Genomic DNA, 53,953 nt, shown 5'->3' on the forward strand with positions numbered 1-53,953 from the left:
ACGCATCGGTGCCATGGCGACCCTCGCCGTCGTCCTCCTCAGCGGGGTTCTGCTCACCCTGGGGACCGCGACCGGCGCCACCGAACTGTACGAGGCGACCGTGGAAGGAGACGGCGCACAACTCCTCGATACGCCTGCACTCCGAACAGCCATGGCGATACGGTCACCACCCGTCGACGACGCCATCACCGCGTACACGATGATCGGCGGACCCATCGGCATGACCGTTCTCTCCGGCGCGATCATGACCGTGCTGGCCATCCGGCGTCGTTCGTGGACGCCCGTGGCGCTCGTCGTCCTCGCAGCCGCCGGATCCGTTCTCATCACGGTCGTCAGCAAGCAGTTCATCGGCCGCGCCCGACCACCCCTGAGCGACGCCATCCCACCCTACGAATACTCCGACTCCTTCCCCAGCGGGCACGCACTGAACTCGCTGGTGCTGGCCGGTGTGATCACGTACCTGGTGATGCTTCGCCGTCGAACTCGACGAACCCTGAGGTGGACAGCCATCGTCGCCGCCCTCTTCACGATCACCATGGGCATCAGCCGTGTCTACCTCGGTCACCACTGGCTCACCGACGTCCTCATGGCCTGGCTGCTGGGAACGCTCTGGCTCACCGTCGTGATCACCACACACCGCCTCTATCTGTCGACACGACCTCCAGCCATCAGTCGTCGGGTCGCTGGGAACCGGAAGGACGACACATGGGTGACGGGCTCTCAGTGCAGGAGCGAAGAACATGGCTGGTCCTCCATGCGGTGATGTCAGGCGTCCCATTACGACCGAGCGTGCAGCTGTTCCACGCTGCACGGATCACCCGCAGCACCACGGCACCGCACCTTCCGTCCGCCCCGGGCTCGGGCGGCATGAGGAGGCACCCCGAACAGGGCACTGGGCGCCTGGGGGGAAGCGTGCGGAGCCTGGGAACGGTCATCAGGACGAGGAACGACGTTCGGAAGCAGTGTCCTGGCTCTCCGGGGACCGGTGATGCTAATGGCCTTACCCGGCGGTTCGGCGACGAAACGACGTCCAGTAGTGCGCAGCCATCGCCATGCACAGGCATACCGCACTGAGGTGAAGGAAGAAGAAGGGCCCGGCGATTCCGTCACTGACGATCGCAGTCCACAACCACAACCCTGCCGCAACGAACCACACCAAGGCCGCCAGCAGACGACGCCCGGCCCTCCTACTAGCCGTCCGTCCCTCGTTCTCCTTCTCACTCATGCCTTCAGGCTCCACGACACCGTATGACCTGGCAAAACGGAACCGGAATCCACCCCCGATTGCCACGCCCATGGTGCCTCCACTGCGAAAAGGACTCAGGCTGTACGGGGCCAGGTAGCGCAGGACGAGGATCAGTCGGGTCGGAATCTCTTACGCATCGTCGCGGTGACAGTCTCGTATCCGAGGGATTCGTAGAGTCCCCGCGCTGCCTGGTTGGACCCGAACACGCTCAGACCGAGATCTCTCGCGCCCTCGGATCGCGCGTGTTCCTCGGCCAGCTCGAGGGCTGCTCGGCCGAATCCTTTGCCTCGGTGCTCTGGGTGGATGAGTATGTCCCATATCCACCACGAATCGTCCTTCCCCTCCTGATCCCGGCCCACCCAGATGTAGCCGACCCTCGTGCGGTTCTCGTCGGTGATGTCGAAGACGGCGTGGCCGTCGACGGGCGCCCGGGCCGGAAAGACGCGGTCGAGCGTCTCCTCCGCATGGTGCCTGGCCTTGTCTGCCGGCTCTCCGGCGGCCATGAGATCCGTCTCGTATTCTCGTCGGCTCTGTTCGAGCCATGCGGGGAAACGGTCGGCCGCCAACGGGACCAGGTGGACACGCGCCCTCGAGGGGGTGCGGTCTCCACGAAGGACGGACATGACGATGGTGTCGAAGCGCTGATCGTCGAAGGTGAAGGTCTGGCGCAGGCGCCCTTCGACCTTGAAGCCGGCACTCTCGTAGACGTGCAGCGCCCTGGGATTGAAGGCGAACACTTCCAGTTCCACACGGTTCAGCGCCGTGGTGGCGAATGCGTGGTCGAGCACCAGGCGGGTCGCTTCGGTCCCGATACCCCTGCCACGGCCTGCGGCGCCGATCAGTATCCGGAAGTTGCAGCATGCATCTGCTTCGTTCAGCTCATTGAGGACGACCTCGCCGACGCACGATCCCGTGGTGCGTTCGATGATCGCGAGATCGAGACGGTCGCCGCGTGCCGCAAGGGAGGCGTACCACTGGCGCACTTCGGGTGACAGTTGGGCCGGAGCGTTCGAGGCCTCCTCCGTCGTCCGGACCGATCCCGTCAGGTGCCGTACCTCCGGGTCTGCAAGGACGACGGCCATGTCCTCGACGTCGTTCTCGGTGAAGGGACGCAGGACCACGAGGTCGCCCTGAAGGATCGGTTTGCGGGTGAAGAACGATGTGCTCATGGTGCGTGTTTCCTGGGCCGGAGGGCTGACGGGGCGGGAGTAGACTCGAAGCAAGGAGAAACAGGTAATAACAATATGGATCAAGCAACAACGTGTAAAGGGTGGGAGCGGTCGCTCCAGGAGGGGAGGTCGACATGCTGATGCCCGCTGAGCGGCGTGAGCTACTCGTGGAGAGGCTCCGGAGCCAGGGCAAACTGGTGTCCCGGGATATGGCGATGGAACTCGGCGTATCGGATGACATCATCCGACGCGACCTCCGGGACATGGCTGCGGCAGGGCTGTGCCAGAGGGTTTACGGCGGAGCGCTGCCCGCCTCGCCGGCAGTGGTCACCTACGAGGAACGTAGGCAGGTCCGACCGGATGCCAAGCACCATGTCGCCAGGATCGCCGTCGAGCTCCTCCCCTCCAGGGCGACCCTTCTGCTCGATGGGGGGACGACGGCGCTCGAAGTGGCCCGCGCCTTGCCCCTGGCCTTCGACGGAACGATCATCACCCACAGCGTCACCGTCGCCGCAGCCCTCCTCGACCACACCGACACAGAGGTCATCATTCTCGGAGGGCGCCTGTTCAAGCACTCGGCCGTAGCCTGCGGCCCGACCACTGCAGCAGCGCTCGAGGGGATCAGCGCCGACTTCTGCTTCCTCGGAGTCACCGGCGTGCATCCCCAGGCCGGACTCACCACGGACGACTACGAGGAAGCAGCGATCAAGCGTCTCTTCGCGCAACACTCCGCGGAGACCTACATCCTGGCCAGCTCCGAGAAGATCGGCGCTGCATCCCGCTTCACCGTCATGCCCCTGCGGGACGTCAGCGGAATCATCACGAACCCGTCCACCGATCCAGCCGATGCCGGCCTACTGCGCGACCTTCAGGAACAGGGAATCAGCATCCTCAGCTAGCGCATCCGTGAAAACACTTGTTTATCAGTGTTTATGCACGTTATGCTGCTGCCATGACCAAACCACTGATGATCCTGATTGCCGGCCCGTACCGCAGCGGGACGAACGATGACCCCGCTCTCCTCTCCGCCAACCTCCGCGCCCTCGAGGCATATGCATGGCCTGTCTTCGAGAAAGGCCACATCCCGATGATCGGGGAGTGGGTGGCCCTGCCCGTCCTCGAAAGCGCGGGTGCGGGGCTTGCCGACCCGCTGGCGGAGAAGGTCATGTATCCCACGGCGCAACGCCTGCTGCACCACTGCGATGCCGTCCTGCGTCTGCCCGGCAATTCCCGGGGTGCCGACAATGACGTTCTGATCGCCAGGGAACTGGGACTCCCCGTCTACACGGACGTCATGGACATCCCCGTGCGGGAGGCTCACCATGCACCCGCTCGGGCCGTCGGATCATGAAGCGCATCGGGCTTCTGGGCGGCATGAGTTGGGAATCCACCGTCGAGTACTACCGGTTGGCGAACGAACTGGTGCGCAACCGGCTCGGCGGCGTCCACTCGGCCAGTATCCTGCTCGACTCCATGAACTTCGCCGTCATGGAGAAGCTGCAGTCGGCCGGAAAATGGCAGGAAGCCGGCACCATGCTCGCCGGCAAGGCCTCGGCGTTGGAAGCCGCCGGCGCGGACATGATCGTCCTCTGCACCAACACCATGCACATCGTCGCCGACTCCATCGAACGAGCGGTGAAGATCCCCGTGCTGCACATCGTCGACGCGACCTCGGCCAGAATCACGCAGGCCGGCCTGAAGCGTGTCGGGCTGCTAGGGACCGCGTTCACCATGGAACACAGCTTCTACCGCGACCGACTCTCCGCCGCCGGCGTGGAAGCCATAGTGCCCGAACGCTCCGACCAGGCCACGGTCCATCGGATCATCTACGAGGAGCTCGTCCGCGGCATCGTCAGCGACGAGTCCCGCGCAGAGTACGCAGCGATCATGGAACGCCTCGTTGAGGCCGGCGCCCAAGGAATCATCCTCGGTTGCACCGAGATCGAGATGCTGGTGACCCCGGCAGACAGCACCGTCCCGTTGTTCCCTACCACTCAGATCCACATCGAAACCGCCGTCGAACACGCATTCCACTGAGTCATTCGACGGACGAGGTGGCCACCAACCGCGCCCGCCGGGTCATCGCGGTGAGCCGCTTCCGGGCTGGATACCACCTTCGATCCATGGGTAACCCGTGGCCAGGGGGGCGCCGTCGTCGTGGCGTGATAGCCATTCGACCGCAGCACCGTGGTAGCGGTGGAATCCCTTGTAGTCGGCGAGTTCGGGGTCCAGGGACGCGAGCGCCCGATGTACTCGTTTCGCCCAGCCCGGAGCGTGTTCCACCAGCTCGGCAAGGCTGACGAGGTAGGTACGGACCGGGAAGACGATGGCGTTCGATCGCGGCAGACGATGCAGGGGCTGCAGTTCGATGCGCAGGTACACCATGTCTCCCGCGTTCTCAGCGGTGACCCGCGCGCGATCCGGGGCCCAGTCGGGAAGCGTCTCCACCGAGGTCTCGAGACGCGGATGGACGGTCAGCGACCAATTGACCCGCCGGACGGGGTGACCGGGCTTCATACGGAGCAGGAACTTGAGCGCCCGGTCGAGGATCCCCATCTTGTCCAACTTGGGCACGGGGCCGTGGAACTCCGAGAAGTTCATGCCGAGATTGAACTGCAGGGAGTAGTCGGCGCGCTGGGTCGTCATGCCGGCGCCGATGACGAGGGTGTTGTCCCTCTCCTCGAGTACGACGAACTCTCCCTGGGCCTGGCGCGTGGCGTACTCCATCGGATCCATCGGCAGGGTTTCAGGATCGCCGAAGGTGAAGGAGTCGTCGATGCCGAGGAGCCGGTTCTGCCACCGCCACTCGTTCCCGTTCCTGGTGAGGGTGAAGTGCTCGGGGAAGTCCCTGTTATACGACTCGAAGATGAGTTCCAGGAGGTCCCACTGCGCCTCCATCATGTGCGGCAGCGCGAGGTAGTGGACACCTGGCATCTCTCGCAGCATCTGGTCGCGATGGGCACACTCGGACACATAGTGCTCATCGACGTCGAAGGCAGCCCTCAGGGCGCCGGTGCCGGCCGAAACGTGCGGTTCGAGATTCATTGAGTACATGTACTCGTCGTCCGGGAACGGGAACGGGAGACGGCGAACCGCCTCGCGTGAATTCCGGAACCGGTACTCCCCGCCCGGCGTATAGGTCTCGTCCGGTGTGAATCCGGCTGGGTTGGATACCGCTGTCATCGGTGTTCTCCTTAAGCGTTCAGAACGAGTTTTGTACAGGTGGCCCGCGAGACGCAGGGCATGATGAGCTTGTTCGTGCAGCGGTCCGATTCGGACAGCCAGTCGTCCCGGTGGTCGATGGTGCCTTCGAGCTCCAGGACCTCGGTCTCGCATTCACCGCATGCACCTCCCCGGCAGAGGTAGGGCAGCTTGTGGCCCGCCTCCTCGACAGCCTCCAGCAGCGACTGCTCGGGGGACACCTCGACGACCGCTCCGGACCGCGCCAGGGTGACGGAGAAGGGATCGCCGGTGGACCCGAGGTCCTCGAACCGCTCGAAGTGGATGTGCGAGTCCGTCCAGCCGTGGGTGTGTGCCGCCCGGATGACGTCGTCGACCATGCGCGAGGGTCCGCAGACGTAGGCGTGGGTGCCGAGCGGCAGCCCACCGAGGATCTCGTACGAGTTCAGCCGGGTCCCGTCGCCATCGCCGTACAGCACGACCCTCTCCCCGTAGCGTTCCCGGAGTTCATGCCCGAGAGCGGCATGCTCCGGGCCGCGGACCGCGAGGTGGAGTTCGAACGAGCTTCCCTTGAGACTCAGTTCGTCGAGTTGGGCATAGATGGGCGTGACCCCGACGCCTCCGGCGATGAAGACGTGATGCCGCGCGTGCTTGGAGACAGGGAAGAGATTCGCCGGGATGGTGGCGGACAGGACGTCGCCCTCGCGGACATCCCTGTGCATGGCGATGGAGCCGCGCTTCCCTTCGTCGACCCGGCGGACGGCGATCTGGTATTCGCTGGTGTCGTAGGGCGAACTCATGAGCGAGTAGGCGTTGCGTCTGGTCTCCCCCTCGAACGGGATCAGGACCCTGATATGGCTGCCGCCGGAGAAGGGCGGGAGCCAGGACCCGTCCGCCGCGGAGAACGTGTACCGGTTGATCTCCGGAGTGACGGCCTCTATGCGCTTCACCCTGAGCTGCAGGGATCCGTGGTGCGCCTCGCTCATGTGTCCAACTCCTCGTTCTCCGGAAGCTCGCCCGGTACTTCGCCGTCCGCTTTGACTCCCTGGAACGCAGCGAGCCTCCCCGAGTAGTGATCACGGACGATCAGGTTGCGTTCGCACCCCGGGCATCGGAAGATCCGCCGGGACACGTTCTCGGAATAGTGGCTGCAGTGCGCGCACCATACGCGGCGCACGAAGGAACCTGCATGCTCGCGCAGTACCTCGTCGCGGTTCATGCCGTAGGAGGTGGCGACTTGCATCGACGTGCCGATGAACCCTTCGGAACCGGAGAGGTACAGCCGGGTGCCCATCTTCGCGGTCGCGAGGAACGCGTCGAGTCCCCTCACGGCGTCGGCATTGTTCGGGAACACGACGAGTTCGCGGACTGCGAAGTTCCGGAGGTCGGCCAGGTAGTTCTTCCCGGTGAACGACTCGATCGAGTAGAGCACGGTGGTCGCCGCCAGCTGTCCCGGAATCATCGCTCCGAGCAGCCGCACCAGCGGCTCTCCGCCACTGCCCTGTGCGGCAGCGACATGGCTCGTGCCGGTCGCCATCGGCGCCAGCTCGTCGTAGATGGGGCGGCTCTTGATGCCAGTGATCAGCATGGCTCTGCTACCTCTGATCCTTCGATGGAGCCGACAGGACGGCGTCCTGTCGGTTGCCGGCCGGGGCGGTAGGAACTGCATCGGCTGCCGGAGCATCACCCTTGAGGTACGGCTTCTTCCAGGCCATGTAGACGAGTCCCACCACCACGACGGAGACTGCGGAGATCAGGACGACGTAGTTGGCGAACCAGCCATCCTCCGGTGTCCGGGGCCACGCCATGTTCACCATGCCGAGTACGCCCCAGACGAGGGCTGCGATATTGACCGGGATGCCCCAGGCACCCAGTTGGAAGGCGCCGTTCGGCTTCCAGCCGAGGAGGCGGGCCCGCAGCGAGGCGAGGACGACCATCTGGAACCCCATGTACATCCCCATGGCCGCGAACGAGATGATCACTGTCAGGGCGTCACTGGAGACCTTCGATCCGACGACGATGGCGGCGGGCACCAGCCCTGCCAGGAGCAGGGCGTACGGAGGTACGTGACGGGACTCGCTGAAGGTGCTCAGGAGCCTGCTGCCCGGGAGGATGCCGTCGCGGGCCATCGAGTAGGCGAGGCGCGAGGTGGCTGCCTGCAGGCTCAGGACGCATGAGAGGAACGAGACCAGGACGATGGCAAGCACCACCTTGAAGCCGATGGGGCCGAAGGCCGACAGGAGGATGTTGCCGACGGGATCGGTGTCGGTGCCTGAGATCACGGCCGCGAAATCCGGGACGGCGAGGATCAGGGACAGGCAGACGAACATTGCTGCGAAACCACCGATGTAGATGGTCATCCGCATGGCCTTGGGGATCGTGCGGCCCGGGTTCGGGACTTCCTCAGCCACGTCACCGCAGGCTTCGAAGCCGTAGTACTGGAAGATGCCGATCAACCCGGCGGCCGCGAAAGCCACGAAGTAGCTGCTGCCCTCTCCTGCACCGAAGGCCTGGAACAGGACACCGAGGTCGTGGTGCCTGGCCGTCAGCAGCAGCCAGCTCCCCACTGCCAGGGCACCGCCGAGCTCGGCCAGGAGGCCTATCATCGCCACGGTGTTCAGGACCTTGGTTCCTCCCAGGTTCAGGACCGTGGCAAGCGCTATCACCACGAGACCCGAGACGATCACGGAGTCGACGGTGTTCTCCATACCGACGAGCGTGCTCAGGAACGGTCCTGCCCCGTACGCGACGCTGGCGATGGTGGTCAGGAGCGCGACCAGGTAGACCCAACCATTCATCCAGCCCCATTTGCGGCCCCATAGCCTGCGTGACCAGGGATAGACCCCCCCGGCCACGGGGTACGCCGCGACGACCTCCCCGAAGACGGTGGCGACGAGGAGTTGACCGACGCCGACGATGACGAGGGACCAGAACATCGGCGGGCCCGCGACGCCTAGTGATGCCGCGAACAGCGAGTACACGGCCACAACCGGCGACAGGTAGGTGAACCCCAGCGAGACATTCCCCCAGAACGTCATCTCCCGCTTGAACTGCCGCTCGTAGGAGTAGCCGAGGCTGGCGAGGTGCTGGGCGTCCTGGTCGGCGACAGACTCCTTGGGCGGTTCTGCACTATCTACACGCATGGGGTTCCTTCTCTTGGATCCTCAGGGGCTCATGTGAGCTGGACCACGTCGCAAAAACTATAGTTTCAAATGTTTAACTCCGCAACACCAGCCCAAGCACCCCCTGATCGGCAGGTGGAGCGTGACCCAAGGTGGTGCAAGAGGTCCATAACCTATGTTTCCGATGGATTTTCTGAACTAGTCGATACACTTGTGACACTCCTGTAGGAGAGCGGCTGCAGGCGAATACGCCGGCAGCCGTTCGAGGGGTTCGTCGGAGGCAGCCGCGGTCCGTCCTGCTACCGTCCGGTGCGGGGAACGGCGCCGACTAAACTTGCTGCTGTCCTCACACCGCATGGAGTCTCTACTTGGCACCCACCACCGCCTTCCAGGCCCACGTCTACCGATCGCTGCCGGAGACGGAGCGCTCAGACGCCATTGTGAACAGGATCTCCAAGGCGATCTCCCTGGGTCTGCTGAAGGTCGGGGAGCGGCTCCCCTCGGAGACAGCGCTTTCGGAGATGTTCGGCGTCGCGCCGTCCACACTCAGGGAAGCGCTGTCGGACCTGCGGCAGCAGGGAATCGTTGCCACACGGCGAGGACGCAGCGGCGGGACGTTCATCGTCAAGCAACCCTTCATGTCGCCCGATGCGACGAGGAGATGGCTGCAGGAGACGTCCATCGCGGAGCTACGGGACCTGGGCGACGAGCATGCCGCCATCGCTGCTGCCACGGTTCGACTGGCCTGCGAACGAGCCGAATCCCACGAGGTCGGCAGGCTGCTCGACCTCGCTCGGGCACTGGTCATGTCGGACAAGTCCGAAGCGCGCGCCCACGCTGACAGCCGGTTCCACATCGAACTGGCGGTCCTTGCGCAATCGCCGCGGCTCACCAACGCGGAGATAAGGCTGCAGGCCGAAACGGTCCAGGCTCTGTGGGCACCCTTGTCATCGACCCGCGATCCGGAACGGGTGGCCGCGGAACACCTCGCCGTGGCTCGCGCCATCGCCGACGACGCACCCGAGGAGGCCCAGCGGCTGGTACTGCAGCATATCCGCCACGACATCCACCACCTCGTCGATGCCAAATTGTCCCTCGGGTACCCCACGAATCAGGAGGAGCGACCATGACGGCCAGTGCCCCCGCCCTGAAGGCCGCCCGCGAGATAGCAGCCTGGACGAACGCCCTGAGCCTCGACGTGCATGAGTTCGCGGCACGCTCGGCCGAGCTCTGGTCGGGTCGTCCACGCCCCCTCTCGATCACCCGCGGGGACATCGCACGGCTGGAGGAATTGGTAGGGGCGTTCCTCGAGACCCACGATTTCGTCGTCGGAGCGGGCGCGATCTTCTCCACCGAAGCCATCAGGAGCAAGGACGGCGGTCTCGAGTGGTGGATCAGGCGTGAGCGCAGCATCGAGAAGCTGGAGTTCGACCTGACACCGGGCGGAGAACGGTTCTACGACTACCAGAACATGCCATTCTTCGCCTCGGCGAGTCGAACCGGCGAACAGACCGTGTGGGGACCGTACGTCGACTACCTCGGGATGGACGAATACATCCTCACCTACTCGGCACCGATTCAGCTGGAAGGAGAGTTCGCGGGAGTCGCGGGCTGTGACATCAGGATCAAAAAGCTGGAGGAGATACTCATGCCCACACTCCGTTCGATTCCCGGGGACGCCGCGCTGCTCAATGCCGGTGGCCGCGTCGTCGTCGGCAATTCCGGGGCGCATCTGGTGGGTGAGAGAGTCCGCTCGACGTCGGGCGGACGAAGCCTGATCCCGATCGAGGTACCGCATCTGGGGTTCTCGCTGCTGGTCTCCCCCTAGCATGATCGATCAGCCGCCTGCCGTGATCAGCCGCCGAACAGGGCCACCATCCCGGCTCCCGTCGATCCGGAGGAGCGCGGAGGTCGGAGGCGACGGTCATGAGGACGTCTGCTGCCTGCGGACGATCTCGTTGATCCAGATCGGCGCGAACGGGGAGGTGCAGTTCGGCGGCGTCGGGTAGTCCTTCAGGACCTCCAGTCGCTCGCCGATGCCGATAGCCCGTTGCCGGTGCTCCGCGTGATTGATCCCGATCTGGGCCAGGGTATGGTTCATCGCCCACTGCAGGCGGTCGGGAGCGTCCTTCATGGTGCCCTCGATGGTGTCCAGCAAGCCGGGGAGGTCGAGCCCCCCGGGCTTCTTCAGCACGCGTTCGCTCGTGAGCGCCCATCCGGCACTGGCCACCACGGGATCCGGATCCCCCACCCACGCGAGGCGCAGCTCCTCGGCGTGCGGGCTCTTCTTCACCACGTAGTTGACGAGCCAGTCGTGGACCTTCGGCGGGCGCCCCTGCCGCAGCATGGTGTCCAGCTCGGCCTGGTCGAAGGCCCTCGGGCGGCAGAGGAGGAGCGCGAGCAGGCGTGCGGCGGTGTCCTCCGTGGCCCACAGCTCGCGTGCGAGATCCTGCTGGGTCTTCAGCCGCTTGGCGACGCCCCGCAGCGCGGACAGGTTCACGCCGTGGTCGTCCCCGTGCTGTTCGTTCACGGCCCGCAGGCGGGGATCCTCGAGTGCTGACAGCTCGGCCAGCACGTCATCGACGGCCGGGACATCGACGCCTGTGGACATTTCCTACCTCCGGGTGGTCACTCGTCTCCCCACATCCTCCCGCCATGAGGGGGAGCCCGCCAGAGCCACCCCCTGGACGCTCCGTCCTGCTATGCCCCCCGGACCGCCCCGCTCCGCGAAGCGCCCGTGACCATCCAGCGGTCGTTCCGCACGCGCCAGCCGAGCGTTCCGGCCCGCGCCAGCATGTAGCCGACACCGAACGCGAGCCAGAGCCAGACGATCCCCTCACCCCCGGTCAGGTCCGCCCGGCCCACGAGGACCAGCAGCGGCAGGTAGGCCGCGAGGTTCACGACGCCGGCGAGCGCCAGGTAGCGGGCGTCCCCGGCACCGATCAGGACGCCGTCGAGCACGAACACGAAACCGCAGACCGGCTGGGAGGCTGCGAGTACCCATAACCCGGCCGCGAACGCCGCCTGAACCTGGGGATCGGGGGTGAAGATCCCCCCGATGAGCGGCGCGACGGCGGCGAGCAGGCACCCGGTGATGACGCCGAACCCCACACCCCAGACAGTCATCCGCCGCGTGAGCGCCCGCGCCAGGGGGCGGTCGCCGGCACCGAGCTCCTTGCCGATGAGGGCCTGGGCGGCGATGGCGAGGGCATCGAGTGCGAAGGCGAGGAAGGTGAAGACGGTCATGACGAGCTGGTGGGACGCGAGGCTCAGGGGACCCTGCGCCGTCGCCACGAACACGGTGGCGAGGATCGCCACCCGCAGGGACAGGGTCCGCAGCATGAGCCACGAGCCCACGCCCGCGGTGCCACGGATGCCGCGCAACGACGGCGTCAGGGGTACCCGCTCGCGTCGCGAGGCGCGCACGAGCATCACGAGGTAGACCGCGGCCATGCCCCACTGCGCGAGGCTCGTCCCGAGCGCGGAGCCGGCCACCGACATCCCGGCACCGTAGACGAGCAGGTAGTTGAGGACGATGTTGACCCCGAATCCGGCCCCTGCGACGACCAGCGGCGTCCGGGTGTCCTGCAGTCCGCGCAGCACGCCCGTCGCGGCGAGCACCACGAGCATGGCGGTGAGCCCGGGCATCGACCAGCGGAGGTAGTCGACGGCGAAGGCATGGACGGCGCCCTCGGCGCCGAGGAGCGAGGCGAGCCGGGGTGCTGCGAGCCAGCCCGCGGTGGACAGGACCACCCCTAGGACGACGGCGAGGCCCACGCCGTCGCGCCCGGCCGCGAGCGCCTCGGGCAGACGCCCGGCACCGAGGAGACGGGCGACGGCGGGCGTGGTCGAGTAGGCGAGGAAGACCATGAGCCCGACGGCGGTCTGCAGCACGGTGGATGCGAGGCCCACGCCGGCGAGCTGATCCACGCCGAGGTGTCCCACGATCGCGGAGTCCGCGAGCAGGAAGAGCGGCTCGGCGATCAACGCGCCCAGGGCCGGAACGGCCAGCCGGAGGATACTGCGGCTGAGGGCGCGGTTGCTGGGCGGTCTCTGGTGCACCCGTCCAGCGTAGGCGCGCAGGCTGCAGGGCCTAAGCTGGATGCGAACCCGCAGCCCGCGATCGCACCCAGGGGAGTCATGAGAGTCGGCATCAAGCAGTACCTGGCCGGTCTGGTCCTGCTGTTCATCAGCACCTTGTTCATACCGCAGGCCGTGTCCGACTTCGCCCGCGCCCAGTCCTCGGGCAGCCCCGTACCGGCCGGAGCGCCGGTCCTGCTGGCGATCGGGCTCCTCATCGTCCTCGCGGCGGCGGCCTGCATCGGCTGGGGCTACTGGCTCACGCATCGCACGGGTGCCTCCCGGCGGGTCAATCCCGAGGACGACCCGGATGAGCCGCTGCTGCGTCCGGGCTACGCGCCGGAGCCCTCGGAGCGGGAAGGATGGCGTGAGCATCCGCTGCGCAGGCCGGACCAGCGAGGTGACGGGCGCCCGTAGGCGCCACCCCGCGCGATGCCGGCACTCCGGCTGTCCGGCGGGAGGTCGACCGCTCTCCTGCTTGTCGTCGGATCGCCGCCTTCCTACAGTTCTACGTAGTGTCGGCGCGCAGCCGCGGTAGGTCGTCGCGCCGCCCGGGCACCTGTCCAACCGAGGAGGATCAGCATGACCCGCACCAGCATCCCGCCCGTCGCCGTGGGCGTCGCACTCCTGCTCCTGGTGACCGGCTGCACGGAGTCCGGGAACGAGCCCGGACCGAGCGCCCCGGCCCAGGTAGAGGACGGCAGCACCTCCTCGGCGGCGCCGTCCGGGTCGTCCACGGCGTCCTCGTCCGGATCCTCGTCCGGGCGGCAGGAGGACATGAGCATCCCCGACATCGTCGAGGCGGTGCAGCCGTCGGTGGTCACCATCTTCACCGAGAGAGGGCTCGGCAGTGGCGTCATCTACACCGAGGACGGCCTCATCCTCACCAACGAGCACGTGATCCGCGGCAACGAGGACGTCGAGGTGGCCTTCGCCGACGGACTGCGGGTGTCCGGGACGGTGGAAGCGACGGATGCCGTCTCCGACCTCGCGCTCGTCCGCGCGGACCGCACGGACCTGCCCGCGGCCACGTTCCAGTCCGGCCTTCCCCGTATCGGCGAGCTCGCCGTGGTGATCGGCTCGCCCCTCGGCTTCGAGAACACGGCGACGTCGGGCATCATCTCGGGCCTGCACCGGGAGATCCCGGGGTCGGCGTCCACCAGCCAGTCGCTCGTGGACCTGATCCAGACCGATGCCGCCATCAGCCCCGGCAACTCCGGAGGTGCCGTCGTGAACGGGCGCGGCGAGATCATCGGCATCAGCGAGGCGTACATCCCGCCCGCGCAGGGAGCCGTGGCGCTGGGCTTCGCGATCCCCGCGCCCACCGCCACCGAGGTGGCGGAGGAGCTCCGCGAGGACGGCACCGCGGAGCACGCCTTCATGGGTCTGGCCCCGGGCGCGATCACGCCGCAGATCGCCGAGCAGCTGGACCTGCAGGACAGCACGGGCGTAGTGGTCCTGTCCGTGTCGGAGGGCGGACCGGCCGACGACGCCGGGATCCGGCCAGGTGACATCATCACCCGGATCGGGGACGACGAGCTGTCCGCACCCGAGGACCTCCTGGCGGCGCTGCGGCAGCGCGACCCGGGCGAGAGGGTCGCCGTCGAGACCCGCCGGGGATCGGATACGCGGACGGTGGACGTGCAGCTCACGGATCGGCCCGCCGCCCGGGGCTGACCCCCGCCCTCCCCGCGTCCGGTCGTCGACCGGGCGGACGCGGCGCGGCCCTCCGCCCGCGGCGAGCGCCTACTCGAAGTGCATCGTCACGGGCCCCTGCCCGAGGGACTCCAGGACGGAGGCCGCGACGTCCCGCAGCTTGATGTTCCTCGCACTGGAGGCGGCCTTGAGGATCGACATCGCCGTGGCCTGGGAGCACCGGTTCTGGCCCATGATCACGCCGGCGGCGAGATCGATCGTGGTGCGGCTCTCCATGGCGGTCCGCATGTCGGCCCTCGCCTGGGTCAGGGTGGCGATGCGGACCGCGAGACGCAGCGACGCCCCGACCTCCTCGGCGAAGCGCTGTGCGGCCTCGATGGACTCCTCGCTGAACGCCTCCGCCAGGGGCGAGTAGAAGTTGAGCGCCGCCGTCGCCTCTCCCTCCAGGGGAATGGGTACCCCGAGGGCTGACTTGATGCCGTGGCCCGCGATCGCCGCGCTGTACTCGGGGAAACGGTCCTCGGTGCCGAAGTCGCAGACGTAGTGGACGGTGCCCCGGCGGGCGGCCCGCAGGCAGGGGCCGTCGTCGTACCGGTACTGGACCTCGTCCATCTTCTGGGCTTCGGGGCTGTTGCTGGCCACGGTGGTCTTGGTCCGCTCCCGGAGGAGGGTGACGCCGCACAGGACCTCGTCGTCCGCGGACAGGCTGTGGCCGGCGATGGTGACCAGCTTCGTCAGGAACTGCTCGACGTCGTCGCTGTCGAGGACCATGTCCTGGAGCAGCGCCGGAACCGTGGGACCGTTGTCCCTCTCGTGATGTGCCAACAGATGTGCCTTTGCATCCGCTCCCTGCCCGCACGCGCGATGCTGCAGGGAGAAGGTGGGGCCGCCTGCTGCTAAACGACCTAGAGAATATTACCCAACGGACGGGTTCGGAACGCGCCCACCCAGGGGCGACTGACCGGCAACCGGTCGGATCACACCCCGCCGCAGGGCGCCGCCGCCGTCACGATGGGGTGATCTTGATGCGCCGTTGAGGAGTGCGGCGCACACTGGGAGTACGCAGCGAATGGCCCGGACCTGTCCGCGGACTGATGTTGACTACATCGAAGTGCTCGCACGGACATGGGGCGGCGGTCGGGAGTCAAGCAGACGGCTCCCGATCACCTGCTTGCGTCCGCCCCGACGCGCTCACGTCCCGTTCACGGCGCTGCGTCGACCATCCCGAGCCGGGCATGCTGCCCCCGGTAGACGGCCGTCCGCAGTTCGATGGCATAGGCCTCGAGGGCCGGCATCCCCACCGCGGTCGCCACGGCGATCTCCGCCTCGACATCATAGGGGACCCGCACGAACTGGATGCCGAAGGGTGCGGCGCGGTCGCCGCCGGGCTCCCCCTCGAGGATCACGTAGGACGCATGCGGTTCGTCCAGTGGGTTACCGACGCTGCCCACGTTGACGAGGGTCCTGCTCCGGTAGGTGGAGGCGAAGGCGTCGTGGATGTCGCCGTAACAGACCACGTCCGGCAGGGGGCCGTCCCCGGTGAGGTCCGTCGCGGCGAACATGCCGTCGAACTCCTCGTCCGTGTGGCGGGCGTGCACGCGGTGGTACACGCTCTTGGCCGACGCATGGAACATGCGGATGCGCCGCCCGCTCAGCGTCAGGTCGTGGGACAGCGGGAGCGACTGCAACCACCGGCGGTCCTCCGGTGTGAGTTCGTTGTGCCACCACCAGCCGGCGTCGTCGCGCCACTCGGGCGTCTCGCTGGGCAGGAAGTCGTCCCAGTTCCCGCGTACCGTGACGGCACAGTGCAGGCGGCTCAGGCGCACGCACTCCGAGCCGCGGGGACCCTTGCCCGCGACGTCGCCCAGGTTGTACACGGTGGAGACGCCCCGGTGCCGAAGATCCTCCAGCACCGCGCTGAAGGCGGTGACGTTCCCGTGGAGGTCCGAGATCACGGCGGCGCGTTCCATCCCGTCAGGCTATCCCGGCTCGGGAACGCCCCGGGCAGGCCTCACCCGCAGACGGTGGATTGCGCGGTGCACCTACTCTGTGAGAAGAGTCCACCGCGCCGAAGTCGGCCGGTCGCCAGCCAACCCTCGACCGAAGGATCACCGTGCCCCAGACGATCGCCCTTGCAGGAGCCACCGGAGACCTCGGTGAACGGATCGCCCGTGCCCTGCTGGACCAGGGGGCCGAGGTCCGGGTCCTCACGAGGGCCTCCAGCAACCCTGAGGCGCGCGGGCTACGCTCGCTCGGCGCGGACGTCCTGCCCGTGGACTACAGCGACGCCGACGGCCTGAAGAGGGCGGTCGGGGGTGCGGACGCCGTCGTGTCCGCGCTCAGCGGGCTCGCGCCCGTCATCCTGGACACCCAGACCCGGTTGCTGATGGCCGCCGTTGCCGCAGGTGTCCCGCGGTTCGTGCCCTCGGACTTCTCCCTCGACCACACCACCATCAGGGACGGGTCCAACCGCAACCTCCAGCTCCGACGCGACTTCCGCGCCATCCTCGATGCCGCGCCCCTCCGCGCCACCTCGGTGCTCAACGGGGCGTTCGCCGACATGCTCACGGGAGTGGCGCCCCTGATCCTGTTCGGCCGGAGGAGGGTCCTCTACTGGGGGGACGCGGACCAGCCCATGGCCTTCACGACCAAGGACGACGTCGCGGCCTACACCGCGCATGCGGCCCTCGACCGGGACGCACCGCGTTTCCTGCGCATCGCCGGCGACACGGTGTCCTCCCGGGACCTCGCCGGCATCATGACAAGCCTCGACGGCGAGCCCTACCGCCTGCTCTACGCCGGCGGCATCGGTCCATTGCGCCTGATGGCACGCACGGGACAGGCCCTTTCCAGGGACTCGGAGGACCTGTACCCCGCATGGCAGGGCATGCAGTACTTCGGCAACATGTTCAGCGGGGACGGCGCCTTCCACGCGCTGGACAACGACAGGTACGGAGTCTGCGCATGGACGTCCGCCCGGGAGATCCTCGAAGGCCACCGGCGGGCGGAGCCCCGGACCGCGGCGGCCTGATCACCGCCGATCCCGTGTAGCCGCTGTCCTCCCGATGCCTGGCCGCGTTCGACGAAGGGCCGTTCCATGCCGCACCGCCCGCAGGACGCCGCTGCCGGCGTCGGTGCCGGCTCCGACGCCGCGGAGCCCGAGGCGCGGGAGCACGAGCCGCTGGTCGGTCTCGACGGCGGGTGGGACGGGCTGGAGCTGCAGCGGCGGGTGGCGCGGGAGGCCCGCGGATGGCCGGTGCCCGGCGGGTACGTGCTGTCCGAGGTGGGCGAGGACCAGGAGCAGGACTGCATCCGCCTGCTCCTGGACGCCGGCTTCCGGTCCTGGTCGGAGGGTTGCGAGGACCTGGGCGTGACAGTGGTGATCGGCAGGGCTCCGGCGGGATAGCGGGCCGGTCAGGGTACCGGGCGCACGCCCATCCGCCCCGCCAGGAGCGACAGGCCGGGTCCGCGCAGCTCCTCCAGACCGGAGGGGCGCCCCGAGGCGGCGAGCAGCAGGGAGAGGGCGGGCCCTTGCACGACCTCCCCCGACCCCACCGTGTACCCGGCGTCGGTGGCCGTGAGAGCCAGGCCGGCGAGGCGACTCCTGCCCCCGGAGAGTCCGTCCCGCGCCAGGTACGCGAGGGCGTCCTCCACGCCGGGCGGGAGCGGCGGACGGGGAAGACCGAGGGGCCGCCGGATGTCCTCGCCATGGACCACGATCTCGAGGAGGCGCGTGATGAAGGGACCGGGCGGCGTCGTCGTGCTGGCGACCGTCGCCCGGAAGCGCTCGAGGGTGTCCGCGGGCGTGGTCCCCCGGTTGGCGGCCACCTCCCGCGCGTTCGCGCGGTCGAAGTCGAAGCGGGACCGGATGAGGGAGGTCCAGAAACTCCGTCGCGTGGTGGCGGCCGAACCGGCCAGGTGCGCGACGACGTCGTGCACGTCCCATCCCCCGCACAGCGACGGCGTGTCCCACTGCCGCTCCGTCAGCAGCGCCAGGTCCTCTGCCAGGGCCCGCCGTTCCTCGTGGACCGGTTCCCAGTTCCCGCGCATCGTCCGCCCTCCCATAATTCGTCCTGCTACTCGGACGGTGCGGGGGCCGCAGGATCATCGGCGGCCCGAGGTGCCGTTCCCGCCCGTGCCCGACGCCGTGCGCCTGCGCTAGTGTACGAGCACCCGTCGTGGAACCACCGTCAGGAGATGCCGCGGATGAAGCTCGATCTCAGGAAGCAGGTGGGCACCTACACCGCCCCGCGGGGCCGGTTCGAGGTGGTGACGGTCCCGGTGCTGCAGTTCCTCATGATCGACGGCCGGGGTGACCCGAACACGTCGGAGGCCTACCGGGACGCCATCACCACCCTCTACCCCGTCGCCTATGCGCTGAAGTTCCTCAGCAAGGGCGACCTCGGCCGGGACTACACCGTGATGCCCCTGGAGGCCCTCTGGTGGTCGGAGGACATGGACTCCTTCACCGTCGCCCGGGACAAGTCGCGCTGGGCGTGGACGGTGATGATCATGGTGCCGGAGTGGACGACGCCGGAGCAGTTGGCGACCGCGCGCGGGACGGTCGCACGCAAGGGCGGCGCGCCCGCACTCGAGGCGCTCCGCCTCGAACCGCTCGAGGAGGGGCTGTCGGTGCAGACCCTCCACCTCGGCCCGTACGACGACGAAGGGCCGGTGCTCGAGGCGCTGCACGGCGACTTCATCCCCTCCCACGCGCTGCAGGAGACTGGGAAGCACCACGAGATCTACCTCAGCGATGCGCGGCGCACCGCCCCCGGGAAGCTGCGGACCATCCTCCGGCAGCCCGTCACACCCCGGGCACCTCGCTAGGCTCGGGTAGAGCTCCCGCGGACCGCGGGATCCGGGACCGACAGGAACAGGGTGGACATGGATCTGGCACACGGCGTCGAACGCTTCACGGTGGCGCAGAAGATCACCATGATGGTGAACCGCTACGAGGTACGCGCCGTCGGCGCCGACGGACAGCCCGGGGACCTGCTGGCCTTCGCACAGCAGAAGCGGGCGGCATTCAAGGAGCAGGTCACGTTCTACCGTGACGAGTCGCGGACCACGCCCCTGTTCTCCTTCAAGGCCCGGCAACGGCTGGACGTCGGTGCCACCTACGACGTGCTGGACGCCGCCGGGCAGCCGATCGGGAGTTTCCGCAAGGACTTCGGCGCTTCGCTGCTGCGCTCCACCTGGCACCTGGAGGCGGCGGGCGTGCAGGCCAGAGGCAGCGAGCGGAGTGTCGGCGTGGCGATCGGCCGACGGATCTGGGAGATGGCGCCTGTCCTCGAGGCCATCCCGTCCCCGTTCCGCTTCCACTTCGACTTCGTCGACCAGGCCGGGCAGACCGTCCTGACGTCAGAACGCGGACAGTCCCTCCGGGACCGCTACCTCGTTACGGTCCCCGGTGCGCGGCTGGACGGACGGGTGGCAGCGGCCATGGCCGTCGCGCTCGACGCCCTGCAGTCACGCTAGGTCCGCGCCGTCAGGACAGCTCGTCGTCGAGGGCCTGGGCCTCGCGGTAGTACTCCAGCAGGGTGAGCCGGGCCGCCGCCTCGGGATCGAGCACGACGACGGCCTTCGGGTGCAGCTGCAGGACCGAGCCCGGGCAGAAGGCACTGACGGGCCCTTCCACCATGGCGCGGACGGCCGATGCCTTCGTGGTGCCGAGCGCCACGAGGACCGCCTGCCGGGATTCGCCGATGGTGCCGAGGCCCTGCGTGAGGCAGAGCTTCGGCACCTCCTCGCCGTCGTCCTCGAAGAAGCGGGCGTTCGCCTGGCGGGTGGCGCTGGAAAGCGTCTTGACGCGCGTGCGGGACCGCAGGGACGACGTCGGCTCGTTGAACCCGATGTGCCCGTTGGCGCCGAGCCCGAGGAGCTGGACGTCCACACCCCCGGCGTCGACGATCGCGGCGTCGTAGCGGACGGCCTCGGCCACGAGGTCCCCGGCGTCACCCCTCGGCGTATGCAGCCGCGCGAGTGGCAGGTCCACGGAGTCCACGAACTCCCGGCGGATCGTCGAGGAGTAGGACTGCGGATGGTCGGCGGGAAGTCCCGCGTACTCGTCGAGCGTGAAGGCGGTGGCGTCGCGGAAGCTCAGGCCCTCCTCCCGGTGCCGGCGGATGAGCTCGGCGTAGGTGGAGGCGGGCGAGCTCCCGGTGGCCAGGCCGAGGACGGCCGGCCCCTGCCTCATCCTCGCCTCGACGAGGTCGGCGGCCCTCCGCCCCACCTCCTCGGCGGAGTCGCAGAGGATGATCTGCACCGGGGTTCCCCTTTCGATGATGCCGTCCGATCAGCCGTGGGATCGCAGCGCGGACAGCACGACGACGACGTCCTGCCCGTACTCGGCGTCCATCCTCTCCTGGAAGGAGCCGTCGTCGTGGATGACGGTGACCACGACGAAACCGCGTTCGATCCCGGCGGTCACGGTATAGCCTGCGTGACGGAAGTAGATGTCCTGCAGGATGCGGTCGAGCTCGGCCTGCCCCGTCGTCCCCTGCCTGCCGGCCATCGGGTCCGTGATGGGCGCCCTGTCGTAGAGCGCCAGGGAGATCGGAACGCCCGTCCTCGTGAAGGTGGTACCGTCCCACGTTCCGGTCACAGCGTAGGCACCCCAGGTGACCCCCGATGCGGTCTCGGATCCGCCGGCAAGGTCCCAGTCCCAGTTCACGATCGGCGGCCCGCTGCACTGGGGCGGGTAGGACTCCATGACCCCGCCGAGGCAGAGTTGGGGGAGCCCGTCGTCGATCTGCAGCACGGTGCCCTCGGCGATCACCTCGCCGTCAGCCGGTGGAGCGCCGGGCACGGAGGTCCCCGCAGGATCGATCGGGCCGTCCGCCGTGCCGGATGCCGTTCCGCTCCCGGGACCACCCGGCGATGCGCATGCCGCGAGGAGGATCGCCGCGAGTGCTGTGGCACCGAGCCGGGCACGCCATGTCATGCCTCCATGATCGACCTCTCCGGGGGTGATGGCCAGGGGCAGGAGCCGGCACCGCGACGCCGTCCACGGCGTCGGGGCGGACCGCACGCGCCGTGTCGATGATGTGCTGGAGGCAGGCGCGGACAGGCTCCCGCAAGGCGGCGAGCGCGACATCGACCGAGCCCGTGCCGTTCTCCTCGGTGGTCCTAGGTCCTGCGGGCAGCCCGCAGCAGGGTCGCGGCCAGGGCGCCGGCGACGGGTGTCCAGATGGCCCGCTCCACGCGCGACCGGGAGGCGAGGTTCATGACCGTCCCTGCACCCATCAGGCCCGCGGCCCCGGTGAGGACCCGGCGTCGGGCCTGCCCTCCGCTTCGCGCATCGAGGGTCACGAGGGCGAGGGCCGCGTACGCGAGGGACGCCGCGGCGCTGGTGACCCGGTACTTCCGCGGCAGCGTGCCCCGGTGGGCACCGCCGTAGGCGGCCGAGCCCCAGGGCGCCCCGAGTGCGAGCGCGGCCTGGAAGGCGGAGACGATCAGCAGGAGGGCGGCGGGTACCGCTGTCGCGTCCCGGCCGCGCATGGTCCGGGTGATGCTGCGTCGTGTCATGCCTGGATGGTAACGGGCGACCCACACTGCGGTAAGGGGGCGCGTCAGCCCGTATGCCGTGACGGCGCCTGCACGGGGGCCGACGCGGACGTGCTCCGGCGCGCGAGCTGGAGTTCGCGCAGCAGGAGGAAGAGCGGCAATGCGAAGGCGAGGGCGACGGCGAACGTGAGCGCGACGAAGAGCACCCACCGCCGGCGCCACCCGAGCCGGCGTCCTTCGACGGCGTAGAAGATGCACGCCACCGTCGCGGCGACGATCACGTCCACGGCCGCCGATGCGCCGGCGGCGTTCGCGAACCACGCTTCGAGGTAGGAGCCGTCGCTGCCCCGGTACGAGAGGTTGAAGTACCAGGTGCCGAGCAGGCCCACGGCGGCCAGCATCCCGTACACGACGACGACCGCCCTGGTGCGGGCGGGCAGCGGCCCCCCGGGACGCGCGCTCATGCCGATCCGCCGGCGGCCGCCCGAGTGGCGGGAGGAGATGGCGCCGGTCTGCTTGGGCCGCTCCTGCGGCCGTGGGCGAGGATGACCGCGATCGACACGCCGGCCAGGAGCACGAGGGCCACCGATGCCAGGGCGATGTCCGCACTCGGGCGGACCACGGACTGCCCCATGATGGCCTGCAGGGTGAGGACCGCGAGGACCGCGGCGTACAGCACCGCCACCACCCGGACGATGCGCCGCCGGACCAGGCTCGATTCCAGCACTGCGACCCGGAGCGCCGCCGCTTCGAGCAGGATGGCCCCGATCGGCAACAGCTGCAGGGCGTGCATGCCGACGAAGTGGGGCACGCGGAGATCACCGGCCACGGTGCTCCATCCGAGGAGGAACAGGCCCGGCCCGCCATCGGCCGCCCCGACCGTGTGGGCGCCGGAGATGCCCTGCCAGTCGTCGAGCTGCGCCGCCGTCGGAGCCGTCATCAGGAACCCGAGGGCCATGCCGGTGAGGCCGAGGACCACCCCGGCCCGGATGGCGGTGGATCGCGCGGGATCGGCGTCCTTCACCCGGAACAGGAGGATGCCGACGATCAGCGACGCCAGCCAGAGCACGATGATCGAGACCGCCATGATGCTCCAGAGTGCCGAGCTCAGCGAGGTGGTCACATTGAAGTGGCTCGTGGTGTCCGCCAGGACGGCGCCGACGATGATGATCATCTCGACGACGACGGCGACGGCCGCCGTGGTCCCCAGCCACCACGCCAGGCGCCGCGCGGAAGTCACCTGACCGATCAGCCAGGACAGCGTCAGGGCATAGAGGACGAACGAGATCGAGAATTTCAAGGGCTTGGCCCACGCGGGTGACCCGACGAGCTCACGGGGGTCGACGACGAGACCGATCAGGCTGACAAGACCGGTGACGGCCATGAGGGCGGCCAGGAACAACAACGGGCTGTGCCAGGCAACGCCGGACGACAGCCGGCGACCTGCGGCGAGGGCCTGTGACATCAGTTCTCCCCCGGGTTTCGGGGCGAAGGCTGCTTGCGGACGCCTGCGGCATACCGGGTGTAGGAGACGTGCTCCTGGGCCGCCCGGCGGAGCCCGGCGAACAGTGCGTCCCCGAGCACCGTGCCGACGACGACCGTCTCGGCTTTCGCGCTCCGAGCCTCCTGGGCATCCACCAGGTCGAGATCGGCCTCGGCGACGGCGAGGGCCGCAGCGGCATAGCGCCGGTACCAGTCGTCGGTGACCTTCAGGCCGGACTCCTGGAGGGCGGTGACCGCGGCCGCGGCATCGAAGCGGCCGCAGCCTCCCGGTATCACGTGCCAATCCGCGATGAGCGCGTCGACGCGGTCGAGATCGGCAGGGCGGATCCTCTCCCGGTCCACCGCCCGGGTGGCAGCGCGCTGCGCGATGCCGAGCGTCTGGATGAGTGGCAGGTCCGAGTCGATGGCATCGAGGACCTCACCTGCTGCGGCCAGGCTCAGCCGCCCGAGCCTGACGAGGGCCTGGATCAGTTTCAGCCGACGGACATGCGGCGGGCCGTATTGCGCCTGATTGGGTCCCGTCCTCTTTCCCGGGGGGAGGAGCCCTTCCCGGAGGTAGAGCTTGATCGTCGCGACGGGGATCGAACTGGTCTCACTGAGTTGGGCCATCCGCATACGGATACCATAACTATCGGATAGTTAATATGTCCATATTCCTGATAGCACCCATCTACCGTATAGACCACCATTCCCCGTTCCGCACTCATCCCGGAGTCAGTACTGAGAGCTCCCGCGTCATGTTCACACGGGCACGCGGCGCCCACAGCGTCTGGGCTTCCGCTGTCCCGAACAGCGGCTCCAGCGCCAGGAGCCGCTGCAGCACCGCGCGGCGTCCTTCGACGAATGCTGCATCAGGAATATGGGCGTACTCCTCCCGGACGGCAAGGAGGTAGCGCTGGTAGTCGGCCTCCGGCCCGCCGAGCACGGAGAGGTCGGCGTCGCACAGCAGCCGGCCCGCGCGATCCTCGGACGCGGGGTCATGCGTCGCGGTGAGGAGCACGAGACGCTCCACCTCCTGCGCCGCCGGTCGGCCCAGGGCGGCGAGTCGGTGGACGGCGAGGGCCGCGGAGGCGCGTTCGTCCTCACCGGCCACTCCCTCGTAGACCGCGTCGTGGAACCACGCGGCGAGGAGCACGGTCCGCCGCAGCGGGAGGTCGCCCGGCTGCAGCAGCACATCGAGTGCCTCGAGTACCGCGAGGAGGTGGGTCTGCGTGTGGTACCTCCGGTGCGGTTCGGCCCAGCGATCGAGCAGGTCCTCGCCCAGGGCAGCATCCTCCGGCAGGAGCGATGCCCAGCGGGTGACCAGCGCGGCCCTCAGCTTCGGGCCCCGCCGTCGTGCAGGAACCCGGAGGCCGCTCCCGATGAGCGCCCGCACCAGGGATGCCCCGCTCACCTCCTGCGCGCCGCGCTCGACGAGTTCGCGGTAGCGACGGGCGGGGACGTCGTAGTGGTCCTCGTCGAAGGCGCGCCGCGGGATGCCCGCCGCCTCGGCGAAGGCGTGGAGTTCCTCCAGTGACGACGTCGAGACGAGGTGGGAGAAGACGGTCCCGTGCGCGGGCCACGACGGTGGATCGATGAGGACGGCCATGCCCAGCAGTCTAGGCGCGCAGCCCATCCCGTCAGGGAGTCGCGGATCCCGGTCGGGTGGCCTTGCCGTCGAGCCACAACTCCGTCGAGGCGTCCCCGTGGGTGCCGTCGGACCCTACGTGCTTCCCGCTGATGGTCGCGCCGTTCTTGATGACGTGTACGAGCGCCATGGCATGGCCCCGGCCAAGGTCGTGGTCCTCCTTGAGCCAGGTGACGATCTCTCCCGCCTTCGTGCCGGGAGCATCGAGGCCGCGCTCCCTGGCCTGATCGACGAGCTGGCGTGGGGTGAGTCCTGTCTTGCCCTCGATGGCGTCGAGATATGCCTGGAATGACATGGTTTTGTTCCTTCCTAGTCGCGGCGGCCGTAGGTGGCCAGGACATTGCCCTTGCTGGTGCTGGGGACGTCCTGCAGCTCCAGTTTCATCACGGGATCCGTCGGTTCGAAGAGGTGCCGCCCGGTGCCCGCGACCACGGGGTGGATCATCAGGGTCAGCGAGTCGAGCAGGCCCGCGAAGAGCAGCTGGCGGACGAGAGAGATGCCGGCACAGATGCCGATGTCGCCACCCTCGGTCTGCTTCAGGGACCACACGAACTCCTCCAGGGGCGCGTCCATGAGGGAGGAGTTCGTCCAGCCCAGCGGGCCCTCGAGGGTTCGGGAGGCGACGTACTTGCGCACCGGGTTGATGAAACGCCCGAAGGGGTCCCCGGCGTCGGCGACCGGCCAGAACTCCGCCCACTCCTGGTACCCGTGCCGCCCGAGGAGGACGGTGTCCACCCGATCGATCATCGCTCCCATCCCGGCGCCCAGTTCGGCGTCGAAGCTGTCGAACTGCCAGAGGTGGGGTGATTCGACCACTCCGTCGACGGAGGAGAAGAGGCCTGCTGTGAGTCTGCGCATAAGAGCTCCCGATGGTGGCGGTTTCCCCAGTAGACGCCATGGGGAGCACCGAATCATCGATGACGCGGAACTTTTCCCGCCCGCCACCTCCCGCACGGGTGCCACCGTCGCTACGCTCGGATGCATGCAGCCCGCCACCACGTCCCGGGGAACAGTGCCGGAGACCGCCGAGGACACGCCTTTCGACCGACAGCTCGAGGCCTCGCGCCGCGAACTCACCGGGTACTGCTACAGGATGCTCGGCGCCGCGTCCGAGGCGGAGGACGCCGTGCAGGAGACGATGATCAAGGCGTGGTCGAAGCGGGAGTCGTTCGCCGGTCAGTCCTCCCTGCGCACGTGGCTGTTCCGGATAGCGCACAACGTGTGCGTGGACATGCTCCGCAGCCCCCAGCGCCGGGCCAGGCCCATGGATCTCGGCCCGTCCACCCCTACGGCCGAGGCCGTGCTCGGCGCCCCGCTCACCGAGCGCGTGTTCGTGCAGCCCATCCCCGACGAGCGGGTGGTCGACCCCTCCGGCGACCCCGCCGTCGTCGCCGAGGCGCGCGACACCATCCGGCTGGCCTTCGTGGCCGCCCTGCAGCACCTCCCTCCGCTCCAGCGCAGCGCGCTGGTCCTGTGCGAGGTACTCCGGTGGTCCGCGGCCGAGGTGGCCGCGCTCCTCGAGGTGACCACGGCCTCGGTCAACAGTGCGCTGCAGCGCGCCCGCAAGACGATGGCCGGCTACGAGCCGTCCACGCACATGCCCCTGGAGGATCCCGCGCACAAGGTCCTGCTCGCCAAGTACCTCCGGGCGTTCGAGTCCTACGACATGGACGTCCTGGTGTCGCTGCTGCGCGACGACGTCGTCCTCTCCATGCCGCCCTTCGACCTGTGGCTCGCCGGGCCCGACGACGTCATCGCCTGGTTCGTGGGGAAGGGCAGCGTGTGCGAGGGTGGGCGCCTGATCCCCCTGGACGTCAACGGCGCCGGAGGGTTCGCGAACTACCACCTCGTGGAACCGGGGCTCTGGGAGCCGTGGGCCATCCAGGTCATCGAGACCGACGGCGAGCGCATCATCGGCCACCACAACTTCCTGTACCCGGAGATGTTCGAGCAGTTCGGGCTTCCGCCGGTCATCGACGAGCGGAAGGCCGCCGGCAGGGTGTAGCTGCTACCGGTCGGTGGATGACGGTCGCCCGCACCGCGCGGCTCAGCGGACAGTGCTCGGGCGCAGGACGTGCACGGGGCCGGTGGAGGACGCGACCAGGCCGAGACGGCCGGCCGCCGCGATAGCCTCCCTCCGCGTGCCGACGCCGAGCTTCCGGTAGATCCCCCGGATGTGGGTCTTCACGGTGTTGGTAGAGATCTGCAGGTCGTGTGCGAGTTCCTCCACCGTCGCGAAGGTCGGGAGGAGGGCCAGGAGTTCCTCCTCCCGCGGGGTCAGCGGGGGCCCGATGAGCGCCACGGGCTGGGGGACATGCTGTCCGATCATGTCGATCTCGCGCGCGTACCGGGCGTAGTGGTGCCGGTCGCGCTCCACTGACTGCCGCACCGCGTCCCCGGCGAGGGCGAAGCCGCGCACCGTCCGATGCCGGGCCGCGATGGCCAGTGCCCGCTCGAGCGACTCCCGCGCCTTGAAGGTGCGCTCCTCCAGGAGGTCCAGCCGCGCCAGCAGGGCCCATGCGGTCACGAGCCCCACACGGCTCCGGCTCGTCACGAACTCCGAGGTGACGCTCGTCAGGAGCTGACGTGCGCGGGCGTGCTGCCCGGACGCCAGGAACTCCCAGGCGGAGATCGTGTGGAGCTCCCCGCTGGCGCTCTGGCTCCTGCGCAGATCCAGCTTGAGCTGCGTGAGGTCGTCGGAGCGCCGCAGGAACAGCATCATCTCGGCGACCTGCAGCGCGCAGAGCGCGGCGTCCGGAGGGTACGCCCCGTGCCCGAGGTCGAAGCGGACCCTGTCGAGCAACTCGTCGGCGATCTCCGTACGCCGGTCGGAGCCGGGAAAGGCGAGGATCAGGGCCAGCTTCGCCGAGGAGTGGGAGACGACGGGCGCCGCCGTCGACGTCTTGAACACGAAGGCGTTGTGCAGGGCCGCGCCGCGGTCGTCGAGGACGTGGAACGCAGCCCATGCCGCGATCAGGTGGGCCGGCCGGAGCTTCGGACTGTACCGCAGGCCATGCTCCTCGCCGCGGCGGATCGCGGTCGCGGCCTGGACTGCCGCTTCCGCGAAGTCCTCGCTGATCGTGGCCAGCGAGGCGCTCGCCGTGCCGGCGTCGATCACAGCACCCGGATTCACACGCCTGGCTGCGGCCTCGAGAGTCCTCCGGGCCAGCGCCGTGGCCTCGGGGACCCTGGCTTCCGCGATCAGGGCCGCCACCTGGACGTTCAGGACGAAGAGCTGCACGTCGGGAGGTGCGGCCTCGAGATCCAACCGCTCCAGGAGCACCACCGCCTCGGCGGAACGCCCCTCCGGCAGCAGCAACTGCGCCTCCAACCCGAGGTTCAGCACGTCGAACGGAGAAGCAAGCTCGCATGATTCCTCGGCGGGCAGGCCCTCGTCCGGCGGGCGCCCCCGCCAGACCGCGGTCCGCGCGGCCCTTCCGGAGTCGCCCTCCGCGAGCGCGAGGAGGCACTCGAGCACGGCGAGCTCCGGAGACGCCGCGGAACCGATCTCCTTCAGGACGGACGCCAGTGTCCGCAGATCGTTCCTCCACAGCAGGTGCAACCCGGAGACGGTCACTACCCGCCGCAGGAGTGCGGCGTCGTGTGCCTTCGCGGCATGGCGGAGCGCCGCGGCATGGTGGCCTTGCCGGAGACGATGCCCTGCCATCCGGGCATGGAGCGGCCCGGCATCCGGCCAGTCGGGCGTCGGGACGGCCTCGGCGATCCAGCGGGCGAGCAGGCGGTGGAGCCGGAACCGCTCCGGAGCTCCGCCGTCCCGCTCAGCCACGACCATGCCGGTCTCGAGAGTGGTACGGGCCACGAGGTGCGCGCCGTCCGAGCGATCCAGCGCGACCTCGAGGTCCGCGATGGTGAAGGGCTCGATCAGCGCCATCACCGCGAGAACCTCCCGGATGGCCGGCCGGTAGGACCGGAACAGCGGCCCGCACAGCTTCTCGAGGAGTGATGCGCTGTGAGGTCCGCTCCGATACAGCGCGTCCGGCACCACCGCGCGGTGCGCCTGCGCGACGGCGGCCGTCCATCCCTCGGTGGCCTGGAGCAGCGCGTCCACGTCGGACCGGGCCGGGGCGAAGAGCCTCCGCAGCTCGCGTCGGCGCATGACGAGGTCCTGCTGCGTGAGGCACTGGACTCCCCCGGCCAGGTCCAGTTTGTACAGGCAGCGGAGGTCGGGCGTCCTGCGCCCGCACAGCAGCACCACCACGTCGTCGGGGGTCCGCTCGATGAAGTAGTCGAGGTCGACGAGCAGCGCGCGGTTGGTGAGGTGTTCACAGTTGTCCAGGACCACGACCACCCGGGTGTCGTTCCGTGTGCAGCCCTCGATCAGGGCGTCGATCCTCGCCGTCCGCGCGGCGGCGGCGGCGGGCCCCTGCGGCTCCGGGTCCTGCTTCCCCGTCAGCGCCGTGCCCAGCAGGGACCAGAACCGTCCAGGCCTGTTGTCGGAGGGATCGAGGGACACCCATGCGAGGAGGTCTCCAGCCGCAAGGCGGAGTCGCGCCCATTCAGCGACCACGGCCGTCTTGCCGAATCCGGCGGCGGCCGTGACCAGCAGGATCCGTGCGCCCCGTCCGAGCAGGGTGTCGAGACAGTCGGTCAGGCGTGGACGCGGGATCTCGCGCTCGTCCTGCTCGGGGACCCGGGTCTTACGCCGCACGACGCCCGTCACGGCCATGCACACCTCCCCAGCGTCAGCACACCGGGCCCGCGCCGACCCGGGTGCACCAAGTGTGCTCCCGGGGCGGACGGTTGGCCAAGGGAACGGACCGGGTATGACGAAGTGACGCACCAGGTGCGGATACCCCGCACGTCGCGAATACCGAATTCGCAGCCGCCACGGGATGCCTCCGGGTGGCGATGGCGTTTATCCCGGCGAGAGGGAATTCGTCATCCACCGGTGCCGAATGATGTCGAACAAACGGGGACCTCGGTATAAGGTCGGATTCTGGGGGTCATGAATTCATCCGGACAATGCAGGAGAATGCGATGGCACAGCGAGTACAGGTTCAACTGGTCGATGACCTCAGCGGTGAAGAAGCCCAGGAAACCGTCCGATTCGGCCTCGACGGCACGAATTACGAGATAGACCTCACGAAACAGAACGCCGAATCCCTGCGGGCCGCCCTTTCCGGGTACGTGGACAAGGGGCGCAAGGCAGGCACCGGTAAGCAGGCGTCCGCGAGCCCGAAGGCATCGTCCCGTTCGAAGCGCGAGGACACCCAGCAGATCCGCCAGTGGGCACAGGACAACGGTTATAACCCGAGTTCCCGCGGCCGCATCACGCAATCGATCATCGACGCCTACAACGAGAGCCGCTGACGTCCCACGGCGGACTGCTTCCACGAATTCGGGGGTCGGCACCGTCCGCGGGGAACGGGGGTAATTCCCCGCCCTCCGGAAGCAATCCCCTGCGTCCGTCCCCGGTCCGGAACATCCCGACCGCGTGCCGTGGACATCGGAATTCGGCGCGTCACCCGCCGTGCCCGACCCGAGCATGGCCGATGACCGGGAAAGGCGCCTGATTCGCGTTGCCGGAGGAGCGTCAGTTCCCCGGTGAGGTGGCGAGCGCCCAGGTGCGGGCGGCCTCGGGATGGTCGAAGTATCGGCTCTCGCACAGCGCGGGTTCGAGGAAGGCCGCGAGGACAAGGTCCACCGGCCCGGTCCCCACGAAGCCGATGCGGGACGTGAGTGACCCCTCCACGAGCAGGGCCCGTGCATCGACGTCGATCCCCGACAGACCCTGCAGGTGCACGACGAGCGGGAGCAGATGGCCCTCGGACAGATCCCGGATCGCGTCGAGGGCCGCGAGGACGTCGGCGAGGGTCAGGAGGGCCCCGGTCTCCCACCGGAGGACGAGCAGCCCCGCCTGCGCCTCGAGGCAGTGCTTCCCGTCGCAATGCCGGCGGGCCGCGGGCAGATGCCACGTGCCGGGGCACCCCTGGGACAGGGCGTTGCCGGGGACGGTCCGACTCACGCACTGCCTCCAGGATGCACAGGTCTCCACTCCCGACGACCGAATACCCAACTCTGGCACGGCCGCATCCGCCGCCGGACGATTACGGACAGAAGCGGGTAGTCGAACCTGTACAAATCGAGTGGTCGGTGACATCATCCCGGGAGATCCATACCAGACACCCGGCGGATCGCCGGGACTTGCCAACGGGGGCAGCCATGTCAGCAGCCGGAACGACCCTTCTCGCGATCGGCACGAAGAAAGGTCTGTGGCTCGCCTCGAGCCCCGACCGCGAGACGTGGACGCTCTCCGAACCGAAGTTCCTGATGGAGGAGATCCCGAGCGTCGGGATCGACACGCGGGGCGGGCGCACGCGCCTGTTCGCCGGACGCATGTCGTGGCATTTCGGGCCGTGCATCGCGCATTCGGACGACCTCGGTGAGACCTGGACCGAACCCCGGGAGGGCAGCATCCGGTTCGGGAGCGACGACGGCGCCGCCCTCGAGCGCATCTGGCAGATCCAGCCGGACGCGGAGCACCGCCCCGGCGTGGTCTGGGCCGGGTGCCAGCCCATCTCGGTCTGGAAGTCCACGGACCACGGGGAGACGTTCGAACTGAACCGCGGCCTGTGGGACCACCCCCACCGCGGCGAGTGGGGCGCCGGGTTCGGCGGGGCGGCCGCCCACACGGTCCTGCCGAGTCCCGTCGACGAGACGGTCCACGTGGCCATGAGCACCGGCGGCGTCTACCGCTCCGACGACGGCGGAACCTCCTGGCAGCCCCGCAACAGGGGCATCAGTGCCCCCTTCATGCCCGACCCGGATCCGGAATTCGGCCAGTGCGTGCACAAGGTGGCCCGCGACGCCGTCGACCCCGACCGCCTGTTCGCGCAGAATCACCACGGGGTGTACGCGAGCACGGACCGCGGGGATTCGTGGCAGTCCATCGCCGAGGGCCTGCCGGCGGACTTCGGCTTCGTCATGCTCTCCCACCCCCGCCGCAGCGGCACGGCCTGGGTCATCCCGCTCAAGGCCGACGGTGAGCGCATCCCGCCCGACGGGCATCTGAAGGTGCACCGGACCGACGATGGCGGCGCGACCTGGGAGGCCGGTGATGCCGGGCTGCCGACGGCGGAGTACAACGCGGTCCTGCGCGACGCCGCCTGCGTGGACACCGCGGAGGTCGCGGGCGTGTACTTCGGCACACGCGGCGGGGCCGTCTATGCGAGCGCTGACGAGGGCCGCACCTTCCGCGAGGTGGCGAGGAACCTGCCGGACGTGCTCTCGGTGCGTGCCGCCGTCGTCCCGGCCTGATGGGTACCGCCGTGGCCGCGACGAACTCCGTGACCGTCCTGATCCCCACGCTCCTCCGTCCGTACATCGACGGTCGGAGCGAGGTCAGTATGAGCGTGCCCGACGACGGCGACGTCTCGGCACTGCTCGACGGCCTGGGCGAGGGGCGCCCCCTGCTCGACCAGCGCATCCGGGAGGAGACCGGGGCCCTCAGGCGCTACGTGAACATCTACGTGGACGGCGAGGACGTCCGCCGCCTGGACGGGCTGGGAACCGCGGTGCCCGGAGGTGCCACCATCATGATCATCCAGTCGGTGGCCGGGGGCTAGGGCCGGATCGCTAGAGCCGCAGGGCGTTCAGCTGCTCGAGCGCGTCGCCCGGACCCACCGATGTGATGCCGTGTCCCCGCGCCCAGGACGCCAGCTCCTCGGTGATCGCCCTCGACACGCCGGACCAGCGCGCGTACGGCAGGACGTAGACGTAGTCGATGTCGGCGCGGGAGCCCTTCAGGAGCCGCAGCCCGCCGCATCCCACGGGCTGTCCGGTCGCGAGCTCGTAGGCGATGAGGAAGACGGCGATACCGGCGCCGTCGTCCACTGCGGCCGGCAGGGGCACGGGTGAGCGGCCGCGGTCACGCTCCGCACGGAGAGCCTCCCGCAGACCGATGCCCACGGGATTGGCCCAGGGAACCTGTCGAACCCGCAGCGTCTGCATGGCAGCCTCCTGAAATGTACGGTGCACCCCACGCTACGGAGAAGCCGTTTCGGCAGCATTTCCGACGGCGAAACTCTGCGTGCACCGCTTCCTCGCACTCGCCACCCGGATCGACAGGGCATCGGGCCGTCGTGAGGAAAGCGGCCTGCGCTGGCGCTCTTGCCTGGCCCGGGCACAGTACCGGAGGGGCGGCACGGACCTGCTGGTCCATCGCCTCGCCATCAGCCCGATCCCGATCCGCAGGTCAGGAACCGCACGGTCGACCCCGGTGCGAGCTGCGCCGCACGGTCCAGGTCGGCAGCGAGGACGACGCCGACCACCGGGTATCCGCCCGTGACCGGATGATCGGCGAGGAACAGCACCGGCAGGCCCGACGGCGGTACCTGCAGTGCGCCGCGCACGGTGCCCTCGCTCGGCAGCTCCCCGGCCCGGGTCCGGACGAGGGCCGGCCCGTCGAGCCGGAGGCCGATCCGGTTGGACTGCGCGGTGACGGTCCATACGGTCCCGCACAGGCGCGCCAGCCCGTCGTCGAACCAGTCGTCACGAGGACCGGGGAGCACGCGCAGCACCTCGGGCGTGCGTGCCGGCCGCAGCTCCTCAGGGTCGCCGACCGCCGATCCCGGGGCCGGCTGCCCCACCGGCAGATGCATCCCGGCGGTGAGTGCGGGTGGGCCGAGCCCCGACATCGAGTCGGAGGATCGGCTGCCCAGCACCTCCTCCGCCGCGAAGCCGCCCCGGACGGCCGTGTATGTGCGCAGCCCCGACGCCGGCGGGGACTGCCGCAGCACCTCACCCGCGCCGAGGAGGAAGGGCGCGCACAGGGGAGCGTCGCGCTCCTGGTCGTCCGGCATACCGATGACCAGGCCGACGTCGGCGCCGGTGACGGCCAGCACCTGGTCCTCCCCGGCCTCGAGCACGAGGCCTCCGTTGACACTCTCGATCACCGCGGCGCCGGGGGTGTTGCCCACCAGCCTGTTCGCCTGCCGCGAGGCCGCGCGGTCCAGTGCTCCCGCCTCGGCGACGCCCAGAGCCAGGAGACCGGGACGGCCGAGATCCTGGAGCGTGCTGGAGAGGCCCGGCGTCACGACCGTGAGCCCGGCCTCCGCCCGGCGAGCCGACACGTCGCGGGCACCCTCCCCGTCATCCACGGTCTGGCGCGTCGACCCCTCAGGGGCGGGAGCCGCTGCGCCGCCGGCCGGCGCGGGCGCCCGGACCGTGACGAGCTCGCGGACGACGGTGAACCGGACCCTGTTGCCGGGCCTGATCAGCGCCGGGTCCGTCCGGCGGGCATCCCACAGCACGGCGTCGGTCCGTCCGACCAGCTGCCAGCCGCCGGGCGACTCCCGCGGGTAGACCGCCGAGAACGGGCCGGCGAGCGCCACCGAGCCAGCAGGGACGGCTGTCCGGGGGGAATCCCGCCGCGGGACCTCCAGCCGCGGATCGCCGCCGGTCAGATAGGCGAAACCCGGCGCGAAGCCGCCGAAGGCGGCTACCCACGGTGTTGCCGTATGAGCAGCGACCACGGCCTCCTCACTGAGTCCTGTCCGCGCGGCGACGTCGGCCAGGTCTTCGCCGTCGTAACGCACCTCGATGGTGACGAGCGTGTCGTCCAGCGCAGCGGCCACGGAGAGATCGATCGTGCGGAGCCGGGCCTCGAGAGCGGCGACCTGCCATGGGTTCTCGACGGTGACGAGGACAGTGCTCGCAGCGGCGACCACGTCCACCTGACCCTCAACGGGGTGCTGCCGCAGTTGCGCCTCCACGCTGAGCACTTCCGACAGGTCGGGCAGTTCCACGAGCAGGGCGCGGTCACCGACGGCTCGGAGAGCTCGATCCGGTCCGCCCGTGCCACCGGGCGCGGCGTCAGGCGAAGGCACGGACGTCCACGCCCGCGGAGACGAGGGCCCGGCGGACCGCCGCGGCCATCGCGACGGCGCCCGGTGTGTCCCCGTGCACGCAGATGCTCTCGGGAGAGATGCGGATGCGGGACCCGTCGATCGCCACCACTTCGCCGTCCGTCGCCATGCGCAGGACATGCTCGACGACCTCCGCCTCGGCATGCAGGACCGACCCGGGTTCACGCCGGGACACCAGCGCGCCGTCGGGCTGGTAGGCGCGGTCGGCGAAGGCCTCGGCCACCGTACGCAGTCCTGCCGAACGGGCCTCGGTCTCGATCACGGAGCCGGGGAGCACCAGCAGCGGCAGTGCGTCGTCGACGTCGCGGACCGCCCGGACCACGGCGCGGGCCTGCCGCTCGTGGACGGCGATGGTGTTGTACAGCGCGCCGTGCGGCTTGACGTACTGCACGGAGGTTCCGGCAGCACGGGCCAGGGCCTGCAGTGCCCCGATCTGGTAGATGACGTCGTCGGTGAGTTCGCCCGGGTCGACGTCAATGAACCGCCGCCCGAATCCGGCGAGGTCGCGGTACCCGGGGTGGGCGCCGACGGTCACCCCGGCGGTGGCGGCGGCGGAGCAGGTGGCGCGGATGCCGGCCGGGTCTCCTGCATGGAACCCGCAGGCCACATTCGCGCTGGAGACCGACCCGATGATGCTCGCGTCATCACCGAACGTCCAGTTCCCGAAGGACTCCCCGACGTCGCTGTTCAGGTCCATTGCCGCGCCCCCTCCTGGTCGCTCCCGTCAGTATGCCGTGATCGGAATGCACCGGTCGACAGGAGGCTGAGCCGCGTGCACCCTTCGGGCCGCCCGGCCTTCCGCGGCCGTGCTGGGATCAGACGTCCGACCGGAAGCCCGTGAACTTGTGCGAACCATCGCAGTACGGCTTCAGCGCCGACGCCCCGCACCGGCACAGCGCCACGGTCCGGCGCGTACGCGGCAACTCCTCGCCGTCCGCTCCGACGAGCACGAAGTCGCCGCGGACCAGCAGGGGTCCATCGGGGCAGGCCACGACGGACACCGGAGCTGCTGCACCCGAGTTCAGCGGGCGCCCCGGCGCGGGGTCCCGCTCCTCGTTCCTCAGGTCGGCGCTCATGGGGCCATCGCCTCGGAAGGGAGCAGGGAGGAGCGGCCGTCCTCCCAGGCGGCCATGATCCGCTCCGTCATGATGGAGTCGACGGCGAGGGCCGCCGCTGCACCGAACAGGACGTCGGCAAGGAGATGGGGATCGGACTCGACGAGCCCACCGGCCATGTCGCGGCCGGCGATCTGCTCGTGGACGGCGTCGGCCTCCACGTGTTCGTCGAAGTACCCGGTGGCGGCCTCACCGTAACCGAGCCGGGTGAAGCCCCGGGAGTACAGTCGGTTGGGCTGGGACGACGTCATCTCGTAGGCGGCGAGATGCCCCACGATCGCACCCCGCAGTCGACGGTTGAGACCGAAGAGGGACATCAGGTTGTTGCTCGCCAGCGTGATGGCCGGCGCGGCATCGAGGTAGGCGCCGTAGGTGTCGTCCATCCCGAGCTCGCGCATGGTCCGGGCGAAAAGGGACGAGTGCATGCGCGCCAGCAGGCCGTTGCCGTACTCGTCGGCCTGGATCTCCACCAGGGCCGCTTTCGCCCGTCCTGCGAGGCGGGGGATGGCCCAGGTGTGCGGATCGGCTTCCCGGAGCTGGGAGATGGATCTGTGCACGAGGAACTCCCGCAGCTGGTCGTCCGTGGCGGTCCTCGCGACGAAGCGGGACATGCTGGGGCCGGAATCCCCGGCGGTCATGCGGAACAGTTCCGCGCAGACGGCTTCACCGGTCGCATCGGGCAGCTCGCCGAGCACCACCTCGTCCCGCACGCGCGCCTCGAAAGCCACCTCGATGCGCTGCCGCACGCCCAGCAGTCGGAGATTCCATTCCCAGTCGTCGCCCGCGCCTTCGATTCCGCTGTAGTGGAGCTCGTAGAGGCAGAAGAGAGCGAGCTGGAGGTCGTCGTCGTGCAGGATGTCCGGCGTCCGTGTCACCGCGGCCCCGACCGCGGACTCGAGGAGGGAGAGGGCGTCCCCCGGGGAGTCGACGGTGCCGGTGAGGACGGCCAAAAGCAGGGTGCTGGCTTCGCCACGCGGTGCGGGTTGCTTCATCGAGGACCTCTTCTGTCGGGAACGACCCACCGGGCCGGGGCCAGCATACTTCCCCCTACGACGTGGTGGACGCCACAGGGCAGACGACGACGCCGGCCCCGCGGTACAGGCGTACCGGGGGGCCGGCGTCGTCGCCGCTTCCGGCAGGACGGGCCCGGAAGCGCCGCGTCACCCCGTCAGGGGTGCACTGCTCCTAGGTGCGCCTGGCCGTGTCGCGGGAGCCACGGCTCAGGGCGAGGGCCAGCCCGATCATGCCGACGGCCAGGAAGAAGTGCAGCCAGTTGTCCGCGCTGTTCAACGGGACGAAGTTGGCCGCCGATTCCTGCCCGATGAAGAGGCCGTAGATCCACAGGACGGCGTAGATGATGCCACCGACCAGCAGGTACGAGCGTGCTCCCGAGACGGTCCGCGCCATGGCGAGACCCGCGATGCCGAACAGCAGGTGGACGATGTTGTGCAGGATCGAGACCTGGAAGATACCGAGCAGCATCGCCTCAGACTGATGCCCGGCGAACCTCATCGTGTCGTAGTCGGACGTGATCCCCGGGATGAATCCCAGGATTCCGACCAGCAGGAACACGATGCCTACGGCCTGTGCGGCGCGCTGGAGGGTCGTCTTGCCACCCTCCACCGTCCGGTTGTTCGTATTTGCCATCAGGATCTCCTTCTCTTCGGGTAGCGCGAACGGTTATTCGCGGTTCAGTTTGTCCTGGACGGTACCGGCCAGTTTCTCCACGGTGTTCGGGATCTCCGTGGTGCCGTAGGACCGCGCATCGGGGTGCGTGGGCGGCGGTATCGGCGCGTATGACGGAGAAACACGGGTGCTCCCTCCCCACGTCGGCCCCCCGGTCTCGGGTCCGCTCCTTCTGGAGGCGCCCGCAGGAGGTCCTGTTGCTTCTACGGTAGGGGCACCTCTAGGATCTCCGAAAGGTACTAAGTCTACTTATTTTGAAGTTGCGGAATCTGGGAAAAGAGCTTGCGTGAATGAATGTAAGCATGCTTAGCTTTAGTCATACGGCCAGCATGGGATGCCGCACCATTGCATCGAGCACACGCTGGAGCGTCCGCTATAACGGCAATATCAACGTTAGGAAGAACCATGACTACGCAGAATTGGCCGCAGGATCCCCTGGTCCCCTCCACGACCGGCAACGAGTCGTCCACTTCGAACCTCGGGGCGACCGAGGTCGGCACCACGGGAACCACCGGCGGCAACTCCGGCTCCGCTGATTCGAAGACCTCCGTCGCGAAGGACCAGGCCAAGCAGGTCGGCCAGGAGGGCAAGGACGCCGCCAAGAACGTGGCCGGCACCGCCGCCTCCGAGGCGAAGAACGTGGCTGCCGAGGCCGGCTCGCAGGCGAAGAACCTGCTCGGCACGGTGACCTCCGAGGTCAAGAGCCAGGCCGGATCGCAGCAGCAGAAGCTCACCGAGGGCATCCGCGCCATCGCCGACGAACTGAAGTCCATGGCCGAGAAGTCGGACAACCACACGGTCTCCAGCCTCGTCCAGCAGGCCTCGCAGCGCACCGGGTCCGCCGCCAGCTGGCTCGAAGGCCGCGACGCCTCCGACATCCTCGAGGACGTCAAGTCCTACGCCCGCCGCAAGCCCGGCACCTTCCTCGCCATCGCCGCGGGCACCGGCCTCGTCGTCGGTCGCCTGACGCGTGGCCTCACGGGCAACCCCGGTTCGGACAACAGCTCCGGCAACCAGGGCGCGGCCTCCACCGGCACGTCGACCACGGGCACCTACCCCGGGTACACGGAGGTGGGTTCGGACGCCTACAGCGGCACCCCCGCCTCCGCCGGCTTCGGCGAGACCACGCGCGGACAGCACGTCGCCGAGTCCAGCCCGGCCTTCGTCGACCCCACGGACGACTACCCCACCATCCCGCCGGGAACCCCTCCTGTGGGCACCCTCCCGAATGACGGGAGCCTGCGCTGATGAGTGAGGCATACACGGGCGGCGCGCACCAGGCCGCTGCACCCCTGCCGACGGAGGCGGAGCAGCGTTCCGCCAACGCCTCGGTGGGCGAACTTCTCGGGGAGGTGACGAAGGACCTCTCCAAGCTCATGCGCCAGGAAGTGGCCCTGGCCAAGGCCGAGGCCACCCTGTCGGCGAAGAACGCAGGCAAGGGTGCGGGCATGTTCGCCGGTGCCGCCGTCGGCGGTCACTTCGTCCTCCTGTTCCTCTCCCTCGCCCTGATGTACGGACTCGCCGCGCTCATGCCGATCGGCTGGGCCGCCCTCATCGTCGCCGTCATCTGGGGCATCATCGCCGCAGTGCTGGCGATGAAGGGCAAGAAGGAAGTCCAGAAGGTCAAGGGTCTCCCCCAGACTGCGGAGACCATCAAAGAAATTCCGCCGACACTGAAACCAGGTGAGCAGACACGATGAGCCAGACACCCGACGAGATCCGCGCAGATATCGAACGCACCCGCCAGGAACTGGGTACGGACGTCGACGCCGTTGCGGACAAAGTGAACCCCGCGAACATCGCGCACCGTCAGACCGAGAAGGTCAAGCACAGCTTCAGCAATGTGAAGGAGACCGTCATGGGCAAAGCCGAAGACGTGAAGGATTCCGTGCTCGGAAAGGCCGAGGACGTGAAGGACACGGTTGCTGACAAGGCCGGACATGCGAAGAACAAGGCCGGAAGCGGAATGGGCCACGCCCAGTCGGGCGCCGGCTCCGTGAAGGAGAGCGCTTTGGACAAGGCACACCACGCCGGCCAGGCCGTGCAGGGAGCACCCCGTCAGCTGAGCAGCAAGGCCGCGGGCAACCCCCTCGCCGCCGGGCTGATCGCTTTCGGAGCCGGCCTGCTGGTCGCCAGCATCATCCCGGCCAGCCAGAAGGAGCAGCAGGCGGCATCGCAGCTGAAGTCGCAGGCCGCTCCGCTCAAGGAGAAGGTCACCGAGGCCGCGAAGCAGGTCGTCGAGGAGATCAAGGAGCCCGCGCAGGAGGCCGTCCAGTCCCTCAAGGAGTCGGCCACCGACTCGGTGCAGAACGTGAAGAACGAGGGCCAGCAGGCTGCGAGCGACGTCAAGGGCAGCGCCCAGGACGCGACGTCGACCGTCAAGCAGAGCTGACACACCGCTCACCGAACGACGGCGGCCACCGGAACACTTCCGGCGGCCGCCGTCGTCGTCTGTCCTGTCACACGACGACGGTGCCGTACAGCGGCACTGCGGGCCGCACAGCGGCACGATGAGGCGCGCGTCGGACCCCATCGGTGGCACTCCCGGGAACGCCTGAGCCGCTGTGATCAGTAGCTCGGCACTCCCCGCCCGCGGCTCTGCACCCCGGGCCGCTCAGCCGAGGAGCGCCTCGGCCTCCGCCTGCCCGATGATCGGCTGCCGATACTCCACCGACAGGATCTCGAGCATCGCCTCCGCGTACCTGTCGTTGGTGCTGCCGATCGCATCCAGCGCGTAGCTGACCCGGAAGTCATGGGCGAAAGCGTCCGCTCCGGTGTGCGCCACACAGTTGTGGGTCGATACCCCTGCGAGAACGAGCCTCTCCACACCCAGGTCCTTCAGGCGCGCGGCGAGGTCGGTGCCGAAGAAGGCGCTGTCCCGGGTCTTCGTCACCGTCTCCAGCCCCTCGACGCGCAATCCGGCGACGGTCTCGGCCTGGTGCGAGCCGCGGAAGATGAACCCCTGGTCATCATCGAGCATGGAGCGCGTCCACGTGGAGCGGTTCCGCAGATGTTCGGTGCGCGCCACCAGGACGGGCGTATTCCCGCGGTGCGCGGCTTCGATCAGCCTGTTGCAGGCCTTGACGAGGGCATCCTGCGCACTCGCCAGAGCGGCGTCCTCGAAGAAGGCGTTCTGCATGTCGATGACCAGCAGGGCGGTCCCGCCACCGTCGATCCCGGGGCCGGGCGAGGTGTCAGAAAGCTGCATCGGGTTCACGGAGGTCACTGGCGGCAGGTTCCGCGAGCACCGGGCCGTCGACCAGCTGGACCACCTCGGCGACGGAGGGAAGACCCAGGGAGACGGCGGAGAGGAGCGCTACCTCCTCGAGTACCGCCGGACCGATGGGCGGCGTCCCTGCGAGCCGTCGCACCTCGTTCTCGCTCAGATTCGCGGCCCTAGCCACGGCGGCGTGCGTGGAGCCGGCAACGAGTGCCTGGCGGATCGCTTCGCCGCAGAGAAGCGCAAGCCTGTCCCGCTGGAACTCGGCGTCCTCGAGATCCGCTGCCGCGATCATGACGGAGGTGATGTGTGGGGGCTGTTCTGCTGGCATTGTCGCCCTTTCAGGGGCTCGGCGACCATTGCCGACAGCATGGTGGTCCAGGGCGCCGGCAGGGCTTCCTGGTCCGCCGCTCCGGGCGGGCCCGCGGTACTGCCCGAGGGCGTGCGACCCGCTGGACGGAAGGAGGCTCCGCTGGAACGTCGTGCATCGGCTCGATCGAGACTGTTCGGCCGGTGGCTGGACCTTCCTGCCATCATACGGAAGCACCTGAGCCTACGGAAACCCCGACCCGGTCCGGGAGGTCATGCCGGGCGAGGGTGCCCCGCGATACCGCCCGGACACTTGAATTCGCGCCCGAACGCTAAGCCTGCTTCCCATTGAGTACTAAGTATGCTTACTCTAGAGGCCGGTGGTTCGCAGGGGCTTCCGCCCCGGTGCAACCGGAATTCCATACCCCTCGCAGTGAGATTACTCAGAAGGAGAAGGAAATGATTACTCAGGAACACATCGACACCCTGCTCGGCAACGGCGGCAACGTCCTCGGGTCCGACGGAGAGAAGATCGGCGCGATCGGGCAGGTCTACCTGGACGATCAGACCGGTGAGCCCAGCTGGGTCACGGCGAAGACGGGCCTCTTCGGCACGTCGGAGTCCTTCGTTCCGCTTCAGGGCGCCGACGTCCAGGGTCACGACGTGCGCGTCCCCTACTCCAAGCACCAGGTCAAGGACGCCCCCCGCGTCGAGTCCGACGGCAACCTGAGCCCGGAGGAAGAGGATCGCCTCTACCGCCACTACGAGATCGGCGGCGGCACCAGCGGCTACGCCGATACGACGACGACCGTCGGCCACGGCGATCGCGATGTCGACATCGACACGCACTCGGGCCGCCACGCCGGCACGACCGACACGACGAGCACCTTCTCGGACACCAACAGCGGACGCGGCACGGTCGGTCACGACACGTCCGGCCCCACCACGGATGATGCCATGACGCGCTCCGAGGAGCAGCTCCGCGTCGGCACCGAGCGCCGTGAAGCGGGACGTGCGCGCCTGCGCAAGTACGTCGTCACCGAGAACGTCACGCAGACCGTCCCGGTCAGCCGTGAGGAAGTCCGCGTGGAGCGCGAGCCCATCACGGACGCCAACCGTGGCGACGCGTACGACGGCCCCGCCATCAGCGAGGAGGAGCACGAAGTCGTCCTCCACGCCGAGCGCCCCGTCGTCGAGAAGGAAGCTGTTCCCGTCGAGCGCGTACGCCTCGACAAGGAGACGGTGACCACCAACGAGACGGTCAGCGCCGACGTCCGCAAGGAAGAGATCGAGGTCGAGGGCGTGGACGAGACGCGCCGCGGCAACAACCTCTAGGCACAACGGCAGCATGAGGAAGGCCCGGAGCACTGCTCCGGGCCTTCCTCGCATCCCGTGCAGGGCGTTCTGCGGTATACACACGCTGACGCCGGGCACCGCTCGACGACGATAATAAGCATGCTGTCTATTTGGTGCAAAGTTGTCTACAGTAAGTAGTAACTGGACAAGCGATCACATCGCGCAGAACCAAGGGGAAGGAAACGCCATCGTGCCGGAGTTGAACGATTGGTCGACCAGCCGCCTGCTAACGACCGCGGCCCGCATCGTCGAACACTCATGGAACGAGAAGCTCCTGAGCATCGGCATCACGCACGCCGGGTTGACCACCCTGGGAGTCCTGGAACGTGAGGGAACACTGACGGGCGTCCGCCTGGCGCAGCTCGTCCATGTACAGGCACAGACCGTGGGCCGCACGCTCGACCGCCTCGAGAAGCGCGGTCTGGTGACCCGCCTGCGCAACACCGCCGATCGCCGGAGCCAGCGCATCACCATCACCTCGGCCGGCCTGAAAGCCCTGGAGCGGGCGAAGAACATCGAGCACGAGCTGATGGCCGAGGACGGGCTGGCCTCTCAGGACCTGCGGGACCGCCTCAAGACCGTCATCAACGAGCTCGGGCCCCGCAAGGACTAATAGCCCCCGCCGTCCGCGGCCATGTTGTTGAAGCGTGAATAGTGGCCCTGGAAGCCGACCACGAGGGTCTTGGTGGGACCGTTACGGTGCTTCGCCACGATCACGTCCGCCTCGCCCGCGCGGGCTGACTCCTTGTCGTAGACGTCGTCCCGATGCAGCAGGATGACCATATCCGCATCCTGCTCGATGGAACCGGACTCACGGAGGTCCGATACCTGCGGGCGCTTGTCGGTGCGCTGCTCGGAGCCACGGTTGAGCTGCGACAGCGCGACGACAGGGACGTTGAGTTCCTTGGCCAGCAGCTTGAGCGCTCTGGAGAACTCCGACACCTCCTGCTGGCGGGACTCCACGCGCTTGCCGGAGGACATCAGCTGCAGGTAGTCGAGCACCACGAGCTTGAGGTCGTGGCGCTGCTTCAGCCGCCGGCACTTGGCCCTGATCTCCATGAGCGACATGTTGGGGCTGTCGTCGATGAACAGCGGGGCGTCATTCATGCGCCCCATGGTCGTGGCGATCTTGCCCCACTGCTCGTCCTTGATCGTGCCCTTGCGCAGGTCCTGCAGCCCGATGGTGGCCTCCGCGGACAGAAGGCGCATGGCGATCTCGTTGCGTCCCATCTCCAGGGAGAAGAACACGGTGGCCATGTTGTGCTTGATGGCGGCCGACCGCGCCCAGTCCAGCGCGAACGTCGACTTTCCCATTGCCGGACGCGCCGCCACGACGATCATCTGTCCGCCGTGGAGTCCCTGCGTCAGCTCGTCCAGTTCGTAGAATCCGGTGGGTACGCCCGTCATGCCCTCACCGCGGTGCCCCGCCGACTCGATCTCGTCGACAGTGCCCTCGATGATGTCCTTCAACGCCACGTAGTCCTCGGCCGTGCGGCGTTCGGCCACCGCGTAGACCTCCGCCTGCGCAGCATTGACGAGGTCGTCCACCTCGCCGTCGTTCGAGTATCCGAGTTGCACGATCTTGGTGCCGGCATCGACAAGGCGTCGGAGTACTGCCCGCTCGCGCACGATCTCCGCATAGAACCCGGCGTTGGCCGCGGTCGGCACGGACTGGATCAGGGTGTGGAGGTAGGCGGGGCCACCGATGCGCGAGATCTCGCCGCGCTTGGTGAGCTCGTCCGCCACCGTGACGGCGTCGGCCGGCTCCCCCCGCCCGTAGAGGTCGATGATGGCCTCGTAGATGCTCTCGTGGGCCGGACGGTAGAAGTCCAGTCCGCGGAGGACTTCCACGCAGTCCGCGATGGCGTCCTTCGACAGCATCATGCCGCCGAGCACCGATTGCTCGGCGACGAGGTCCTGGGGAGGCGTGCGCGAGAACTCCGGGCTACGTGTGTCCGTCGATGAATCTGCATGTGCCAGGGACACTGAAGGGCCTTTCTCCTGCTGCGAGGCGGCGTTCGCCGTAGCGGACCACCGGACGCCCGGGCGGGTCTGATAGGTCAGGCTTATCACCCGACACCCTCACTCCTGGCGGTCTCCCGCAACGGTAGCCCCCCGCCCGGAGGCCGCAAAGCGCCATCCCAACAGGGGCTGTGTATAACTAGGAAGATGCTGTGGATTGCAGGGGCTATCTTGTGCACAGGATGGGGACAACCCTGTGGACAGAAACATTCTCTCTCGCACAAACCGTGCCTGACCTGCGCAAACGTTATCCCCGGGCTGTGGATCAAAAGTATTTTTCCGAGCGATCCGTCCACAGGTCCGCTGTTGACAACTCGCCGAAGGAGCCCGGTTGAACGCTCCGGTGACCTATATGGCCCAAGTGCCACCCTTCCACCGCCCGCCGGACGGATCACAGCGGCGCCGGACGAGGGCATATGTGCCGGGGAGTACGTACCCCGGCCGGGACGGCCTGCGAGAAGTCGTCCGCGTGCATGCTCGAGGGTCGTATGCCTGGCGGCCCATGGTGGTCCGCCGCGCACGCATGGCCGTCGGCGCCGTCAACGCGAGCAAGCCCCCGCCGTGGGCGGGGGCTTGCTCGTGGACCTGGTCGCGCCGCTGCCGGCGCTTGGCAGCTAGCTGGCGACGACGTCCAGGTCGATGACCGCTGCTACGTCCTCGTGGAGACGGACGTTGGCCTGGTACGAGCCGACCGACTTGATGTGGGCCGGCAGTTCGACCTTGCGCTTGTCGATCTTGCCGAGGCCTGCGGCCTCGACGGCCTTGGCGACGTCGTCGGCCTTGACCGTGCCGAACAGGCGGCCGGAACCGCCCGCCTTCACGGTCAGGGTGACGGGCTTGGCCGAGAGGGCGGCAGCCTGGCGCTGGGCGTCCTCGAGCGATGCGTGCTCGCGGGCGGAACGGGCAGCCTTGATCGAATCGACCTGCTTCTCGCCACCCTTGCTCCACATCAGGGCGAAGCCGCGGGGCAGAAGGTAGTTACGTGCGTAACCGTTCTTCACCTCGACGACGTCGCCTGCTGCACCGAGTCCGGTGACTTCCTGGGTCAGAATGAGCTTCGACATTGTGTGTCCCTTTCCCTAGCCGCGGCCGGCGCCGGAGTACGGCAGGAGCGCGACTTCGCGGGCGTTCTTGATTGCCTGGGCGATCTTGCGCTGTTCCTGCACGGTCACACCGGTGACACGACGGGCACGGATCTTTCCGCGATCGGAAATGAACTTACGCAGCAGGGCTACGTCCTTGTAGTCGATGACGGTGACGTCAGCGGCCTTCAAGGGGTTGGACTTTGGTTTGGGCTTACGGAGTTCAGCCTTAGCCATCGTGGTGCTCCTTTTTCTGTTGGAGCCCGCAGAACGATTCTGCGGGATGGGAAGTACCAGTTCCTTGCAGAACTGCGGCAGGCGTCCCGGGAACGGGGCGGTGCTGCCTGGGGGAGAGCCTAGAAGGGGGGCTCGGAGTCGGCGCCGTTGCCCCAGCCCTGCGAGTTCCCACCCGAGGGAGCGCCCCAGGGGTCATCCGCAGGCTGCTGGGCCTGCTGGCCGCCACCCCAACCCGAACCGGAGTTCGAGCCACCGGAGTTGCCGCCGAAGCCGCCACCCTGGTTGCCACCGGAGTTGCCGCCGAAGCCGCCGCCACCGTTCCCGCCGCCGGAGCGCTGGGTGCGGGTGACCTTCGCGGACGCATAGCGCAGGGACGGACCGATCTCGTCCACCTCGAGCTCCATGACGGTGCGCTTCTCGCCCTCTTTGGTGTCGTAGGACCGTGACTTGAGTCGGCCCTGGGCAACCACGCGGGTTCCCTTGGTCAGGGTCTCCGCGACGTTCTCCGCAGCCTCACGCCAGACCGATGCGCGGAGGAACAGCGTCTCGCCGTCCTTCCAGTCGTTGCTCTGGCGGTCGAAGGTACGAGGAGTGGACGCGATGGTGAAGTTGGCGACCGCCGATCCCGACGGCGTGAACCGCAGCTCGGGGTCGTTGGTGAGGTTGCCGATCACCGTGATGACTGTTTCGCCTGCCATGGTGCCTCCTTGAGTCACTGCCCGCCGGAGCGGGGTGGTTGGATGAAAGGTCCACCGAGATTACTCGGCAGAGACCTTCTGCTCCTCGGGGCGGATAATCTTGGTCCGCATGATCGTCTCGTTGAGGCTCAGCTGACGATCGAGCTCAGCGGCGATGGCCGGCGTGGCGGTGAAGTTGACGACGGCGTAGATGCCCTCGGTCTTCTTCTGGATCTCGTAGGCGAGGCGCCGACGTCCCCAGATGTCCACCTTGTCCACAGTGCCGCCGCCGTTGCGGACGACATTGAGGAACTTCTCGAGTGTCTGGTCGATGGAGCGTTCCTCGACATCGGGGTCGATGATTACCATCAGTTCATAAGCACGCATGTGTGAACCCACCTCCTCTGGGCTAAGCGGTCGCGGTCCTTCCGCAACAGGAGGTTCTTTAGCGTTGGTCCGGCCGCCGTCCACGGTATCTACCGTCGACAGGCGCTGGCACAGACGTACCAATGTTACCGGACGATCCACCGGAGTCGAACTCCTGTGGACAGCCGCTACCGGGCGCCGCCGAAGAAGGCGGTGACGGCGGTGGCCAGGTGGCCCGGGTCCTCGGTGCCGCACAGTTCGCGTGCCGAGTGCATCGACAGCAGGGGCGTCCCGACGTCGACCGTGCGGATGCCCAGCCGGGTGGCCGTCAGCGGGCCGATGGTCGACCCGCAGGGCATCACGTTGTTGGAGACGAACTCCTGGTACGGCACGCCGGCGCCGCGGCACAGCGCCGCCCAGTGGGCGGCTCCGGGGGCGTCCGTGGTGTACCGCTGGTTGGCGTTGATCTTGAGCAGCGGACCGCCGTTGAGGACGGGCAGGTTGGCGGGGTCGTGCCGCTCCGCGTAGTTGGGGTGCACGGCGTGGCCGGCGTCGGCCGACACGCAGAACGACGACGCCAGGGCACGCAGGCGTTCCTCCGTCCCGGCGCCGAGGCCGAGCGAGATGCGCAGCAGCAGGTCCTCGAGGAACGGACCGCTGGCACCTGAGCGGGAGCCGCTGCCCACCTCCTCGTGGTCGAACGCCGCGAGCACGGCGATGGGCCCCTCCGCCTGCTGGTCCACCGCCGCGGCGATGAGCGCCGTGAGCCCTGCATGCACCGAGGAGAGGTTGTCCAGCCGGCCGGAGGCGAAGAACTCGCCCTGTGCGCCGAAGACGCGGGGTTCCTGCGTGTCGGCGACGACGACGTCGAATCCGCCGATGTCCTGCGGATCCACGCCGGCACCGGTGGCGAGGAGACCGAGGAGATCGGCGCCCGACGGGTCGCCCAGGCCCCACACCGGGTTCATGTGACGCTGCTTGTCGAGGGCCAGGCCGTCATTGACTGCGCGGTCGAGGTGGATGGCGAGCTGCGGGAAGCGTAGCAGCGGCCCCGTGGCGACGAGGCGCTCACTGCCGTCGTGCAGCGTCAGTCGGCCTGCGAGCGCGAGCTCGCGGTCGAGCCAGGAGTTCAGCAGCGGCCCGCCGTACACCTCCACGCCGGCCTGCAGCCAGCCGTACCTGCCCGTGGTGGGCTTCGGCTTCAGCTTGAACGACGGCGAATCGGTGTGGGCGCCGAGGATGTGGAAGCCGGTGGTGGGACCTGCGCCCGACGGCACCACCCAGGCGATGAGCGCACCGTCGCGGATCACGAAGTGCCGGCCGGATCCGCCCTCCCAGGCGTCCTGCTCCGTCAACTCGCTGAATCCCGCTGCCGCGAGGCGCCGTCCGGCCTCGGCCACCGCGTGGAAGCTCGACGGCGACGCCGACACGTAGGCGCCGAGGTCCTGGATGTGCACGGGTGCTCGGGTCATCCTCCGATTCAACCAGATGTGCACCACGGAGGACGCCGTCGGGTCGTCCGGCTCGCGATCCATGGTGCCGCCGGGGTGCTGTGGAAGGCCTCGCGGCGTCCCGCCTTCGGTGCCCCTTCATCTTTCCTTCGGTCTTCGCACGGTCTTCGGTCTTCCTTCGCGGGAGGTTCGCCGACCGTTCGTAGGAACCCGGGCTGCAGTTGAACCGCAGCGACCAGAGTTGTCGTCAGACGCACCGGGCCCCGCTGGGGGGACCGGAGGACATCGGCACGAATTCACGAAAAGGGTCTCACCATGGCACGCACCTCCCGCATCACCCTGAAGTCCACCTCGGGCAAGGTCCTCGCCTCGGTGGCGCTGCTGGGCGTGGCCGCCTCGGTTGCCGGCCTCGGCACCTACGGTTCCTTCACCTCGACGACGTCGGCCAGCGAGACGGTCACCGCGGGCACCGTCGAGGTCAAGCTCGGTGAGGCAGGCGCCGCCAACCGCCTCAATGTCGCGGCAGCGGGCATCGTCCCGGGCGACTCCATCCAGCGCGTGGCCACCCTGACGAACACGGGCAACCAGAACTTCGGCGGCGTCACCCTGACCACCGCCACCACGACCCCCAACCTGCTGACCACCGACGCCCTCAACGGCCTGCAGGTCACCATCGACGCCTGCAGCGTCCCTTGGACGGAGACCGCGATCCCTGCGGCACCCGCGCCGGCCACCGCCTACACCTACGCCTGCTCCGGCACCGTCACCACGGTCCTGCCGGCCCGCCAGATCATCGGCGCCAACGTCGTCCTGAACAACCTCGCCTCGATGACCAGCACCAAGGCCGACAACCTCCGCGTCACCACCAAGCTCCCCACCACCGCGGACAACACCTTCCAGGGCCTCACGAACAACGTCGGCTTCACCTTCGTCGCCACGCAGCGCGCAGCCACCGACCGCTAGTCCCGGTCCCGGTGTCCTGGGGCCCGCCCAGGGCACCGGGACGGCTGCGTCCCACGAGGGATCTCGAGGAAGGAGAACGACCATGAGCCGGCACGGCACCCCGCCCCCGCTGCATCGTCTCCGACTCCTCGTGGGCGTCGTGGTCTGTGCCGTGATCTTCACGTTCGCCCCCACGATCGCGCAGGCGGCCTTCGTCGGCTCCGCGACGGCGACGATGGAGGTCAGGACCTACGCCATCCCCGCGCCGGTCGGTATCACGGGAACCTTCTCCTGCACCACGAACAAACTCTCCATGACGGTGACGCTCACCGACTTCGGCGCCGTGAACCGCGCCACGGGCTACACGGTGACCCTCACGGCACCGAGCGGCCAGGTGACGACCAACAACCTGCCGGCGACGTCACGGGCCACGACGATCACGCGCGCGTCCTCGACGGTGGGGAACTACACTCTGCGCATCCGTGCGACCGTCGGGTCCTGGACCGGGCAGAACCTCGAGCGCGTGCTCACCTGCCCCTGACCGGTCGATGCCGGGGATCAGTGCGCCGGGCCCGGCACCACGATCCCGTTCTCGTAGGCGTACACCACGGCCTGCACCCGGTCCCGCAGATCCAGCTTGGTGAGGATGCGCCGCACGTGCGTCTTGATCGTGGCCTCCGACAGGTAGAACCGCGCCGCCAGCTCGGCATTGGAGAGCCCTCCGGCGATCGCCTCCAGCACCTCCCGCTCCCTGGGCGTCAGCTCGGCGAGCCGCCGGTCCGGCGTGGCCGTCCTCATATGGGCGGGCGGCAGCGACCGCACGTAGGTCTCGAGCAGCCGCTGCGTGACACGCGGGGCGACGACGGCGTCCCCGCTCGCGACGATCCGCACCGCGTGCACCAGGTCCTCGGGGGCCACGTCCTTCAGCAGGAACGCCGAGGCACCCGCCTGCAGACCCGAGAACGCGTACTCGTCGAGGTCGAAGGTGGTCAGGATGATGATGCGCGAGCCCGACGCCGATGCCGTGATCTGGCGCGTGGCCTCGATCCCGTCCAGGTAGGGCATCCGGACATCCATCAGCACCACGTCCGGCTTGAGCTCCGCGGCCAGGCGCACGGCCTCGGCGCCGGTGGACGCCTCGCCGGCGATCTCGAGGTCCGCCTCGCCCTCGAGGATGAGGCGGAAACCCATCCGCAGCAGGGGTTGGTCATCAGCGAGCAGAACCCTGATGGGCGTGCCCTGCGTGCTGTCGTGCGTGGTCATCCTTGTCTCTCCCCCGCTGGTTACCCGTCCCGCCGTCGACGCCGGGGACTGTCAGTTGCACCTCCACGAGCCAGCCGCCCGCCGTACGGGCCCCGTACTTCACCGAACCGCCGTAGATGGCGGCCCGCTCGCGCATACCGGCGATGCCCTGCCCCGAGCCGAGGGACACCTCCGGCCCCATGGCTCCCCGCCCGTCGTCGACCACGCGCAGGGAGACCGCGTCGCCCGTCCGGGCGATCGAGATGTCCACCAGCGTAACCCCCTTGCCGTAGCGCAGGACGTTGGTCAGCGACTCCTGGAGGATCCGGTAGACCGTCAGCTGGAAGGCCGGATCGTCCGGGAGCCTCGGCCCGCTCGTCGTCACCCTGAGCGGCAGTCCCGCCGCGCGGAAGCCGTCCAGCAGCTGGACGAGGGAGCTCGACGCCGGCAGTGGTCCGAGCGGTTCGCTCGCAGCCTCCGCGCGGAGGACCCCGAGGACGCGCCGCATGTCGGCGATCGCCGTGCGGCCCGTGCCGGACAGTTCACCCAGCACCGCCGCGGCGCGGTCGGGATCGCGCTTCATGACGACGGCGGCGCCGTCGGACAGCGCCACCATGACCGTCAGTGAATGCGCGACGACGTCGTGCATCTCGCGCGCGATCCTGTTGCGCTCCCCCGCGGACGCCAGTTCGGCATTGCGCGCAGCCCACTCGCGCAGTTCGCTCTCGTGCTCGCGATCGCGCCGGACCGTGATGCCGACGCCGGCGGCGACGGCCAGGAACATCACGATGAAGCCGCTGAGGAGCCAGATCACGCCCGGGGCCTCCGCGAAGGCGCTGACGGGGATGAGGAAGAGGGCTCCGACCGAGAAGAACATGGCCGCCGCCGCAGCGGCGAGCGCCTGTCGCAGCGGGTAGCTGGCCGCCACGGTGTACAGGGCGAACATCGTCGCGACGCCGCTGCTGCCCGAGCCCTCGGTCAGGACGCTGACGGGGATGTCGAGGATCGCCACGAAGGCCAGGACGAGCAGCGGCCGGTCCCGGCGGAACGCCAGCGCAGCGGCCCCCAGCACCACGCCGGGGAGCCCGAACCAGTTGTCGCCGTCGATGATCAGGAAGAGCGCGCCGGGGAAGGCGAACAGGACGAACACCAGGATGACGACGGCATCCATGGCCCGCGGATGCCCGCGGAAGAACCGCCGGACGGGCCCCAGCCGACGGGCGTTGAGTTCGGTGAAGGAGACCGCGGGCGTCTGTTCCGCGGTCTCCTTCACCGGCCCGGCCTCACTCAACGGTGGCGTCCATCGGTGGTCCTAGACGTCCCGCTTCTTGGTGACGATGAGGGACACCACGAGGAGCAGCAGCGACCACCCGCCCAGGACGAGGGCTCCCTGCCACTGGTTGAAGGCGCCGTCCGCGATGGTCGTCGCGACCATCTGCTCTCCACCGGAACTGGGCAGGAAGCGTGCCGCGTCCACGACCCACTCCGTGCCGCTGCCGAAGATCGCCACGACGATCGGCAGGACCAGCAGGATGCCGATCGAGGTGACCACGCCGCCCGCGGTGTTGCGGATCAGGGTGCCGATCGACATCGCGAAGATGGACACGAGCGCCAGGACGGACCCGGTGTTGACGATGTGGAGGAGCACTCCGTCATCGCCCAGACCGAAATCGAGATCCGAGCCCGCAAGGATGGGCTGGGCGATGAAGTAGGCGATCAGCGCCGAGCCCGCACCGATCACGAAGGAGATCACCGCCATGATGAGCTGCTTCGCGAGGAGGGCGGGGGTCCTCCGGGGGACGGCGACCATGGTGGACCGGATCATGCCCGTGGCCCACTCCGACGCGATGAGGACCACGGCGAGGGAGGCCATCAGCAACTGCCCGAACGTGAGCCCCGACCCCGGGATGTCCCGGACGATGTCGTTCGGATCGGGAGCCCCCTGGGCCTGCATCTGCGCGGCCATCTCCGGGTCGCTCTGGGCCTCGAACAGGAAGGTGGTCTGCCAGGCCAGGAGTGCCGAGATGCCCACCATCAGCACGACGGTGCAGGCGATGAGGATGACGGTCGAAGGAACCGTGGTGACCTTGATCCATTCCGACTTCAGGACCCGGCCGAAGTTCACGCCCGGGCCTGGGTTCCGGTCGGGCCGAGGCCGCTGCAGGGCGGGGGCCGGTGTTGTCGACGTTGCCATGATCAGCGTCCTTCCGAGGGTGCCGCGGCCGGGTCGGCGGCGGTCGGGGTGTGGGAGTGGTACTCGACCTCGTTCTGGGTGAGTTGCATGTAGGCGTCCTCGAGGGACACCTGCAGCGGCGTGAGCTCGTACACGAGGACGCGCTCGCGCAGCGCGATCTCCGCGATGCGGCGGGGTTCGACCCCGGTGATCTCGACCAGCTCCGGTTCGAGGACCTGCGAGGTGACCCCCTCGCCGGCGAGGCCGCCGAGGAGGTCCTGCGGGCGGTCGGCCCGCACCCGCACCCGCACCTTGCCCTGTCCGTCGATGATCGACTGGATGGGGGCGTCGGCGATGATGCGGCCGCGTCCGATCACGATCAGGTGGTCCGCGGTGAGGGCCATCTCCGACATGAGGTGCGAGGACAGGAAGACCGTGCGGCCCTCGGAGGCGAGCCCCTTGGCGAGGTGGCGCACCCACTGCACGCCCTCGGGGTCCAGGCCGTTGACGGGCTCGTCCAGGATCACCGTGTGGGGGTCCCCCAGGAGGGCCGCGGCGATCCCGAGGCGCTGGCCCATGCCCAGCGAGAAACCGCCGACGCGCTTCTTCGCGACGGGACCGAGACCGGTGAGTTCGATGACGTCCTTGACCCGGCTGTTCGGGATGCCGTGGGTGGCCGCCATGGCGCGGAGGTGGTTGTAGGCCGAGCGCTTGGTGTGCACGGCCTTCGCGTCCAGGAGCGCACCGACCTCGCGCAGCGGGGCGGTGTGCTGGGCGTAGGCACGGCCGTTGACCGTCACGCCGCCGCCGCTGGGGTTGTCCAGACCCACGATCATGCGCATGGTGGTGGACTTGCCGGCACCGTTCGGGCCGAGGAAGCCCGTCACCTTGCCGGGCTGCACGGTGAATGAGACGGCGTCCACGGCGGTCTTCGCGCCGTACCGCTTGGAGAGGGCCTGGGCCTCGATCATGGTGCGTCCTTCGACTGGGAATGGTTCGGGGGTGTCCCGCGCCTGCGGGCCGATACCACCAACAGTAGGCCTGGGGCCGGTGACGAATCACCGGCCCCAGGGATGACCCCGAGGGGGAGCAGTAC

General features: G+C 68.7%; 62 protein-coding genes (1 of these 62 only partly in view). 23 read left to right on the plus strand and 39 right to left on the minus strand.

The genetic code is table 11. From position 1 onward, the window contains the following. On the plus strand, positions 1-763 hold the 3' portion of the coding sequence (locus CI785_RS10740; protein ID WP_240615133.1) for a phosphatase PAP2 family protein. 134 nt of this gene lie to the left of the window's left edge; 763 of the gene's 897 nt are visible here — the last part of the coding sequence; its start codon lies beyond the left edge, outside the window; it ends in the stop codon at positions 761-763. A 593-nt stretch (positions 764-1,356) separates the two neighbouring features. Here CI785_RS10740 and CI785_RS17530 read toward each other — a convergent pair. Next, positions 1,357-2,415, minus strand: coding sequence for a GNAT family N-acetyltransferase (locus CI785_RS17530; protein WP_240615134.1), 1,059 nt, complete (start codon positions 2,413-2,415; stop codon positions 1,357-1,359). Positions 2,416-2,549: 134 nt separating this feature from the next. On the opposite strand from CI785_RS17530, the gene CI785_RS10755 reads away from it, so the two are divergent. The 3 genes from CI785_RS10755 to CI785_RS10765 are packed head-to-tail and all read left to right on the plus strand — an operon-like array spanning position 2,550 to position 4,452. Then, positions 2,550-3,314 (plus strand): DeoR/GlpR family DNA-binding transcription regulator, encoded by a 765-nt coding sequence (locus CI785_RS10755; RefSeq protein WP_240615135.1) that lies wholly within the window; start codon positions 2,550-2,552, stop codon positions 3,312-3,314. Between the two features lie 53 nt (positions 3,315-3,367). After that, complete coding sequence (locus CI785_RS10760) at positions 3,368-3,766, plus strand: DUF4406 domain-containing protein (RefSeq protein WP_105032061.1); 399 nt, start codon at positions 3,368-3,370, stop codon at positions 3,764-3,766. A 23-nt stretch (positions 3,767-3,789) separates the two neighbouring features. Then, on the plus strand, positions 3,790-4,452 hold the full coding sequence (locus CI785_RS10765) for an aspartate/glutamate racemase family protein (RefSeq protein ID WP_276308025.1): 663 nt from the start codon (positions 3,790-3,792) through the stop codon (positions 4,450-4,452). Between the two features lie 42 nt (positions 4,453-4,494). Here the strand turns inward: CI785_RS10765 and CI785_RS10770 are convergent, their stop codons facing one another. Genes CI785_RS10770 through CI785_RS10785 form a run of 4 tightly spaced genes read right to left on the minus strand, consistent with a single transcriptional unit; the run spans position 4,495 to position 8,738 of the window. Next, the gene (locus CI785_RS10770; protein ID WP_105032063.1) at positions 4,495-5,598 is read right to left on the minus strand and encodes a heme-dependent oxidative N-demethylase family protein; all 1,104 of its coding nucleotides are present in this window, start codon (positions 5,596-5,598) and stop codon (positions 4,495-4,497) included. 11 nt (positions 5,599-5,609) lie between these two features. Continuing rightward, entirely contained in the window at positions 5,610-6,581 is a 972-nt protein-coding gene (locus CI785_RS10775; protein ID WP_105032064.1) for a PDR/VanB family oxidoreductase, read from the minus strand. Then, positions 6,578-7,183, minus strand: coding sequence for a dimethylamine monooxygenase subunit DmmA family protein (locus tag CI785_RS10780; protein ID WP_105032065.1), 606 nt, complete (start codon positions 7,181-7,183; stop codon positions 6,578-6,580). The genes CI785_RS10775 and CI785_RS10780 overlap by 4 nt, the downstream gene beginning before the upstream one ends. Before the next feature lie 7 nt (positions 7,184-7,190). After that, complete coding sequence (locus tag CI785_RS10785; protein ID WP_105032066.1) at positions 7,191-8,738, minus strand: APC family permease; 1,548 nt, start codon at positions 8,736-8,738, stop codon at positions 7,191-7,193. Between the two features lie 347 nt (positions 8,739-9,085). On the opposite strand from CI785_RS10785, the gene CI785_RS10790 reads away from it, so the two are divergent. Together CI785_RS10790 and CI785_RS10795 are read left to right on the plus strand one after the other, a co-directional pair. Next, complete coding sequence (locus CI785_RS10790) at positions 9,086-9,847, plus strand: FadR/GntR family transcriptional regulator (protein ID WP_105032067.1); 762 nt, start codon at positions 9,086-9,088, stop codon at positions 9,845-9,847. After that, a complete protein-coding gene (locus tag CI785_RS10795; protein WP_105032068.1) occupies positions 9,844-10,545 on the plus strand; it encodes a cache domain-containing protein in 702 nt (233 codons plus the stop codon). Before CI785_RS10790 ends, CI785_RS10795 begins: the two co-directional genes overlap by 4 nt. 96 nt (positions 10,546-10,641) lie before the next feature. On the opposite strand, the gene CI785_RS10800 is transcribed toward CI785_RS10795, so the two are convergent. Both CI785_RS10800 and CI785_RS10805 read right to left on the minus strand, forming a co-directional pair. Beyond that, a complete protein-coding gene (locus CI785_RS10800) occupies positions 10,642-11,328 on the minus strand; it encodes a DNA alkylation repair protein (protein ID WP_105032069.1) in 687 nt (228 codons plus the stop codon). Positions 11,329-11,417: 89 nt separating this feature from the next. After that, positions 11,418-12,779 carry an MATE family efflux transporter gene (locus tag CI785_RS10805; protein WP_240615136.1) on the minus strand — a complete coding sequence of 454 codons (1,362 nt, stop codon included), beginning with the start codon at positions 12,777-12,779 and terminating at the stop codon, positions 11,418-11,420. A 78-nt stretch (positions 12,780-12,857) separates the two neighbouring features. On the opposite strand from CI785_RS10805, the gene CI785_RS17535 reads away from it, so the two are divergent. Together CI785_RS17535 and CI785_RS10810 are read left to right on the plus strand one after the other, a co-directional pair. Then, positions 12,858-13,214, plus strand: a complete 357-nt coding sequence (locus CI785_RS17535; RefSeq protein WP_240615137.1) for a hypothetical protein — start codon at positions 12,858-12,860, stop codon at positions 13,212-13,214. Positions 13,215-13,379: 165 nt separating this feature from the next. Next, positions 13,380-14,474: a S1C family serine protease gene (locus CI785_RS10810; protein ID WP_105032071.1), complete on the plus strand. Its 1,095-nt coding sequence runs from the start codon at positions 13,380-13,382 to the stop codon at positions 14,472-14,474. Positions 14,475-14,543: 69 nt separating this feature from the next. On the opposite strand, the gene CI785_RS10815 is transcribed toward CI785_RS10810, so the two are convergent. Together CI785_RS10815 and CI785_RS10820 are read right to left on the minus strand one after the other, a co-directional pair. Beyond that, entirely contained in the window at positions 14,544-15,278 is a 735-nt protein-coding gene (locus tag CI785_RS10815) for a GAF and ANTAR domain-containing protein (protein WP_240615138.1), read from the minus strand. Between the two features lie 377 nt (positions 15,279-15,655). After that, the gene (locus CI785_RS10820; RefSeq protein WP_105032072.1) at positions 15,656-16,423 is read right to left on the minus strand and encodes a metallophosphoesterase family protein; all 768 of its coding nucleotides are present in this window, start codon (positions 16,421-16,423) and stop codon (positions 15,656-15,658) included. A gap of 143 nt (positions 16,424-16,566) precedes the next feature. On the opposite strand from CI785_RS10820, the gene CI785_RS10825 reads away from it, so the two are divergent. Next, positions 16,567-17,484, plus strand: coding sequence for an aromatic alcohol reductase (locus CI785_RS10825; protein WP_105032073.1), 918 nt, complete (start codon positions 16,567-16,569; stop codon positions 17,482-17,484). A 66-nt stretch (positions 17,485-17,550) separates the two neighbouring features. Further along, the gene (locus CI785_RS10830) at positions 17,551-17,859 is read left to right on the plus strand and encodes a class I SAM-dependent methyltransferase (protein ID WP_105032074.1); all 309 of its coding nucleotides are present in this window, start codon (positions 17,551-17,553) and stop codon (positions 17,857-17,859) included. An 8-nt stretch (positions 17,860-17,867) separates the two neighbouring features. Here the strand turns inward: CI785_RS10830 and CI785_RS10835 are convergent, their stop codons facing one another. Then, entirely contained in the window at positions 17,868-18,503 is a 636-nt protein-coding gene (locus CI785_RS10835) for a maleylpyruvate isomerase family mycothiol-dependent enzyme (protein ID WP_205753605.1), read from the minus strand. A 156-nt stretch (positions 18,504-18,659) separates the two neighbouring features. Here CI785_RS10835 and CI785_RS10840 point away from each other — a divergent pair, with 156 nt between their 5' ends. Beyond that, positions 18,660-19,283: a GyrI-like domain-containing protein gene (locus CI785_RS10840; protein ID WP_105032076.1), complete on the plus strand. Its 624-nt coding sequence runs from the start codon at positions 18,660-18,662 to the stop codon at positions 19,281-19,283. A 57-nt stretch (positions 19,284-19,340) separates the two neighbouring features. After that, positions 19,341-19,934, plus strand: a complete 594-nt coding sequence (locus CI785_RS10845; protein WP_105032077.1) for an LURP-one-related family protein — start codon at positions 19,341-19,343, stop codon at positions 19,932-19,934. A gap of 10 nt (positions 19,935-19,944) precedes the next feature. Here the strand turns inward: CI785_RS10845 and nagB are convergent, their stop codons facing one another. The 9 genes from nagB to CI785_RS10890 all read right to left on the minus strand — a co-directional run bounded on the left by nagB (position 19,945) and on the right by CI785_RS10890 (position 25,950). Then, positions 19,945-20,721: a glucosamine-6-phosphate deaminase gene (gene nagB / locus CI785_RS10850; protein WP_105032078.1), complete on the minus strand. Its 777-nt coding sequence runs from the start codon at positions 20,719-20,721 to the stop codon at positions 19,945-19,947. A 30-nt stretch (positions 20,722-20,751) separates the two neighbouring features. Next, complete coding sequence (locus CI785_RS10855) at positions 20,752-21,399, minus strand: hypothetical protein (protein WP_105032079.1); 648 nt, start codon at positions 21,397-21,399, stop codon at positions 20,752-20,754. Positions 21,400-21,584: 185 nt separating this feature from the next. Further along, positions 21,585-21,983: a hypothetical protein gene (locus tag CI785_RS10860; RefSeq protein WP_240615139.1), complete on the minus strand. Its 399-nt coding sequence runs from the start codon at positions 21,981-21,983 to the stop codon at positions 21,585-21,587. A 44-nt stretch (positions 21,984-22,027) separates the two neighbouring features. Further along, a complete protein-coding gene (locus CI785_RS10865; RefSeq protein ID WP_105032081.1) occupies positions 22,028-22,426 on the minus strand; it encodes a DUF2834 domain-containing protein in 399 nt (132 codons plus the stop codon). Next, positions 22,423-23,427 (minus strand): hypothetical protein, encoded by a 1,005-nt coding sequence (locus CI785_RS10870; protein ID WP_105032082.1) that lies wholly within the window; start codon positions 23,425-23,427, stop codon positions 22,423-22,425. Before CI785_RS10870 ends, CI785_RS10865 begins: the two co-directional genes overlap by 4 nt. Then, positions 23,427-24,074, minus strand: coding sequence for a MerR family transcriptional regulator (locus CI785_RS10875; protein ID WP_205753606.1), 648 nt, complete (start codon positions 24,072-24,074; stop codon positions 23,427-23,429). Before CI785_RS10875 ends, CI785_RS10870 begins: the two co-directional genes overlap by 1 nt. A gap of 94 nt (positions 24,075-24,168) precedes the next feature. Further along, positions 24,169-25,053, minus strand: coding sequence for a DUF4031 domain-containing protein (locus tag CI785_RS10880; protein WP_105032084.1), 885 nt, complete (start codon positions 25,051-25,053; stop codon positions 24,169-24,171). Between the two features lie 31 nt (positions 25,054-25,084). After that, complete coding sequence (locus CI785_RS10885) at positions 25,085-25,387, minus strand: DUF4287 domain-containing protein (protein WP_105032085.1); 303 nt, start codon at positions 25,385-25,387, stop codon at positions 25,085-25,087. A 14-nt stretch (positions 25,388-25,401) separates the two neighbouring features. Further along, on the minus strand, positions 25,402-25,950 hold the full coding sequence (locus tag CI785_RS10890) for a dihydrofolate reductase family protein (RefSeq protein ID WP_105032086.1): 549 nt from the start codon (positions 25,948-25,950) through the stop codon (positions 25,402-25,404). A 124-nt stretch (positions 25,951-26,074) separates the two neighbouring features. Between CI785_RS10890 and CI785_RS10895 the strand changes: the two genes are divergently transcribed. Next, a complete protein-coding gene (locus CI785_RS10895; RefSeq protein WP_105032087.1) occupies positions 26,075-27,097 on the plus strand; it encodes a sigma-70 family RNA polymerase sigma factor in 1,023 nt (340 codons plus the stop codon). 42 nt (positions 27,098-27,139) lie between these two features. Here CI785_RS10895 and CI785_RS10900 read toward each other — a convergent pair whose 3' ends face one another. Beyond that, a complete protein-coding gene (locus CI785_RS10900) occupies positions 27,140-29,779 on the minus strand; it encodes a LuxR C-terminal-related transcriptional regulator (protein WP_105032088.1) in 2,640 nt (879 codons plus the stop codon). Positions 29,780-30,090: 311 nt separating this feature from the next. Between CI785_RS10900 and CI785_RS10905 the strand changes: the two genes are divergently transcribed. Further along, complete coding sequence (locus CI785_RS10905; protein WP_105032089.1) at positions 30,091-30,423, plus strand: histone-like nucleoid-structuring protein Lsr2; 333 nt, start codon at positions 30,091-30,093, stop codon at positions 30,421-30,423. Positions 30,424-30,646: 223 nt separating this feature from the next. On the opposite strand, the gene CI785_RS10910 is transcribed toward CI785_RS10905, so the two are convergent. Then, positions 30,647-31,078: a hypothetical protein gene (locus CI785_RS10910; RefSeq protein ID WP_105032090.1), complete on the minus strand. Its 432-nt coding sequence runs from the start codon at positions 31,076-31,078 to the stop codon at positions 30,647-30,649. 197 nt (positions 31,079-31,275) lie between these two features. Here CI785_RS10910 and CI785_RS10915 point away from each other — a divergent pair, with 197 nt between their 5' ends. Then, positions 31,276-32,370 (plus strand): WD40/YVTN/BNR-like repeat-containing protein, encoded by a 1,095-nt coding sequence (locus CI785_RS10915; protein WP_105032091.1) that lies wholly within the window; start codon positions 31,276-31,278, stop codon positions 32,368-32,370. A gap of 11 nt (positions 32,371-32,381) precedes the next feature. After that, the gene (locus tag CI785_RS10920; RefSeq protein WP_338064900.1) at positions 32,382-32,678 is read left to right on the plus strand and encodes a MoaD/ThiS family protein; all 297 of its coding nucleotides are present in this window, start codon (positions 32,382-32,384) and stop codon (positions 32,676-32,678) included. A 10-nt stretch (positions 32,679-32,688) separates the two neighbouring features. Here CI785_RS10920 and CI785_RS10925 read toward each other — a convergent pair whose 3' ends face one another. From CI785_RS10925 to CI785_RS10950, 6 genes are all read right to left on the minus strand, one after another. Next, entirely contained in the window at positions 32,689-33,063 is a 375-nt protein-coding gene (locus CI785_RS10925) for a GNAT family N-acetyltransferase (protein WP_105032093.1), read from the minus strand. Positions 33,064-33,284: 221 nt separating this feature from the next. Beyond that, positions 33,285-34,940, minus strand: coding sequence for a 5-oxoprolinase subunit B/C family protein (locus tag CI785_RS10930; protein ID WP_105032094.1), 1,656 nt, complete (start codon positions 34,938-34,940; stop codon positions 33,285-33,287). After that, positions 34,927-35,676 carry a LamB/YcsF family protein gene (locus tag CI785_RS10935; protein ID WP_105032095.1) on the minus strand — a complete coding sequence of 250 codons (750 nt, stop codon included), beginning with the start codon at positions 35,674-35,676 and terminating at the stop codon, positions 34,927-34,929. Before CI785_RS10935 ends, CI785_RS10930 begins: the two co-directional genes overlap by 14 nt. 118 nt (positions 35,677-35,794) lie before the next feature. Beyond that, positions 35,795-36,055, minus strand: coding sequence for a CDGSH iron-sulfur domain-containing protein (locus tag CI785_RS10940; protein ID WP_105032096.1), 261 nt, complete (start codon positions 36,053-36,055; stop codon positions 35,795-35,797). Further along, positions 36,052-37,086, minus strand: coding sequence for an iron-containing redox enzyme family protein (locus CI785_RS10945; RefSeq protein ID WP_105032097.1), 1,035 nt, complete (start codon positions 37,084-37,086; stop codon positions 36,052-36,054). The genes CI785_RS10940 and CI785_RS10945 overlap by 4 nt, the downstream gene beginning before the upstream one ends. Positions 37,087-37,279: 193 nt before the next feature. Beyond that, on the minus strand, positions 37,280-37,741 hold the full coding sequence (locus tag CI785_RS10950; protein WP_105032098.1) for a DUF4383 domain-containing protein: 462 nt from the start codon (positions 37,739-37,741) through the stop codon (positions 37,280-37,282). A gap of 444 nt (positions 37,742-38,185) precedes the next feature. Here CI785_RS10950 and CI785_RS10960 point away from each other — a divergent pair, with 444 nt between their 5' ends. From CI785_RS10960 to CI785_RS10970, 3 genes are read left to right on the plus strand one after another with little or no spacing between them, the layout of a single operon-like run. After that, the gene (locus tag CI785_RS10960; RefSeq protein ID WP_105032099.1) at positions 38,186-39,028 is read left to right on the plus strand and encodes a hypothetical protein; all 843 of its coding nucleotides are present in this window, start codon (positions 38,186-38,188) and stop codon (positions 39,026-39,028) included. Next, positions 39,028-39,480 (plus strand): phage holin family protein, encoded by a 453-nt coding sequence (locus CI785_RS10965; RefSeq protein WP_105032100.1) that lies wholly within the window; start codon positions 39,028-39,030, stop codon positions 39,478-39,480. The genes CI785_RS10960 and CI785_RS10965 overlap by 1 nt, the downstream gene beginning before the upstream one ends. Continuing rightward, complete coding sequence (locus CI785_RS10970) at positions 39,477-40,172, plus strand: DUF3618 domain-containing protein (RefSeq protein WP_105032101.1); 696 nt, start codon at positions 39,477-39,479, stop codon at positions 40,170-40,172. Before CI785_RS10965 ends, CI785_RS10970 begins: the two co-directional genes overlap by 4 nt. Positions 40,173-40,394: 222 nt before the next feature. Here CI785_RS10970 and CI785_RS10975 read toward each other — a convergent pair whose 3' ends face one another. Together CI785_RS10975 and CI785_RS10980 are read right to left on the minus strand one after the other, a co-directional pair. After that, positions 40,395-40,988 (minus strand): cysteine hydrolase family protein, encoded by a 594-nt coding sequence (locus tag CI785_RS10975; protein ID WP_105032176.1) that lies wholly within the window; start codon positions 40,986-40,988, stop codon positions 40,395-40,397. Beyond that, entirely contained in the window at positions 40,975-41,331 is a 357-nt protein-coding gene (locus CI785_RS10980) for a hypothetical protein (RefSeq protein ID WP_157940241.1), read from the minus strand. Before CI785_RS10980 ends, CI785_RS10975 begins: the two co-directional genes overlap by 14 nt. 437 nt (positions 41,332-41,768) lie before the next feature. On the opposite strand from CI785_RS10980, the gene CI785_RS10985 reads away from it, so the two are divergent. Continuing rightward, on the plus strand, positions 41,769-42,644 hold the full coding sequence (locus CI785_RS10985; RefSeq protein ID WP_105032103.1) for a DUF2382 domain-containing protein: 876 nt from the start codon (positions 41,769-41,771) through the stop codon (positions 42,642-42,644). A gap of 211 nt (positions 42,645-42,855) precedes the next feature. After that, complete coding sequence (locus tag CI785_RS10990; RefSeq protein WP_105032104.1) at positions 42,856-43,278, plus strand: MarR family winged helix-turn-helix transcriptional regulator; 423 nt, start codon at positions 42,856-42,858, stop codon at positions 43,276-43,278. Here the strand turns inward: CI785_RS10990 and dnaB are convergent. The 6 genes from dnaB to CI785_RS11020 all read right to left on the minus strand — a co-directional run bounded on the left by dnaB (position 43,275) and on the right by CI785_RS11020 (position 48,521). Further along, complete coding sequence (gene dnaB, locus CI785_RS10995) at positions 43,275-44,651, minus strand: replicative DNA helicase (protein ID WP_105032105.1); 1,377 nt, start codon at positions 44,649-44,651, stop codon at positions 43,275-43,277. The two genes, CI785_RS10990 and dnaB, sit on opposite strands and share 4 nt — an antisense overlap. A 650-nt stretch (positions 44,652-45,301) precedes the next feature. Continuing rightward, positions 45,302-45,751, minus strand: a complete 450-nt coding sequence (gene rplI, locus CI785_RS11000) for a 50S ribosomal protein L9 (RefSeq protein WP_087071874.1) — start codon at positions 45,749-45,751, stop codon at positions 45,302-45,304. Between the two features lie 15 nt (positions 45,752-45,766). Next, entirely contained in the window at positions 45,767-46,006 is a 240-nt protein-coding gene (gene rpsR / locus CI785_RS11005) for a 30S ribosomal protein S18 (protein WP_005273147.1), read from the minus strand. Between the two features lie 119 nt (positions 46,007-46,125). Next, entirely contained in the window at positions 46,126-46,704 is a 579-nt protein-coding gene (locus CI785_RS11010; protein WP_105032106.1) for a single-stranded DNA-binding protein, read from the minus strand. Positions 46,705-46,764: 60 nt separating this feature from the next. Continuing rightward, a complete protein-coding gene (gene rpsF, locus CI785_RS11015) occupies positions 46,765-47,070 on the minus strand; it encodes a 30S ribosomal protein S6 (RefSeq protein WP_105032107.1) in 306 nt (101 codons plus the stop codon). A 167-nt stretch (positions 47,071-47,237) separates the two neighbouring features. Next, on the minus strand, positions 47,238-48,521 hold the full coding sequence (locus CI785_RS11020; protein ID WP_105032177.1) for a M18 family aminopeptidase: 1,284 nt from the start codon (positions 48,519-48,521) through the stop codon (positions 47,238-47,240). A 294-nt stretch (positions 48,522-48,815) separates the two neighbouring features. Here CI785_RS11020 and CI785_RS11025 point away from each other — a divergent pair, with 294 nt between their 5' ends. Continuing rightward, a complete protein-coding gene (locus CI785_RS11025) occupies positions 48,816-49,463 on the plus strand; it encodes a TasA family protein (RefSeq protein ID WP_105032108.1) in 648 nt (215 codons plus the stop codon). 82 nt (positions 49,464-49,545) lie between these two features. After that, entirely contained in the window at positions 49,546-49,983 is a 438-nt protein-coding gene (locus CI785_RS11030) for a hypothetical protein (RefSeq protein ID WP_105032109.1), read from the plus strand. Positions 49,984-50,000: 17 nt separating this feature from the next. On the opposite strand, the gene CI785_RS11035 is transcribed toward CI785_RS11030, so the two are convergent. The 4 genes from CI785_RS11035 to CI785_RS11050 are packed head-to-tail and all read right to left on the minus strand — an operon-like array spanning position 50,001 to position 53,828. Next, positions 50,001-50,705, minus strand: a complete 705-nt coding sequence (locus CI785_RS11035; protein ID WP_105032110.1) for a response regulator — start codon at positions 50,703-50,705, stop codon at positions 50,001-50,003. Further along, the gene (locus tag CI785_RS11040) at positions 50,653-51,957 is read right to left on the minus strand and encodes a sensor histidine kinase (RefSeq protein WP_240615140.1); all 1,305 of its coding nucleotides are present in this window, start codon (positions 51,955-51,957) and stop codon (positions 50,653-50,655) included. Before CI785_RS11040 ends, CI785_RS11035 begins: the two co-directional genes overlap by 53 nt. 39 nt (positions 51,958-51,996) lie before the next feature. Then, positions 51,997-52,878, minus strand: coding sequence for an ABC transporter permease subunit (locus CI785_RS11045; protein WP_157940242.1), 882 nt, complete (start codon positions 52,876-52,878; stop codon positions 51,997-51,999). A 2-nt stretch (positions 52,879-52,880) separates the two neighbouring features. Then, on the minus strand, positions 52,881-53,828 hold the full coding sequence (locus CI785_RS11050; RefSeq protein WP_105032112.1) for an ABC transporter ATP-binding protein: 948 nt from the start codon (positions 53,826-53,828) through the stop codon (positions 52,881-52,883). Positions 53,829-53,953: the final 125 nt, after the last annotated feature.

Origin of the sequence: Arthrobacter ruber (assembly GCF_002954225.1) — a bacterium.
GTDB lineage: Bacteria > Actinomycetota > Actinomycetes > Actinomycetales > Micrococcaceae > Arthrobacter_D > Arthrobacter_D ruber.

Excerpts from the sequence above, each read along its gene's own strand:
- CI785_RS10845 (WP_105032077.1), top strand. The coding sequence starts at position 19,341 with ATGGATCTGGCACACGGCGTCGAACGCTTCACGGTGGCGCAGAAGATC.
- rpsF (WP_105032107.1), bottom strand. The coding sequence starts at position 47,070 with ATGCGTGCTTATGAACTGATGGTAATCATCGACCCCGATGTCGAGGAA.
- CI785_RS10810 (WP_105032071.1), top strand. The coding sequence starts at position 13,380 with ATGACCCGCACCAGCATCCCGCCCGTCGCCGTGGGCGTCGCACTCCTG.
- CI785_RS10880 (WP_105032084.1), bottom strand. The coding sequence starts at position 25,053 with ATGGCCGTCCTCATCGATCCACCGTCGTGGCCCGCGCACGGGACCGTC.
- CI785_RS10915 (WP_105032091.1), top strand. The coding sequence starts at position 31,276 with ATGTCAGCAGCCGGAACGACCCTTCTCGCGATCGGCACGAAGAAAGGT.
- CI785_RS10835 (WP_205753605.1), bottom strand. The coding sequence starts at position 18,503 with ATGCGCGGGAACTGGGAACCGGTCCACGAGGAACGGCGGGCCCTGGCA.
- CI785_RS10925 (WP_105032093.1), bottom strand. The coding sequence starts at position 33,063 with ATGCAGACGCTGCGGGTTCGACAGGTTCCCTGGGCCAATCCCGTGGGC.
- CI785_RS10755 (WP_240615135.1), top strand. The coding sequence starts at position 2,550 with ATGCTGATGCCCGCTGAGCGGCGTGAGCTACTCGTGGAGAGGCTCCGG.
- CI785_RS10935 (WP_105032095.1), bottom strand. The coding sequence starts at position 35,676 with ATGGACCTGAACAGCGACGTCGGGGAGTCCTTCGGGAACTGGACGTTC.
- CI785_RS11020 (WP_105032177.1), bottom strand. The coding sequence starts at position 48,521 with ATGACCCGAGCACCCGTGCACATCCAGGACCTCGGCGCCTACGTGTCG.
- CI785_RS10960 (WP_105032099.1), top strand. The coding sequence starts at position 38,186 with ATGACTACGCAGAATTGGCCGCAGGATCCCCTGGTCCCCTCCACGACC.
- CI785_RS10770 (WP_105032063.1), bottom strand. The coding sequence starts at position 5,598 with ATGACAGCGGTATCCAACCCAGCCGGATTCACACCGGACGAGACCTAT.
- CI785_RS10970 (WP_105032101.1), top strand. The coding sequence starts at position 39,477 with ATGAGCCAGACACCCGACGAGATCCGCGCAGATATCGAACGCACCCGC.
- CI785_RS10865 (WP_105032081.1), bottom strand. The coding sequence starts at position 22,426 with ATGAGCGCGCGTCCCGGGGGGCCGCTGCCCGCCCGCACCAGGGCGGTC.
- CI785_RS10820 (WP_105032072.1), bottom strand. The coding sequence starts at position 16,423 with ATGGAACGCGCCGCCGTGATCTCGGACCTCCACGGGAACGTCACCGCC.
- CI785_RS10940 (WP_105032096.1), bottom strand. The coding sequence starts at position 36,055 with ATGAGCGCCGACCTGAGGAACGAGGAGCGGGACCCCGCGCCGGGGCGC.
- CI785_RS10965 (WP_105032100.1), top strand. The coding sequence starts at position 39,028 with ATGAGTGAGGCATACACGGGCGGCGCGCACCAGGCCGCTGCACCCCTG.
- CI785_RS10890 (WP_105032086.1), bottom strand. The coding sequence starts at position 25,950 with ATGCGCAGACTCACAGCAGGCCTCTTCTCCTCCGTCGACGGAGTGGTC.
- rplI (WP_087071874.1), bottom strand. The coding sequence starts at position 45,751 with ATGTCGAAGCTCATTCTGACCCAGGAAGTCACCGGACTCGGTGCAGCA.
- CI785_RS11025 (WP_105032108.1), top strand. The coding sequence starts at position 48,816 with ATGGCACGCACCTCCCGCATCACCCTGAAGTCCACCTCGGGCAAGGTC.
- CI785_RS10765 (WP_276308025.1), top strand. The coding sequence starts at position 3,790 with ATGAGTTGGGAATCCACCGTCGAGTACTACCGGTTGGCGAACGAACTG.
- CI785_RS11010 (WP_105032106.1), bottom strand. The coding sequence starts at position 46,704 with ATGGCAGGCGAAACAGTCATCACGGTGATCGGCAACCTCACCAACGAC.
- CI785_RS10975 (WP_105032176.1), bottom strand. The coding sequence starts at position 40,988 with ATGCAGCTTTCTGACACCTCGCCCGGCCCCGGGATCGACGGTGGCGGG.
- CI785_RS10860 (WP_240615139.1), bottom strand. The coding sequence starts at position 21,983 with ATGACACGACGCAGCATCACCCGGACCATGCGCGGCCGGGACGCGACA.
- CI785_RS11035 (WP_105032110.1), bottom strand. The coding sequence starts at position 50,705 with ATGACCACGCACGACAGCACGCAGGGCACGCCCATCAGGGTTCTGCTC.
- CI785_RS10830 (WP_105032074.1), top strand. The coding sequence starts at position 17,551 with ATGCCGCACCGCCCGCAGGACGCCGCTGCCGGCGTCGGTGCCGGCTCC.
- CI785_RS10785 (WP_105032066.1), bottom strand. The coding sequence starts at position 8,738 with ATGCGTGTAGATAGTGCAGAACCGCCCAAGGAGTCTGTCGCCGACCAG.
- CI785_RS10875 (WP_205753606.1), bottom strand. The coding sequence starts at position 24,074 with ATGGCCCAACTCAGTGAGACCAGTTCGATCCCCGTCGCGACGATCAAG.
- CI785_RS11030 (WP_105032109.1), top strand. The coding sequence starts at position 49,546 with ATGAGCCGGCACGGCACCCCGCCCCCGCTGCATCGTCTCCGACTCCTC.
- CI785_RS10780 (WP_105032065.1), bottom strand. The coding sequence starts at position 7,183 with ATGCTGATCACTGGCATCAAGAGCCGCCCCATCTACGACGAGCTGGCG.
- CI785_RS10895 (WP_105032087.1), top strand. The coding sequence starts at position 26,075 with ATGCAGCCCGCCACCACGTCCCGGGGAACAGTGCCGGAGACCGCCGAG.
- CI785_RS10980 (WP_157940241.1), bottom strand. The coding sequence starts at position 41,331 with ATGCCAGCAGAACAGCCCCCACACATCACCTCCGTCATGATCGCGGCA.
- CI785_RS10985 (WP_105032103.1), top strand. The coding sequence starts at position 41,769 with ATGATTACTCAGGAACACATCGACACCCTGCTCGGCAACGGCGGCAAC.
- CI785_RS10900 (WP_105032088.1), bottom strand. The coding sequence starts at position 29,779 with ATGGCCGTGACGGGCGTCGTGCGGCGTAAGACCCGGGTCCCCGAGCAG.
- CI785_RS10840 (WP_105032076.1), top strand. The coding sequence starts at position 18,660 with ATGAAGCTCGATCTCAGGAAGCAGGTGGGCACCTACACCGCCCCGCGG.
- CI785_RS10795 (WP_105032068.1), top strand. The coding sequence starts at position 9,844 with ATGACGGCCAGTGCCCCCGCCCTGAAGGCCGCCCGCGAGATAGCAGCC.
- CI785_RS10855 (WP_105032079.1), bottom strand. The coding sequence starts at position 21,399 with ATGACATGGCGTGCCCGGCTCGGTGCCACAGCACTCGCGGCGATCCTC.
- CI785_RS10800 (WP_105032069.1), bottom strand. The coding sequence starts at position 11,328 with ATGTCCACAGGCGTCGATGTCCCGGCCGTCGATGACGTGCTGGCCGAG.
- CI785_RS10760 (WP_105032061.1), top strand. The coding sequence starts at position 3,368 with ATGACCAAACCACTGATGATCCTGATTGCCGGCCCGTACCGCAGCGGG.
- CI785_RS10950 (WP_105032098.1), bottom strand. The coding sequence starts at position 37,741 with ATGGCAAATACGAACAACCGGACGGTGGAGGGTGGCAAGACGACCCTC.
- CI785_RS10885 (WP_105032085.1), bottom strand. The coding sequence starts at position 25,387 with ATGTCATTCCAGGCATATCTCGACGCCATCGAGGGCAAGACAGGACTC.
- CI785_RS11050 (WP_105032112.1), bottom strand. The coding sequence starts at position 53,828 with ATGATCGAGGCCCAGGCCCTCTCCAAGCGGTACGGCGCGAAGACCGCC.
- CI785_RS11045 (WP_157940242.1), bottom strand. The coding sequence starts at position 52,878 with ATGGCAACGTCGACAACACCGGCCCCCGCCCTGCAGCGGCCTCGGCCC.
- CI785_RS10905 (WP_105032089.1), top strand. The coding sequence starts at position 30,091 with ATGGCACAGCGAGTACAGGTTCAACTGGTCGATGACCTCAGCGGTGAA.
- CI785_RS10870 (WP_105032082.1), bottom strand. The coding sequence starts at position 23,427 with ATGTCACAGGCCCTCGCCGCAGGTCGCCGGCTGTCGTCCGGCGTTGCC.
- CI785_RS10775 (WP_105032064.1), bottom strand. The coding sequence starts at position 6,581 with ATGAGCGAGGCGCACCACGGATCCCTGCAGCTCAGGGTGAAGCGCATA.
- rpsR (WP_005273147.1), bottom strand. The coding sequence starts at position 46,006 with ATGGCTAAGGCTGAACTCCGTAAGCCCAAACCAAAGTCCAACCCCTTG.
- CI785_RS17530 (WP_240615134.1), bottom strand. The coding sequence starts at position 2,415 with ATGAGCACATCGTTCTTCACCCGCAAACCGATCCTTCAGGGCGACCTC.
- CI785_RS10945 (WP_105032097.1), bottom strand. The coding sequence starts at position 37,086 with ATGAAGCAACCCGCACCGCGTGGCGAAGCCAGCACCCTGCTTTTGGCC.
- CI785_RS17535 (WP_240615137.1), top strand. The coding sequence starts at position 12,858 with ATGAGAGTCGGCATCAAGCAGTACCTGGCCGGTCTGGTCCTGCTGTTC.